The organism is Shewanella sp. 10N.286.51.B8 (genome assembly GCF_041469325.1).
GTDB lineage: Bacteria > Pseudomonadota > Gammaproteobacteria > Enterobacterales > Shewanellaceae > Shewanella.
The window spans coordinates 1-57,671 of record NZ_JBFRKG010000010.1; the positions used below are offsets into that span (position 1 = coordinate 1).

The window sequence follows — 57,671 nt, forward strand, 5'->3', positions numbered from 1 at the left end:
ACTGAACTACAGGGGAATCGTCTTTAGCAATGTATTGCTGAGAACGGAGCGCATAGTAAAACGCCCTGATCAATCCGTCAACTCGAGATATAAAAAAAAGTGAAAAATTGATGTTAACTGCTCACCTAATACACATTGAGGCTTATAAATGGCCGTTATGGGTGTTTTTTAGTTAACTTATTTTTTGATTAAAACAGCTTTTAGAAATAAATGCTTGGTATTTCTAAAGCTTATATTTTCATATCGGCGCTAAAACAAGCTGATTTAAATGTTCAATACGCCTAATGTCACTTTTAGATTACTTTTTAGTGCTCAAGTGAATCTGCAAATAAGCCTGCCTGGTCAATTTAAGCTTTATGGTCATTACCACTTGTCGCAACTAAAGGACAGTTAAACGCTTCTATATAAGCTAAGTTCAAGCAAGCTGAGTAAAATAAAGACGTATCCCACTGCTTGGTCAAGCGGCTAATATAAGATGCTCGCTGTACATTTATAGGGCGACTTGAGTTATAGCGTTTGCTGGCTTGATATCTCTAGTCATAACTGCCATCAAATTGATCCATCAGCTAGCGCTATTCGTAACGCTATTCATTGGATTTAAAATTGATTGAAGCTTTGCTTATGTCACAAGGCTGGTATCAGCGCTTATTCACCATTCTTAACAACACCGAATAGGGAATACCAATAAAGGTTGCGCAGCAGTTTGTTTCACTCTTGGCAGAATAGTTAAAAATGGAGTAAGTATACTAGTAGTAATGGGTGATATGCAGCTTGAGTGTACTGAGCTAACGTCTTGATTAAAGTAAGTCAGGATATAGACTCAAGCAGGTATTTTAAGCTAAATGCTTGATGTTAATCACATGCTATTTAATTTGCTAAAACCTAATAATCGAAACAGTGCAATTGTTATGTAAATTTTTTCTAGTTCGTAAGTCTAACTTTCAAATGTAATTTTATTTCATGATAGTTTTTTTTACGATTTTATTAAACCGCACCTATTGCAATAGCCCATCAGTATTGGGTTAGAGTGACTTATCCACTAAATCTGTGGATAAGCCTGTGTGTTACTCTTGAAATATGCCCTCAAGCCCTTATAAACATTGGTAGTGACTTAAAATCTACCAATATTCAGCATAAATAAAATTCTGTTTAATTTCAGAGTGATAAGAAATGCAATGCTTTTATTCTGATGAATGTTGTTTAGCGAGCCTTAATGTAAACAAGCTTAAGTTAATGTTGTGTATTAAATGGTGCATTCATGAAGGGATTTAGGCACTTTGTTCACCTAATGCAGCCTAAAACTCCGTTTGTAGCAATATTTCATATTTCTAAGCTTGAAATGTAATAAATTACTGCTAAGTGTTGTTTTCTATAAATCTCATTCGCAAAGATGGATGGCTTCAGTATAAAATGCACCTTCAACAAAGAAGGATATATCCTAGTGTCAGAATCGGTTTTTAATCTTGTATCAGACTATACACCTGCTGGTGATCAGCCCACGGCAATCAAGCAATTAGTTGATGGCTTAGATGCAGGCGTGGCTAAGCAGACCTTATTAGGGGTTACGGGCTCTGGTAAAACCTTTACGGTAGCTAATATTATTCAAACCTTAGGACGCCCAACGATTATCATGGCGCCAAACAAAACCCTTGCAGCGCAGTTATACGGCGAAATGAAAGAGTTTTTTCCTAATAATGCCGTAGAGTATTTTGTTTCTTATTATGATTATTATCAGCCAGAAGCCTATGTTCCGGCGTCAAATACCTTTATTGAAAAAGATGCCTCGGTCAATGCGCATATTGAACAAATGCGGCTCTCTGCAACCAAAGCCTTATTAGAACGCAAAGACGTGGTGCTGATAGCCTCAGTGTCGGCAATTTATGGTTTAGGTGACCCCGAACTTTATATGAAAATGCTATTGCATCTTCGTCAGGGTGATCTGATGGGACAAAGAGACATCATTACCCGCTTAGGTGAATTGCAATACACTCGCAATGATATTGATTTACAGCGTGGTACTTTCAGGGTTCGCGGTGAAGTGATTGATGTCTTTCCTGCTGAATCAGAGCGTGATGCAGTACGAATTGAATTATTTGATGATGAAATTGAGCAGCTCAGTGAATTTGATCCATTAACAGGGCAGGTTACTAAGCGCTTAGCAAGAACCACAGTCTATCCTAAAAGTCACTATGTCACTCCTCGTGAAACGATTATCGAAGCAACGGAACATATTAAGGAAGAGTTAAGAGAACGCCGTCAGGAGCTTTTGGATAACAATAAGCTAATAGAAGCGCAGCGGATCTCCGAACGGGTGCAATACGATATTGAAATGATGGTCGAACTGGGTTATTGCTCTGGTATTGAAAACTATTCACGCTATCTATCAGGTCGTACAGAAGGCGATGGGCCGCCTACCTTATTAGATTATCTACCAGCAAATGGCCTGCTGATTATCGATGAATCACACGTTACTGTGCCACAAATTGGCGCTATGTATAAAGGTGATAGAAGTCGTAAAACAACCCTAGTTGAATATGGCTTTAGACTACCGTCAGCGTTAGATAACCGGCCGCTTAAGTTTGAAGAGTTTGAGCAATTAATGCCTCAAACCATTTTTGTCTCTGCCACGCCCAGTGATTATGAGTTTGAACAAAGTGATGGCGAAATTGCAGAGCAGGTGGTTAGGCCGACAGGTTTATTAGACCCTGAATTAGAAGTGCGCCCAGTGGCGATACAAGTAGATGATTTGTTATCTGAAATTCCAAAGCGTGTCGCGGCCAATGAAAGGGTTTTAGTCACAACCTTAACCAAACGGATGTCAGAAGATCTTACAGAATACCTCGATGAACATGGGGTGAAAGTACGCTATTTACATTCAGACATCGATACCGTTGAGCGAGTCGAAGTTATTCGTGACTTAAGGCTTGGCGTTTTCGATGTATTGGTGGGGATTAACTTACTTCGTGAAGGACTCGATATGCCTGAGGTGTCTTTAGTGTGTATTCTTGATGCTGACAAAGAAGGCTTTTTGCGCTCTGAGCGCTCTTTAATCCAAACCATTGGCCGCGCTGCACGTAATGTTAACGGTAAAGTGATCTTATATGCTGACAAAATTACCAACTCTATGGCAAAAGCCATGGAAGAAACCGAACGTCGCCGCACCAAACAACATGAGCATAACCTGAAATTAGGCCAAGTACCTAAAGGGGTAGTTAAGAAAATCACCGATGTGATGGACTTAGGCGATCCTCACCGTGGTAACAGTAAACATCAATATACCGCCTTCGGTAAAGTTGCAGAGAAATCGCCTGAATATGGCGATAAAAACACTAAGGTGCTAAGTGTTGCAGAGTTAGCCAAGCAGATTGATGTACTTGAAAAGCAGATGCATCAACATGCGCGAGACCTTGAATTTGAACAAGCTGCAGCCTTAAGAGATGAAGTAAAACAATTGCGAGATAAAATCATTATTAACAGTTAACGATTAAAATATCAGTTCTTAAAAAACGTATTAAATAATGGCTTAAAGTGATAATTACTTTGCTGAGAGCCTTTTTTATTGAATGAAATTCAAAGGTATTTTGCCATATTTAAGCCATAAAAAAACGCGCTAATTAAGCGCGTTTTTATTGAGTGAGCCAGTTAGATTTAGAAGTTGGCTGACTTAGGTGAACGTGGGAATGGGATCACGTCTCGGATATTGCTTACGCCAGTAACATAAGATACTAGACGCTCAAAGCCTAAACCAAAACCTGCGTGTGGCACAGTGCCATAACGACGTAGATCACGGTACCACCAGTAATCTTCTTGGTCTAAGTTCATCTCAGCAAGACGAGCATCAAGAACGTCTAAACGTTCTTCACGTTGTGCGCCGCCAATAATTTCACCAATACCTGGTGCTAATACGTCCATTGCTGCTACAGTTTTACCGTCATCATTAAGACGCATGTAGAATGCTTTGATGTCTTTAGGGTAGTTTTTAACAACAACAGGCGCTTTAAAATGCTCTTCAGCAAGGTAGCGTTCATGCTCTGAATGTAAGTCGATACCCCATTCAACATCAAACTCAAACTTCTTATCACAAGCTTTAAGAATCTCAATGGCATCAGTGTAATCGATTTGGGCGAAGTCACTGGTCACGAATGCTTCTAAACGCTCAATGGCAGTTTTCTCTACTCGTTGAGCAAAGAATTCTAAATCATCACGACGTTCTTCAAGAACGGCTCTGAAACAGAATTTCAGCATGTCTTCAGCAAGTTTGGCCGCATCATCTAAATCAGCAAAAGCCACTTCAGGTTCAACCATCCAAAATTCAGCTAAATGACGGCTAGTATTTGAGTTTTCAGCGCGGAAAGTCGGGCCAAAGGTATACACTTTTGATAATGCACAAGCGTAAGTTTCAGCATTTAACTGACCTGATACGGTTAAGAATGATTCTTTACCGAAAAAGTCTTCGCTGTAATCAACTGTGCCTTGATCGTTACGGGGTAGATTTTCTAAATCTAACGTCGAAACGCGGAACATTTCACCCGCGCCTTCAGTATCAGAAGCAGTGATAAGTGGTGTAGAAACCCAGATATAACCTTGTTCATTGTAAAAGCGATGGATAGCTTGAGATAAACAGTTACGAACACGGGCCACTGCGCCAATAATGTTAGTGCGTGGGCGAAGATGAGCTAATTCGCGTAAATGCTCAATTGAGTGACGCTTAGCAGCCATAGGGTAAGTATCAGGGTCTTCAACTAAACCTGCAACTTCAACCTTGGTTACTTGCATTTCAAATGCTTGGCCTTTACCCGGAGATTCAACAACTTCACCAGTCATGATCACAGAGCAACCAGCAGTAAGCTTTAGCACTTCATTGGTATAATTTTCTAAATTATTCGGTACAACACCTTGAATAGGATCAAAACATGAACCGTCATAAACGGCTAGAAATGAAATACCAGCTTTAGAATCGCGGCGTGAGCGAACCCAACCACGTACCGTAACTTGCGAACCGATCGCAAAGTCACCTTTAAATACAGAAGCGACAGATGTAATGCTCATTGTTGCTTAGTTCTCCAATGAATCAATGATATAAATAGGGGCTTTATATTACCTTGAAATGGGCTTTTCACAAGGGTAAAAGCCGCTTGCAGGCAGATATTTTCACAAGTTTTAACAAACCCAGCAGAATCTGCTTAAAAATATTGCGGCAATATTACTTTTTTATCTGAAAATTCAGTTATAAGCGTATGACAAAGTGATGTATTTAAAACCTGCCAAACTTAACTAGCGGTGATATGTAGATGACCAAGGCTAATACAAGTCTTACTTAGGCTGCTATCAGTGGCTGGCGCTTAGCCGTTTTCCAGTTTGGGGATTTTAGTGAGACTTATGCTAATAGAAGCCGCTGTTATAGCGATTTAAATTATAGCTAGTTCCAATATAGCGAGCTCAAAAGGATTGAGAACCGATTATTCTGAGAGCCTGCTTTAACTGTAACACTTGAATATGTCACAGGTAGCGGGTTTGTAATTCGCTAGCTTATTTGAATGGTTGGTATCATCTCGTTTGTAGTGAAACTAAACTTAAGTTTCTTTTATTAACCATTAAAAACGTTAGCTGAATTGTTTAAATGACAACAGAGTAAATTAATGATTGCCGCTGTTACTCCCCAAATGAATTTACCTTGATAGGGCATATAATGGACATCATAAAAGCTGCCATGACGTTGATACTGAATACTGTGTCGATTTTTAGGGTTTAAAAAGTGTTTAAGTGGCACCCAAAAAGCCTCGGCGACTTCTCCTGGATCTAGCGCTATCTCAAAAGGTTGTTTAACAATGCCGATAACTGGGGTTATTTCAAATCCGGTAAAGGTTGTATGGGGCGGAAATGTACCGATCACATCAACATTTTCAGGTAATAAGGCAATCTCTTCTTCAGCCTCTCTAAGGGCAGTAAAAATCATACTGCTATCTTGTTTATCTACTTTACCGCCAGGGAAACTAAATTGACCTGGGTGGGCGCGTAAATGTAATGCTCTTTTGGTTAGCAACAGTTGAAGCTCGCCATCTACTTCGAGTAAAGGCACTAATACCGCGGCTTTTCTAGAGCGAAGCTCTTTTGGTGGGGAAACAATATGGTTTGTTAATGTTTGCAATGAAAAGTGAATATTGAACTGCGTAGTATTCATCAAACGTCCCAGATAATCATATTGGTTTTATAAAAATAAAATGGCGCAAGTCTTCCCTTTAAATTAGCACAATAACCGTAAGTTTGACGGTTTTAAGCTGTTTATAAGCAAAGTTTTATGGCTGTTATTTTACTTTATAGGCCCTGCAGTAAAATTGGGTTTGGTTTTTTTGCACGTTTGCTGTGCGTTAATGCACCAAAGTGATTGTTTTTAATTACGCTTTTAATTTCGTTTTAAACAAGTTTGTAAATTTAATTTACAATCAGTTGGTTTTAAGATCTTGAAATTTAATCTTTTTATTCTGTAACCTGATTGAAATTAAACTGTCGTTAAACTGTGATGTTGTGCTGGCATGGTAACTGCTGGGTTATTAATCAGTTAAGACATTCGCGAGGGCGACAAATATGGGACTAGGGAAGTTACTGTATTTGCAAGGCGTAGGCGCTGAGTTTATAGATTGCTTTGGCAACAATGTACAGATCCAGCCTCTAGATAGAAATGGAATTTTACAATCCATGTGTGTTAATGATGCATCAACTAAAGGTGCATCAACGAGTGACACGCTAAATAATATTGATGCTAATCGTTCTTTTGTTAGCTCGACTTTAAACGATGAATTTATTCAGCAACGGATTTTTGAATTAGATGCCGCGCCATGGTTACTGCCTCTGCATGGGTTTCAATGGAGCTATGTGGATGACCCTATTGTTGAGTTTCATTTACCTGAGCATTTTACTGGCAGCATAAAAGTTGAGATTGAAATTGAACATGGTGATAAATTTCATTTTCCAATCAGCCTCGGCCAAATGCGGGTTGTGGGTGATTATGGCATTGATGGTATCAGTTATCTTAAATATCAGTATCAATTAAATGATGACATTAATGGCCCGCTAGGCCTTGGTTACCACGGTATCAGTGCCACTGTTGAATCTGCAAGCTCCAGTGAAACATATACCGGTCAATTAATGATTGCGCCGCGCAGCGCCTATGTTCATGCTGACAGTAAAACAGCCAAATGGGGGCTTAGCACCCAACTTTATAGCCTTACTAGCCAAAGCCAGTGGGGGATTGGTGACTTTAATGATTTACAAAAGCTCATCGAGTTAGCTGCTGCCAAAGGCGCAGATTTTATTTTACTAAACCCATTACACGCTCTGGATTTACCAGAAAGTGCCAGCCCTTATAGCCCATCAGATAGACGTCGACTTAATCCGTTATACATTCACATCGAGTCAGTGGCTGAATACGCTGCCATTGAAGGGGTTATAACTTCTAAGCTTTGGCGAAATAAACAATATCAATTAGCTCAGTCTAGATTGCTTGATTACTGCGAGATACATGAAACTAAATTTTCTATTTATCAAATGCTGTTTAACGCGTTTATTAAAGAGCATAAAAACAACCACAGTAAACGCTATCTAGACTTTGCCTGTTTTAAGCAACAGCAGGGTGAAGGTTTAAGCCAATATGTCACCCACCAGCAACAGCGAAATTCGTGTTTTACAGATGCAGAATTTCTGTGTTATTTACAATTTATCGCTTATGAGCAATTACTTCAGTGTCAGGCAAAAGCCAAAACTGCAGGCATGTCCTTAGGGCTAATTCGTGATATGGCAGTCGGTGCCTCGCCTACGGGGGCTGAAGTCTGTGCAAATATCGATAATTTTTGTACCAATGCCAATATTGGTGCACCGCCAGATCCTTTTGCCCCTCAAGGGCAAAACTGGGGTTTAACGCCATTTGACCCTATCAAATTAGCCCAGCATAAATTTGAGCATTTCATTGATTTGATCCGCTCGAATATGGTGTCTTGTGGCGGTTTACGAATCGATCATGTCATGGGCTTATTACGCTTATGGTGGTGGCCTAAGCAGGAAGGTTTAGGCAATGGGGCATATGTGTATTACCCATTGGATACTTTATTAGCCATTTTGTGCCTAGAAAGTCAGCGAGCCCAATGTGTGTTAATTGGCGAAGACCTTGGCATAGTGCCGCCAGAAATTGTCGCCAACCTAGCTAAAGCAAAAATATTTTCAAACGAACTATTTTACTTTGCTAAACATCATGACGGCTTTATGAACCCCGCCTTTTATAAGTCTCACAGTTTGATGATGCTAGCAAACCATGATGTGCCGACATTAACGGCGTGGTGGACTGCGGCAGATATTGAATTACGGCATCAGTTAAATCTGTATGACAACGAGCAACAACTTGATGAGGCGAAATCGCTAAGGCTGATAGAGAAACAACAACTACTGGATTTACTTAGTCAGCATCATCTTATCAAAGCCAATATTGTGATGGGTGAAGTTGATTTTGAGCAATTAATGCTTGCTTGGCTCCAGTTATCGGCATCGGGTAATTCAGCCCTATATAGCATTCAAATTGACGATCTGATCGATGAAGTCAAACCGATAAACATTCCCGGTACTTGGAAACAATACCCCAATTGGTGTCGACGCTTAAGTCGCACTTTAGAACAAATTTCAGCAGATTCAACAGTCAATAACAGGCTCGATGCCATCAATAAAACCAGACGTAGCAAATATATAGATGACAGCGGCAAGCCTGAATGGGCTGTTTACGGCTAATGCGAATAACGAACAGCGTAATCATTAATTCAAACATTTATGGAGCAATGCAAAATGACTAATAATGCCCCTTATTTTAATCATGGAACCGATACCGCATTACTGAGTGGTAATTTTACTGATGTATTTTCATTACTGGGTATGCATAAAGCCGACAATGGCAAATCTTTGATCGTTAGATGCTTCGTCAAAGGTGCAATAGAAGTTGAAGTGATCAGTCTAAAAGATGGTAAAAAAGTCGCTTCATTAACCCAAGTTGATGAGCAGGGTTTATTTGCTGGCACTATGGGACGACGGGTTAAGCCATTTTTATATAGCTTAAAAGTGACTTATCCAATGAGTATTGAAACCATAATCGATCCCTACCAGTTTGGCAGCTTGCTGGATGATGATGACATCTACTTATTTGCTGAAGGAAAGCAGCAAAAAAGCTACCAATTTCTAGGTGCGAACTGGAAGACTATCGCAGGTGTAGAAGGTGTTCATTTTTGTGTCTGGGCGCCGAATGCTCAAAAAGTTGCCGTAGTAGGTGATTTTAATCATTGGGATGGCAGAGCCCATATCATGCGCTTTCATCCTAGTAATGGCATTTGGGAAATATTTATTCCCAATGCTGATGCAGGCCAATTTTATAAATTTAGTGTCACTACACAAGATGGCGCTTTAACTGAAAAAGCCGACCCTTATGCGATTCAAATGCAAGCAGCGCCGGGTAATTCATCGGTTGTTCCACACAAAACTGATTATAAATGGCAAGACAAAAAATGGCTTAAGCAGCGCGCAAAACAGCAACTACATCAATTGCCTATGTCTGTTTATGAAGTTCATCTCGCTTCATGGAAGCGTAAAGGTGAGTGGGGCGATAGTTACCTCAGTTATCAAGACTTAGCTGATGAATTGATTCCATATCTTAAAGAAATGGGCTTTACCCACCTGCAACTGATGCCAATCAGTGAATACCCATTTGATGGCTCTTGGGGTTATCAACCTGTTGGTTTATATGCAGCAACTTACCGCTTTGGTGATCCCGTTGGCTTAAAAGCCTTTATAGATGAATGTCATCAACATGATATTGGGGTTTTATTAGACTGGGTGCCGGCTCATTTCCCTAAAGACCCTCATGGACTGGCTAAGTTTGACGGCAGTTGTTTGTATGAACATCAAGATCCACGTCAAGGGGAGCATCCTGACTGGGACACTTTAATATTTAATTACGGCCGCGGCGAAGTACAAAGCTTTTTACTCAGTAATGCCTGTTATTGGCTTGAAGAGTTTCACTTCGATGGGCTAAGGCTCGATGCCGTGTCTTCCATGCTATATCTCGATTACAGTCGAGAATCTGGTCAATGGCTGCCTAATGAGTATGGCGGACGCGAAAACATTCAAGCCATTGAATTTTTGAAATTGCTCAATGAGCGAATCTATGCCGCCTACCCAGGTGTCACTATGGTGGCAGAAGAATCAACCGCTTGGGGCGGAGTGACAGACACCACTGAAAATGGTGGCTTAGGCTTTGGCTTTAAGTGGAATATGGGCTGGATGAATGACTGCTTGAGTTACCTTAGTCGCGATCCCATTTACCGTAAACATCACCACCATGAAATGACCTTTAGCTTAGTGTATGCCTATACCGAGCAATTTATTTTGTCCTTAAGTCACGATGAAGTGGTGCACGGTAAAGGCTCGTTACTGCATAAAATTCCCGGTGATGATTGGCAAAAGTTTGCCACCTTAAGAAGCTTTTTAGGCTTTATGTGGGGCCATCCAGGTAAAAAACTGCTGTTTATGGGCACAGAGTTTGCCCAACGTGATGAGTGGAATCATAACCAAAGCCTAGATTGGCATTTACTGCAATACGCGCCGCACCAAGGCATGCAAGATTGGGTTAGAGATCTCAATAGCTTATACAGTGAAAGCCCTGCCTTATATGAACTGGACCATCAGCCATCAGGTTTTCAATGGCTGGATTGTGATAATGGTGATGCCAGTATCTTTAGTTTTATTCGCTATGCCAAAGACAGTGGGCAGCATTTAATATTTGTGGTCAATATGACCCCGCAAGTGCATTACGACTTTAGGGTCGGTTTACCTTCTGAAAATGATTATATCGAAGTGCTCAATAGTGATAGCCCGTGTTATGGCGGTAGCGCGGTAAGCAATGACACCATTATTAATACCGATGTTGACTGGCAAGGGATGGCACGCAGTGGTCTGGTGACTGTACCGCCATTGGCGACGATTGTGCTCAGTGTTAAGGCCGCCCACACCAGTTTAGAATCTGAAGAGGATTAACTATGGAATCGGTTAACCCTTTGCTTACAGGAAAGCCTTACCCCTTGGGCGCCAGCGTTGATGATAATGGCGTGAACTTTGCGCTATTTTCAGCTAACGCCACCCAAGTGGTGCTATGTCTTTTTGACGAGTTTGGGCTTAACGAACAACAATTTCCGTTAACCCAAAAAACCAGACAAATTTGGCATGGTTACTTGCCACAAGCGAAAGCGGGGACCTTATATGGTTATCGGGTTTATGGACCCTATCAACCCTTACTTGGGCACCGCTTTAATCATCATAAACTATTGCTAGACCCTTACGCCAAGCAGCTGTTTGGTGAACTTGAAGCTAACGATGCAACTTATGGCTATCAAATTGATAGCCCTGATTCTGATTTATCTTTTTGCAGCAAAGATAACGCCAAATACATGCCCAAATGCTGTGTAGTAGATGACAGAGCACTAAGAAACAGACCGGTTAAAAGGCTTAATATTCCTTTAGAGCAAACCATCATTTATGAAACCCATGTGAAAGGTTTTAGTGTGTTAAATCCTGAAGTAAATGATGATATTAAAGGCACTTATGCTGGCCTTGCAGCCCCCAGCAGTATCCAATATTTAACCCAGTTAGGGGTTAACTGTGTTGAACTACTGCCAGTGCAAAGCTTTTTCAATGAGCCATTTTTAATCGAAAAGAACCTCAGTAATTACTGGGGCTACAACAGCATTGGATTTTTTGCACCCAACGCAGCTTATATGAGTGGCGAAAGTATTACTGAGTTTCGTGACATGGTTGATAGCCTGCACGATGCGGGTATCGAAGTGATCTTAGATGTGGTTTATAACCATACCGCTGAAGGCAGTCGTTTGGGGCCCACCTTAAGCTTTCGCGGCATCGACAACGCCAACTATTATCGATTGGTGTCTAACGAACAGCGTTTGTATATCAATGATACCGGTTGTGGTAACACCTTTAATTCCAACCATCCGCAAGTGTTGCAATTGATTATGGACTCATTGCGATATTGGGTTGAAGTCATGGGAGTCGATGGTTTTAGATTTGATTTAGCCAGTTGCTTAGGCCGTGAAACCTATGGTTTTGATCCAGGATGCGGTTTTTTTGATGCCTTAGCGCAAGATCCCGTGCTGTGTCAGGTGAAACTGATTGCAGAGCCTTGGGATATTGGCCCTGGGGGTTATCAGCTGGGTAATTATCCTATTGCCTTTAGTGAATGGAACGATCGCTACCGAGATACTATGCGCCGTTTTTGGCGCGGCGATCATGGCATGCTACCTGAATTTGCCAGACGCTTTCATGGTTCAGATGATTTTTTTGAACACCATGGTCGCAGTCCATCGGCGAGTATCAATTTCATTACCAGTCATGATGGTTACACCTTAAAAGACTTAGTCAGTTTTAACCAACGGCATAACTTGGCCAATGGTGAAGGAAACCGTGACGGCCATCATGAAAACCTCAGTGCCAATTACGGCGAAGAAGGCGAAACCAGCAAAGTTGTGATTAACCAAACTCGTCAACGTCAGCAACGAAACTTTCTTGCCACGCTATTGCTGTCTCAAGGGGTACCCATGATCTTGTGTGGTGACGAGATGGGTCACAGTCAGCAAGGCAATAACAATGCTTATTGTCAAGACAATAAGATTAGCTGGATAGACTGGCAAACTATTGATTGGTCATTAGTTGAATTTACCTCGCAATTAATTAACTTACGTCAGCGCTTCCCGATTTTATGTCATAAAGACTTTATTCATGTACCTGATAATAAACGTGATAGTGGCTTTGTTTGGTATGGGCGTGATGGCGAACCTATGTCCAAACGCCAATGGAGTGAACAAAGCTGTCGCAGTTTGGCGGTGGTGATAACTTCCGGTGAATTGGCGCAACAACCCCACGCACTATTACTGGTACTCAATGCTGATGTTGAAAATCAATCATTTACCTTACCGAGTTTAAATTGTTACGGCCCTTGGCAATGCTTGCTGTCAACCCAAAACCTTAATAACGACAATTTAGCGCAAAGTGAATTGATTAAAGAAAGTAAGGCAGTACTCCAAAGTCGAAGCCTGATGTTATTTCATGCCAATTTTCAACTAGTTCAAGATAAGGAATTAATCGATGACAGTCACTAAAAGGAAAACCCGCGAGAAAAAACCGGCCACTAAAGCGGCTAAATCGACACTCAAAAGTGAACCAAAAAGTAATGACCATCTAGATTGCGATCCTTGTGACAGTTTAGATGCCACCTTTAAGCGACAACTTCAAGGGGTGTTAAGCCGTGATGAAAATGCCACCAATGATATGTATGGCGCGTTAGCGTCAGCGGTTAAAGCAAATTTACTGCAACAATGGCGAGAAACACGCTTAAAAGATAACCAATATCAGCAAAAACAAGTGGCTTATTTATCGCTGGAGTTTTTGATGGGCCGTACCTTGGGTAATGCTTTACTCAGTTTAGATTTAACAACAGAGACTCGTGAGGCGCTAAATAGCTACGCAGTAGATTTAGAAACCTTACAAGAAGCCGAGCTTGATGCCGGTTTAGGTAACGGCGGTTTAGGCCGCTTAGCCGCATGCTTTTTAGATAGTTGCGCCAGTTTAGACCTAGCGGTTGTCGGTTATGGTATTCGCTATGAATACGGCATGTTTAAGCAAAAAGTGGTTGATGGTTATCAAATAGAGCAACCGGATCGCTGGTTAAGAGAAGGCAATCCATGGGAAGTGCGATTGGCCAATCACACCATTAGTGTGCCATTTTTTGGCCATACAGAATCCTATGTCGATCTACAAGGTCATCGTCATTATGTGTGGATTGATACTCAAGATGTCAACGCAGTGCCACACGATATGCCAGTACCCGGCTATAAAAACGGTCGGATTAATACTTTAAGGCTGTGGAAAGCTGAAGCCACTGATGATTTTGATTTAGCGGAATTTAATGATGGTGATTATACCGAGGCCGTGGCCCGTAAAAATATGGCCGAACAAATTACCATGGTGTTGTATCCCAATGACGCAAGTGAAAATGGTAAAGAGCTGCGTTTAAGGCAGCAGTATTTTTTATCTTCGGCCAGCTTACAGGACATTTTACTGCGCTATGTGGCGGTTCATGGCAGCGATTTTAGTCGCTTTAGTGAGCTTAATGCCATGCAACTTAATGATACTCACCCGAGTATTTCAGTGCCTGAATTAATGCGTTTGCTCATGGATACCTATGGCTTGGATTGGGATCAAGCATGGGACATTACCTCAAGCAGCGTGGCATACACTAATCACACCTTGTTACCAGAAGCGCTAGAGCGCTGGCCTGTGCGCATGCTAAAGCACATGTTGCCACGCATTTTGGACATTATTTATGAAATTAATGCCCGTTACCTCGAAGACGTTGCTCACCATTGGCCAGGGGATAATGACAAATTAGCGGCGATGTCGATTATCGAAGAAGGCCACGAACCCCATGTGAGAATGGCATACCTTGCCATTGTGGCTAGCTTTTCGGTTAATGGCGTCGCAGGTCTGCATACCCAACTATTAAAGTCTGGTTTGTTTAACGACTTTTATCAATTATGGCCACACAAATTCAATAATAAAACTAATGGTGTGACGCCAAGGCGCTGGCTGGCCCATTGTAATCCGCGCTTGGCACAGCTAATTACTCGCCGTTTAGGCGATAGTTGGGTGACCGATTTAACCCAGCTAACAGCCCTTAATGCCTTTACCGATGACCAAGCCTTTTTGAAGCAGTGGCAAAGTGTCAAATTTGAAAACAAGCTCGATTTAGCCAAATTAGTGGCAGCTGAGTGTGAGGTTGAGTTTGACCCTAAGATGATGTTTGACGTACAGGTTAAACGCATTCATGAATACAAACGCCAGTTACTGAATATATTGCATGTTATTCATTTATATCAACGCATTGTGGCGGGTGATACCCAAGGGATGCAGCCCCGTTGTGTGCTGATTGGCGGCAAAGCGGCGCCTGGTTATGCCATGGCCAAGCAAATCATCAAACTCGCCAATAATGTGGCCCATATGGTGAACTCAGATCCTGTGGTAACGCCATATTTACGTTTTGCTTTTTTGCCAAACTATAACGTCAGCGCCATGGAAAAGATTTGCCCAGCAACGGATTTATCTGAGCAAATCTCCACTGCTGGTAAAGAAGCATCGGGCACCGGCAATATGAAATTTATGATGAATGGCGCTCTCACTATAGGCACTCTCGATGGTGCAAACGTTGAAATGCTTGAAGAAGTCGGTGATGACAACTTCTTCTTATTTGGTCTTAATGCTGACGAGGTTAGTCAGCTTAAATCTCACTACAACCCCCATCAATATATTCAACAGTCACCCGCACTCAAACATGTGTTAGAGATGCTTAAAAGTGGCCATTTCAATTTAGTGGAACCGGGTATTTTTGACAGCATTATTGCAGCCATTGAAGACCCATATGATCAATGGATGATCGCCGCCGATTTTGATGCATATCGCGTAGCACAAGAAAACGTCGCTGCTGCCTATGCCAATCAAGAACACTGGACTCAAATGAGTATTAGAAATACTGCATCCAGCGGACGTTTTTCTAGTGACAACACTATTAGTGCGTATCGTGACGACATTTGGTTTGCCAAATAATCACGCCATTATATTTTCAGCAAGTTGCTGAGTTTAAAGTTAGGAGTCTTAATATATGTCAAATGCTCGTTATATTAGTAATCTTACCCGTGATACCTATGCATTAATTCTAGCTGGTGGTCGAGGCTCTCGCTTACATGAGTTAACCGATTGGCGTGCTAAACCGGCGTTATATTTCGGAGGTAAGTTCCGCATTATTGATTTTCCATTATCAAACTGCATTAACTCAGGGATCCGCCGAGTTGGGGTTGTCACCCAATACAAATCTCACTCGTTAATTCGGCATGTTAGCCGTGGTTGGGGCCACTTTAAGAAAGAGCTGGGCGAGTCAGTGGAAATCTTGCCAGCATCACAGCAAACCTCAGGCAACTGGTATGAAGGCACTGCTGATGCGGTATTTCAAAATATCGATATTATTCGTCATGAGTTACCTAAATACGTGATGGTGTTATCTGGGGACCACGTTTATCGAATGGATTATGCCGGTTTACTGGCCGCTCATGCGGAATCTGGCGCTGATATGACAGTGTGCTGTTTAGAAACGCCCATTCCTGAAGCGGCTAATGCGTTTGGGGTAATGGAAGTGGATGAAGATATGCGCGTTGTCGGCTTTGAAGAAAAACCTGCCGTGCCTAAATCTATCCCAGGTAATGAAGAGTTTTGTTTAGCATCGATGGGCAATTATGTGTTTAACACTAAGTTTTTATTCGATCAGTTAAAGAAAGATGCCAATAACGAAAACTCAGACCGAGATTTTGGTAAAGATATTATTCCGTCCATTATCGAGCACGCCAATATATTTGCTTTCCCGTTCACCAGTGCAGTACCTGATGAGCCAGCATACTGGCGTGATGTGGGCACCTTGGATTCATTTTTTCAAGCCAATATGGAGTTATTGTCACCCACACCAGCACTGAATTTATATGATGCTAAATGGCCAATTTGGACATATCAGGAACAACTTCCACCCGCTAAATTTGTTTTCGATGATGATGATCGCCGTGGTATGGCGGTAGATTCAATCGTTTCTGGTGGTTGTATTATTTCAGGTGCTAAGGTCAAGCGTAGTGTGCTGTTTGATGAAGTGCGGGTGTGTTCATACTCATTAGTGAAAGACTCGGTGTTGTTACCTGATGTAGTGGTACTTAAAAATTGCCGTATTCAAAATGCCATTATTGATCGCGGTTGTATCATTCCTGAAGGTATGGAAATTGGCTTTAATCGTGCCCAAGATATTGCCCGTGGATTTAGGGTGTCAGAAAAAGGCATAACCCTAGTTACTAGAAAAATGCTCGGTTTACCTACGGGTTATGAGTAATTGATTTAGTCGACTTATTCAATTTAGTCGGCTTTTCAATTTAGTTGAGCTGCAGGTTTACCCTTTGGTTAAACTTGGCGGCTCAGCATTTTACATCATGTAACACCGAATAAAAAACCTAATAGCATTTAAAAGGTATTCACTAGTGAAAAAAGTATTAATGATCGCAGCTGAGAACGACGCGATATCTGGCGCGAAAGTCGGTGGTATGGCTGATGTTATTCGCGACTTGCCTCCAGCATTAGCAAGCGAAGATATTATTGTGGATGTGGCTATGCCTAATTATGGCTATATTGCACAAACTTATAATGCTAATAACATCGGCACTGTAGCGGTAAAATTTGGTGCTAATATTGAAATCGTCAGCGTGGCGCTGATGCCAAGACCCAGAACCAGTGTTGACGGCAATACAAACCTTAACAGCCAAGTATACTTATTTGAGCATCATTTATTTAATAGCGAGGGTAATCAAGTTTATTGTGCAGGCAGTAATGATAGGCCCTTTGCTGATGACGCCACTAAGTTTGCCTTATTTAATTTAGCGGTAGCCCAAGCTTATATTGATGGTTTAATCCCCGAAGTTGATGTGATGCATATGCATGACTGGCACGCCGGAATGCTAGTGATGTTACGGGCATTTGACCCACAATATGTCATGTTAAAGCAATGCCAATGTGTATTCTCAATTCATAATTTAGCCCTGCAGGGCATAAGACCCATACGTGATGATGTCTCATCATTTGCTGCATGGTTTCCTGAGCTAACGCACCTTTTAACAGATGAGCAAAAAGCTCATTTAAGCGATCCACGATATCCTAACTGTGTAAACCCAATGAAAATGGGTATTGAGCTCAGTGACAAGGTGCATTTAGTATCGCCGACCTATGCTCATGAGGTGTTAATGGCATCCGATCATCAAAATGGTTTTTTTGGTGGTGAAGGCTTAGAAGCATCCATGTTAGATAAACATAATCGTGGTGACATTGTAGGAATACTCAATGGGTGCGTTTATGAGAATGATGACAGTGGTGTTAATGATAGTGGTGTTAATGATAGTGATGTTAATAGTGCTGAAAGTGAATTGACCACTGCAAAACCTGATAAGAAAACCGCTAACAAATCGATTAATCAGCTATTAGTGAAATCACAAGATGCAGTCATTAAATGGTTAGGTAAAACAGACTCTGCTCGCAGTGTCGATCAAATAACTTTAGCGCGTTTACAACAATGGCAAATGCAACAAATCAACCAAGCGAGCTCGATTGATTTCTTAATGACATCAGTAGGGCGGTTAACAGATCAAAAGGTGTTGCTGTTACGTCAACCCTATCCCGTTGAGGCAAACAGTACTGGCCAAAGCCTATTAGACGCTATGCTGATTGAGTTAAAACGATTAAAACCCCAAGGGGTGTTTATGCTACTGGGGAGTGGCGATCATGTCATAGCCAAAGAGTTTCAACAGGTCGCGTCAAGGCACAGTAACTTTGTGTTTATTAATGGCTATGATCAGCAATTATCCGATGAACTTTATCAGTTAGGTGATTTGTTTGTCATGCCAAGTAGCTTTGAGCCTTGTGGTATCAGCCAATTATTAGCCATGAAGCAAGGTCAGGTGTGTATTGCCCATGGGGTAGGTGGTTTACGCGATACCATTAAAGATCAGCAAACCGGTTGGTTATTTGAAGGTCATAATTTAGCTCATCAAGCGGAACAATTTATTCAGGTGTTAATTAACGCCTTAAGCTTGAGTAATGAGCAACCTGAGCAATATCGTCAAATGGAGATTGCTGCCAGTCAAGAACGCTTTAGCTGGCAACAGGTGGCTAAGCAATATCGCCAGCAGTTATACAGTTGAATACCTTTTTACTACTAAGTTAAAGGTTAAGTAAAGCGGCAGTGTGATGATTGTGAGATTTAACTCAACCCTTAGCTTAGTTAAGTTTTAGCTGAGTTAACTTTCGTAAGCTTCAGCTTAACCCTTAACAGAGCTATTACTATGGTTGAATTAATATGCTTGTTTTAGAGCTTTTCTAATATAGGCAGAATCTTACTGACCTTATCAAAGCATTCTTGATACTCAGCATCGGCATTAGAATCTGCCACTACACCGCCACCGGCCCAGCAATAAATCTTATCTTCTTCAGTCAGCAAGGTTCTAATGGTAATGCTGGTATCCATAGTGCCATCTTGACTGATATAACCAATACTGCCGCAATAAATACTGCGTCTTGATGGCTCTAATTCTTCGATAATTTGCATGGCTCTAATTTTGGGCGCGCCAGTGATAGAACCACCCGGAAAGGCTGCCTTGATAATATCGATGGCAGACAAATTAGCCGCGAGGGTAGCTTCAATGGTGCTGACTAAATGATGCACCGCAGGGAAGCTCTCAATATCAAATAACTTGGGCACATTAACTGTGCCCGCAGTGGCGACTTTACTGATGTCATTACGCAGCAAATCCACAATCATCACGTTTTCAGCGCGATCTTTGACTGAGTGCTGTAACTGCTGGGCTTTTTGTTTATCAATTTCTGCATCTGCTGAGCGAGGCAAGGTGCCCTTAATAGGCTTAGTAGAAATCTTATCACCAGAAAGTTGAATAAATCGCTCTGGCGAAATTGACATTATGCAGTGATTTTCCAATCTCAAGAAGGCTGAAAAAGGGGCTTTATTGGCTGCAGATAACGCGCAATAAGCTTGCCACTCATTGCCATGATAGTTAGCTGAAAACCGCTGCGTTAAATTTATTTGATAGCAATCGCCAGAATGCAAATATTGTTGCACCCGATTAAATTTTTCTTGGTATTGCTGGCTTGTAGTTTGATCTTCCCAAGGGGAGGTTAGTTTGAATTTTGGCTGCGTGGATTTGTTTTTGGTTATTTTTTTAGTTGCGACCTCAATTTTATTCAATGCAGTATCAAGGGCAATTTGGCCTTGATAATGTAAACCAAACCAGCATTGCTGTTGATAGCAATAGATTAAGCAAAAGTCATAAAAACCCACGCTCATTTCAGGCAAGTGAATATCTTGAATAGCGCTGTCTGGCAGTTTTTCTATCACTCTACCCAAGTCATAACTAAAGCTACCTAATGCGCCGCCGCTAAAAGGGAACTTGCATGGCTGTTTTGTCGGGTAAAGTGTTTGCTGCAGTTGAGCTAGATTATCAAAAACAGCTTGCTGACTATCAAAGCTCGCTAGTAACGGGCTTAACGCTTCATCGACAATAGTGAGTTTACTGAGGTTATTTTGATATGTTAAACAAGCTATTGGACTAATAGCAATAATGTCATATTTAGCATCAGTATGGGCTGCGTTGGCCGAATCTAACAGCATAGCCCAAGGCTGGTGGCAGAAATGTTCAAACAAGGTGTGCGTACTAATATCCCAATCCAGTTGCTGAATTGCCAGTGATTGCTTGCCCCGAGAATGCATGTTGTAACCTATTTAAAATGTGATGTAGCCCAAAAACGTTGGAAAGAGTATCATATTGTCCCTGAAAGGATTAATAGCTAATTGAAGGCAATTTTAAAATTGCATTCATATAAAAATAAAACAAGTTATGCCGCAATGGCTGCTGGAGCGCCCCTATATGTCTACAAACTCATCTGCTAATGTCGTGATCAAGCAAGCTGACTTTATTGAAAGCATTGCTGATTCTCTGCAGTATATTTCGTATTACCATCCTAAAGATTTCGTTGATGCAATGGCTAAGGCCTACGATCGTGAAGAAAGCGAGGCTGCAAAAGATGCCATCGCACAGATTTTGATTAACTCACGTATGTCAGCAGAAGGTAAACGTCCTTTATGCCAAGACACAGGTATTGTGACCAGTTTTGTCAAAATTGGTATGGCAGTGCAGTGGGACAAAACCGATATGACGGTTCAGGAAATGGTAGATGAAGGTGTACGCCAAGCTTACCTGAATCCCGATAACCCTTTACGTGCATCAATCGTTGCCGATCCTGCAGGTTCCCGCAAAAACACTCGCGATAACACGCCATCTGTAGTTCATATTGATATGGTGCCAGGTAATCATATTGAAGTCATGATCGCAGCAAAAGGCGGCGGATCAGAAAACAAATCAAAAATGGTGATGTTAAACCCGTCAGATGATATTGCTGCGTGGGTTGAAAAAACCTTACCGACTATGGGCGCAGGTTGGTGTCCGCCAGGTATGTTAGGCATAGGTATTGGTGGCACAGCTGAAAAAGCAGCGGTACTTGCCAAAGAGTCGTTAATGGACCCGGTTGATATCCATGAGCTAATGGAGCGCGGCGCTGAAACCACTGAAGAGAAGCTTCGTTTAGATATCTTTGAACGTGCCAACAATACGGGTATTGGCGCGCAAGGCTTAGGCGGCTTGACCACGGTACTTGATATTAAAATTAAATCAGTGCCGACTCACGCAGCGTCAAAACCTGTGGTAATGATCCCTAACTGCGCAGCAACACGTCACGTGCATTTCCATTTAGATGGCACTGGCCCTGCTGACTTAGTGCCGCCATCATTAGCTGATTGGCCTGAAATTACCCGTGAAGCAGGTGAGAATACTCATCGTGTTAATTTAGACACAGTCACTCAAGCTGAAATCGAAACCTGGAAAAGCGGCGATACCTTATTACTTAACGGTAAAATGCTAACAGGTCGTGATGCGGCTCATAAGCGCATTCAAACCTTGATTGAATCAGGTGAAGGTTTACCTGATGGCGTCGACTTTACTGGTAAATTTATTTACTACGTAGGGCCTGTTGATCCAGTAGGCGATGAAGTTGTGGGCCCTGCAGGCCCAACAACCGCAACCCGTATGGATAAGTTCACTGATCTTATGTTAGATAAAACGGGCTTAATGGGCATGATTGGTAAGTCTGAACGTGGGCCACAAACCGTTGAATCAATCAAAAAACACAAAGCCGTTTATTTAATGGCTGTCGGCGGCGCTGCTTACTTAGTATCTAAAGCGATTAAGAAATCTCGTGTGGTGGCTTTTGAAGACTTAGGTATGGAAGCTATCTATGAATTTGATGTTCAAGATATGCCGGTTACCGTGGCTGTGGATACTCAAGGCGTTAATGCCCATGAAACAGGTCCGGCAATTTGGAAAGTTAATATTGCTAATGCCAAAACCAAATAAGCGTTAATTTTAATTTCACGTTATGGTTTTTGTGGTTAATTTCGTCAAATAGCGCAAATAATCTCGCTCTGGTTTGGATTGTGTCAAAATCCTATTGCCTGAGCGTTTTTGTTTGGGTAGTGTGCTATCAGTACTTATTATTGGTATTTTTGAAACAGTGTACTTTCAGTCTGTAAACTGTTTGATAACAGCATTTCATCGATTAATCATTTTGCTGTGATGTAGCACTAAAAAATAACACAGACATTGGTAACACAACAAAAATTAAAAAGAGAACTTCATCAAATGAAAAAATCGTCAATTTTACTCGCTATTGCAACTGCAGGCTTTGCCTTGTCAGTACAAGCAGCAGAGCCTGCTAAAACCCCCTTTAATGTTCAACAACTTGTAAAGTTGAATAAGCTTCATTCTGCCGCTGTATCAAATGATGGCAGCAAGTTAGTGTATGCCGTTAAGTTAATTGACGAGCAGGGCGACAGCAGCTCTGATTTATACTTACTGGATCTGAGTGATAAAAATGCTAAGCCAGTTCAAATTACCTCACATAAAGGCACTGAACATGACGTAACTTTTAGTGTTGATGGTAAATCAATTTACTTCTTAGCAGCGCGTAACGGTTCTAGTCAGTTATTTAACTTAGCCTTAACTGGTGGCGAAGCGATGCAAGTGACTGACTTACCATTGGATATCAATGGCTATAAGTTATCAAATGACGGCAAACAAGTTGTCATGAACATGCGCGTATTTCCTGACTGTAAAGACTTAGCTTGTACGGTTGATCGTATTGAGGCTGAAGAAAACAAAAAGACCACGGGTCGTGAATACAAACAACTCATGGTTCGCCATTGGGATACATGGGAAGATCACGCCCGTAACCATTTGTTTGTCGGTCAGCTAAATGGCAAGCCAGTAACAGATGTTGTTGATGTTACCCAAGGTTTAGATACTGAAACCCCGCCAAAGCCTTTTTCAGGCATGGAAGAGGTGACCTTTACCGCAGATGGTAAACACATTGTTTATAGCGCCAAAGCCCCAAGCAAAGATCAAGCATGGACGACCAACTATGATCTATGGAAAGTGTCTGTTGCTGGTGGCACGGCTGAAAACCTAACGCCAGATAATAAAGCATGGGATGCACAACCGACTTATTCTAAAGATGGTCGTCAACTAGCTTATCTTGCGATGAGTAAGCCTGGATTTGAAGCTGACCGTTACCGCATTATGTTGCGTGACACAGTTACTGGCGCAGAAAAAGAAGTGGCACCGTTATGGGATCGCAGCCCAAGCTCACTGACCTTCAGTGATGATGGCCGCACGCTTTATGTCACGGCGCAAGATGTAGGTCAAGTGACCATCTTTGAAGTTAACACTCAGTTTGGTGATGTCCGTCCGATATACAATGATGGCAGTAACAACCTTGTCGCAGTGACAGAGTCAGGGCTTATTTTCAGCAACAAATCATTAGTTGAGCCGGGCGACTTATATAAAATTAGCCTTGAAGGTGAAAACCTCACCCGTTTAACCAATGTTAATGAAGACAAATTAGCTGAAATTCAATTTGGTGAGTTCCAGCAATTTAACTTCAAAGGTTGGAATAACGAGACAGTACACGGTTACTGGATTAAACCTGCTAATTATGAAGCCGGTAAGAAATACCCAATCGCATACTTAGTTCACGGTGGCCCGCAAGGTTCATTTGGTAACTCATTCAGTGGTCGCTGGAATGCACAACTTTGGGCTGGCGCAGGTTATGGTGTGGTTATGGTCGACTTCCATGGCTCAACCGGTTATGGACAAGCCTTTACTGATTCAATCACCCAAGATTGGGGTGGTAAACCGCTTGAAGACTTGCAAAAAGGCCTAGCAGCGGTTGGTCAGCAACAAAAATGGCTAGATACCGATAATGCCTGTGCATTAGGTGGCTCATATGGCGGCTACATGATGAACTGGATCCAAGGTAACTGGAGCGATGGCTTTAAGTGTCTTGTAAACCACGCTGGTTTATTTGATATGCGTAGCATGTACCACGTAACAGAAGAGCTTTGGTTTCCTGAGTATGAATTTGGTGGTACATACACTGAAAATAAAGAACTATATGAGAAGTTCAATCCAGTAAACTATGTTGAAAACTGGAACACACCAATGTTAGTGATCCACGGTGAGAAAGACTACCGCGTGCCTTATGGGCAAGGGCTAGCGGCATTTACATACATGCAGCGCAATAACATCCCATCAGAGCTATTAATGTTCCCTGATGAGAACCATTGGATCTTAAATCAAGATAACCTACAGCAGTGGTACAAAAACGTACTAGGTTGGATGGATCGCTGGACTGAAAACAAATAGTTTTACGGTTAGGCGAACAAAAAAGAGATGCTATTTAGCATCTCTTTTTTTATGGGCTGAAAAATTAATTACTCTGAAATGGGTAATTTTTCAGCTAGATAGTTTCGAGGCTTGTTTTATCGACTATATTGAGTTCTGTAGATGGGCACTTTTGAGCCGTTTTAGTAATACATACAAGGTAAGTTAATCTTCTGCGTGAACCCGTCATTTTTCGATGACCATTTTTATGACAGATCCTAGTACGTTTACTCATAGTGTTTACCCATAGTGATTTCAATCTACTTACTGTCGTTAATAACGCCGATTAAGTAACTAACATTCAATAATGAGGTTTATTGTAACAGTACAAAGCTTGATGATGAATTTTTATAGCGCTTTTTTACTCGATTATGTCATTAAATTTCATTTATGTCGTAAGTGGTGTTTGTAGACATTGAATTTTGTTAATTGGCTCCGAAAAGCTATTGTCGTAAAAGTAAATTAAGGTCAGATTAGGTTTATTATTAACTAGCTCATATTTGTAAGAAAATACATTTGTAAAATGCATAAAAAGCAGTAGAGTTGCGCGATTATTTTTTTGACCACAAAACCATTGATATAGAGGGTAAGCTCGTGGATTTAATGCTTTACGTTAAGTTTTTCTTAGGATTGATAGCAATTATCAACCCTGTGGGCTTATTGCCTGTGTTTGTGACCTTAACCAGTCACCAAACTGAGGTAGAACGTAACCATACAGGTAAAGTGGCAAACTTTGCCGTGGTGATTATTTTGTTAACCACGATTTTTATTGGAGAGCATATTTTAAATATGTTCAGTATCTCTTTATCAGCCTTTAGAATTGCCGGTGGCAGTTTGATTGCGATCATCGCGATGTCTATGCTGCAGGGTAAATTGAGCCAAGTGAAACGTAACCAAGAAGAAGACCGTGAAGCATCAGGCATGGAGTCGGTTGCTGTGGTACCACTGGCATTGCCATTAATGGCTGGTCCTGGCGCCATTAGTTCAGTTATTGTATTTTCTTCTACTAATAACTCATTGGTGGACATGATAGGTATGTCCATTACGGTGATTATTTTTGGTTTAATGAGTTTTGGTTTGTTCAGAATGGCACCGATTATTTTTAAGTTGCTAGGTACAACAGGCATTAACGTCATCACGCGTTTAATGGGGCTGCTAATGCTTTCAATTGGTATTGAAGTGATAGCTGCCGGTATTAAAGGTTTATTCCCAACGCTAATGAGTTAATAACGTGCTTTATTTAATCAATCGAGCAACGGAATTGCTCGATTTGAACAGCAAACGTTCAAGAGTTTGTAAAACATCGATTTCTGCTTGACCTCAAATACGCATTTGCGTAAAGTACCGCTCGTTCTACAACATAAGGTTTTTCATAATTACCTTATATTCAATAGTGTTAACTTATAGCAGTATAGATAAATAGAACCGTGCCACTCACACGTTAAAATGACAGCAACAAATTAGGTGACGTGTCCGAGTGGCTGAAGGAGCACGCCTGGAAAGTGTGTAAAGGGCAACCTTTCGAGAGTTCGAATCTCTCCGTCACCGCCAAATTCTCCAAGCTATTTTTATTTAAATCCCCAAGTTATTATTTAAACTCCCAAGTTATTATTTAAACCTCTAAGCTATTAATTAAATCCTCAAGTTATTCTTTAATTTAAAAAATTGATTTGTTTTAGCAAACTCAGTATAAAAACTAGGATTTTATGAATGCTTAGTATTTTTATACTGACATCAGCAATTAATCATCACTATAAAATTATCCCTCATAAAGACTTTGTCAGCCTTAACACTGTTCTATCATCTACATTTAGTGTCGTCGATATGAATTTGACAAGTCAAAGCGTGACTTATTTGAGTCTTGTACCTTTTGAGTCTGTTGCTATTTTGTTGTATCAGTTCAATGATTTAGCTAAACTAATTTTCCTTTCGATTTTGTTTTTAGCGGCGTTAAATTAATTTAGGTATCTAATTAAAGGGGATTTTTATATGTTCGCACAAATTTTTATCGTTTTTGTAGGCTTAGCCAGTTTGATTTTAGGTATACAAGATGGCGATTATTTATGGGCTTTTTGTGGGCTGATTATGTTTACAGCTTCGGTTGTAACACTCTATTACCTTAAAACGGGTAAGGTATTTGGCGACGATAAAAACAACCAATAAATGATTCACTTGAACGATTAAAGCAAATACTTTTAAGGATAATAATGATGAAATGGCTATTTATTTGTCTATTTACTTGCCTATTGGCGCTGACAAGTGTGTTACCCGTCGGGGCAAATGATACTGTCATTCAGCGCGCTTATGAGTCTAAAAGCGGCGATGTTCAAGTTAACGGCAGTGGTCGTGTGGTTCATATTCTTGCTGATGATAATCAAGGCTCAAGGCATCAAAAATTCATTCTAAAACTCAATAGTGGCTTAACCTTGCTGGTAGCCCACAATATTGATTTAGCCCCGAGAGTTTCAAATTTGCGTGTTGGTGACCTTGTTGAGTTTTATGGTGAATATGAATGGAGCAAAAAAGGCGGGGTGATCCATTGGACCCATGCAGATCCTGCAGGGCGACACGCCGAAGGCTGGTTAAAGCATGATGGTACTACCTATAAATAATTAATGTTTTTTTAGTTTTATTAGATCAACAAGGAAGTTTTAAATGAATATTAGTATCACCAACAGAAATCTACTACTGCGCATCTTAATCAAAGGTGTTTTACTTTGGGGGATCTCAACTGCGATTTTATTCCAGTTGATTATGCACTTAACAGGAGAAAAACACTTTTTTGATGGCATAGTGCTATCTTTAATTACTTTTCCTATTGGTGGTATTTTTTATGGTTATTTAACTTGGCGATTGCAGCATAAATCAAAAAAATAGCTTTATATATTATAACGGCCATATAGGTCGTTCATTTAGTGGAGTAAAGCTTGAACATTACTAGAGATAGCGTACTAACGCTGGCGACATTTTTCTCACTGGTTATCGTATTTTATGTTGTAGGCTACTGGTTAATTTTTAGGATGGGTCAAGCAACACCGCTAATGCTCTCTGTTGGCGCTGCCACTATCTTAACGTGTATTATTCGTAAGCGGAGCCTTTCAGGTCTTGGTTGGCACTGGGGGCAGTGGAAATACCAATGGCTAAGTTATCTTGTTCCTTTTGCCATCGCGTTAATGGCATACCTGTTGGTTTGGTTATTAGGTGTCGCAGACTTTTATGATGCTGATTTCTTGTTTACACAAAAACAAAAGTACAATTTAGTTCATTGGAACGACGCCAGTATATTTTTATTTCATTTTATACTAGTTGCGACAATCAGTTTTTTTGTGTCTTTACCTTCGATATTAGGCGAGGAGATTGGCTGGCGTGGTCTACTTGTGCCTGAGCTGTCTAAGTTTATGTCTTTCACTGGTGTTGCCCTCGTGAGTGGATTGGTTTGGTCCGTATGGCATTGGCCACTGATCATCAAAGGCTTATATGGAAATGATGTCACTCCTTTATATTATCAGCTCATCATTTTCAGTGTTTTTATCATTTCAACTGGGATGATAATGACTTATCTGCGGTTGAAAACAGGTAGTTTGTGGACTGGGGTGATATACCACATGAGTTCAAATATTTTTATTCAAAAAGTATTTACACCGATTACGCTGCAAAAAGCCGATTCGAGTTGGTATATGGATGAATTTGGTGTCATTACTGCGCTGGTAGCAGCTTGTGCTGCGTTTTATTTTTGGCGCAAAGGCAGGGTTGAATTCAATGATTTGAAAACGCTTTAAATTAAAAATGACTAATGCTATCTACGCATTTTAAACATTTATCTCTAGTCGATATTTAAGCGCTTACTCATAGTCAATTTTTGAATCGCTGATATGGCTTAACAATAAGCCATATCACTGGTTGATAAAACAGCCCAATCACTTCAAAAAAGCAGAATTTCAAATGCTTGGCCATTTATGCGCTAAAGTTAACTAGACTTTAAACTTAGTTGCTAATCCGACTAAACCTTAGCAGACATTTTAGCCAGAACGTTTAACTCATAGTGTGTCAGGTCACATCAAGGGCAGCTTTTGCCAGAATAGACAGCAAGTTGCCGCTAAATAAAGTAAAATAACCTTTCATGTACTAATGAAGTTTGTTCTAAATGAGGATTAATGAATAGCAATAATGATAAATATAGTATAGACAATACCGATTACACAGTCGGACAAGATAACATCCAAAAGTGGGGCTTTGACGTCCACAACCCTGTTTTTGGGATCAGCGCCTCCTTAATTGGACTCTTCTTAATCGCCATTCTCTTGGTTGAACCAGAAACATCAAAATCTGTATTAGATGGCATAAAATGGAAAATTATTGGTACTTTTGATGGCCTATTTATGTGGTCTGCCAATCTGTTTGTGTTGTTTTGTTTGGCAATGATCATTTCGCCATTTGGTAAAATTCGCTTAGGTGGTGATGAAGCCAAGGCCGATTACTCAATGTTGTCATGGATAGCCATGCTATTTGCCGCGGGAATGGGCATTGGTTTAATGTTTTGGGGGGTAGCAGAGCCTGTAGCTTATTTCACTGGCTGGTATGAAACACCACTTAATGTCGAGCCAAACACACCTGAAGCTGCGAAGTTAGCACTGGGTGCCACCATGTTCCATTGGGGCTTACATCCATGGGCCATTTACGGTGTAGTATCACTATCACTTGCTTTTTTCGCTTATAATAAAGGCTTACCGCTTTCAATGCGTTCAGTTTTTTACCCAATATTGGGCGATAGAACTTGGGGTTGGCCAGGCCACGTTGTTGACATTTTAGCGGTACTTGCCACTTTATTTGGTCTGGCGACATCCCTCGGCCTTGGGGCTCAACAGGCTGCCAGTGGTTTTCACCATGTATTTGGTATGGATAATGGCTTAATGCTGCAAGTCGGCATTATCGTGATAGTGACGTTAATTGCTGTGGTTTCTGTGGTTCGCGGTATTGACGGTGGTGTAAAAGTTATCAGTAATGTCAATATGTTGTTGGCGCTGGCATTAATGTTATTTGTTATATTAGTGAGTTTTGCGGTTTCTATGGGTACCATTCCCATGACCGTAATGGGCTACATTGAAAATATCATTCCTTTAAGTAACCCAATGGGTCGTGATGACGAAGCTTGGATGCATGGTTGGACCGTGTTTTATTGGTCTTGGTGGATATCATGGTCTCCTTTTGTAGGTATGTTTATAGCGCGTATTTCCCGTGGCCGTACCATCCGTGAATTTATGATGGCTGTATTGATTGTACCTACAGTGGTGACAACCTTGTGGATGTCAGTATTCGGTGGCGTTGCGATTGATCAAGTGGTCAACAAGATTGGTACCTTAGGTGAGAAAGGCTTAACAGAAGTGCCTTTAGCGATGTTTGAGATGTTTGATGCATTGCCAATGGGCAATATATTATCGTTATTGGCCGTTGTATTGGTACTCGTATTCTTTGTAACCTCATCAGATTCTGGTTCACTGGTGATTGATAGCATCACATCAGGCGGTAAAGTCGATGCACCCGTTCCTCAGCGTGTATTCTGGGCCTTTATTGAAGGTGCGATTGCTGCGGGTCTACTTTGGGTTGGTGGCACCCAAGCCATTGAAGCATTGCAGGCTGGTGCGATTTCAACGGCTTTACCATTTACCATTATTTTATTGGTGATGTGTGTCAGTTTAATTATGGGTCTGCGAACTGAAAAAAGGCCTGGGTTAAGGAGCTAACCTAAACCTAAATCTAAACCAAAGCCCAGTTTCACTTGTCATTATTCAAGTGAAACTGGGCTTATTCGATCTATACCCATAGCTTTTTTATCGGTGTGTCTGGGCTAAAGTGGTACTGAATTTGAGCTTGCAGTAATTCAGCGGTTGCGATGGCATCGGTTAATGCATCGTGTGGTGGATAGGTGGGTAGATTGTATCGGCTACGACTATTAGCAAGTCGAATTGATGCTGGGCGAGTGTTTCTCAGCCAATCTAAAAAGCTTCGGGGTTTTGCCTGTTGAATATTAGCTTCGAGCTGCATGGTATCAACTACAGGGAATACAATCCCTTCGTTTATTAAACTGCGAAGTGCGGCGTCAAAAAAATCTCGTTCAATTCTGCGATAATGCACTACCACAATTTTGCCTGCCAACTCATCTAATAGTTGTTCTAAAATTCGGAGTAAATCAGGTGCGCCTTTTAAGTCTGAATGGGTAATACCATGGATGATGATGGAGTCTTCTTTGAGTTTATCTTCTGGTGAGATAAACCAATGTTTCGCCTTTCGACAGGCGATGCGATCTAAGGTAAACGGCACCAAACCTATACTAATAATGCTGTTTTGGTTGGCATCTAAGCCAGTTGTTTCGAAATCTACAGCGACAAATTCAATATCTTTCAGTTTGATTTCTTCGTGGTAAGTGCTGGCATTATAGAATTTTTTTAATCTGCTATCTTTACTTTCTTTGGCTTTGATTTGCAAAAAAGCTTTCCAGTTTAAAATTTCTTGGTTTGTAAAAAGTCGCATTAATTATCCTTGCATGCTGCTAGCACTGTAGCGGAACTTTAAAAAGTTTTGCGCACTGCTTAGTACCAAAAAAGCATCTTTTAAATTACGTCTTTCAAAATCAGACATGTTTTCAGGTTCAATATTATTATCGGGTTCTTGATCCGATTGAATATCTAATGCTTGATGGCGAATGCGAACTAAAGAGATAAACTCCATTGCATGCTGTAAATCTTTACCTTTTGACGGCGGTAAAATTCCGGCTTCGATAATGTCTTCTAAGCGATCAAATGAATTTTGCGATTGTGAGCCAATGGCGAGGGCGTGGACACGGATAAGATCAGCTAATGGCGCGGTGCCACGGCGCTTTAAATTAATTGAGTTGTTATGGCGACCGTCTTTTTCCATGACAAAGTCTTTAAAAAAGCCCAGTGGTGGGGTGCGATTAATGGCGTTTCTTGCAAGGCAGGCTAAAAAGCGATTATTCTTTTTTGCTTTTCTGAGTATAAAGGCGTTGAGCTGTTCAGCCCATTTGGGTCTACCGTATACCCCATAAAGATCAAAAAAGATTGAGCAGTTTAATAGTGCTTGAGGCTTTGGATTATCAATCCAGTCGGCAAAACACTCTTCCCATTGGGATTGGGTTTTTCGATACTCTGGGTTTGTTGCCATTATGTCACCGGTGCAATAAGTGTAGCCACAGGCAGCTAAACCATCACATACATAGGTGGCTAATTGCTTAAAGTATTCACCATGAAGTGATTCTTGATATTGATTATCTAAAATAATCGCATTATCTTGATCCGTTACAATAAGTTGCTCATCACGAGCCATAGAGCCTAATGCTAAAAAACAATAGGGCACGGGTGGCGGTCCTAATCTTTCTTCAGCCAACTCCAGTAAACGCTGCTTAAAACTTCTACCAATTTCAGACATGGCGCGACCCACCATGTGTGAGTTTGCATCTTCGTTGACCATACGCACAAAACAATCTTTAAGCTGATGTGACAAGATAATTAAGTCATCAATACTGTTTTGCTGAAAAATACTGCTAACAATCAATAAGCTGTTTTGGGATTCATAGCGAATAATGTCACTGACTTCAATTAAACCAATAGGTTGTTTGTTTTTTAATATCGGTAAGTGATGAACGTTATACCTGAGCATCAGCAGCATGGCTTCAAAAATATAGGCGTTATGATCTAAAGAGATAAGCTCGGTGGACATGACCTCTGCAACTTGGGTTTCTACATCTAACCCTTGGGCGAGCACCTTTGCACATAGATCTCGCTCAGTGATGATTCCCACAAAGCTATTACCACCTTCATCGGCAAGGTTGGGGTCGTTAATAATGGCCGCTGATACATGCTCTTCAGACATGGTTTTAGCCACGTTTTGAATGGTGGTAGTAATGGGTAGCATCACAGGTTCGCGACTCAGTAGCGTTTTAACCTTCGAAGTAGTGAGTGAGTTAGCATCGTCGCTATTGTCCTCAACCGCTTGCTGTAAACGAATGCTACCTTCGACCTCAACAAAGTCAGCAAAGGTGTCATAGCGCTCGCAAAAGTCTTCAAAAATACTTTCAGGAATACAGTAGAGTAGGGAGTCTTTGAGGGATTTTGCAGGTAAGCGTACTTTATTATTGGTCAGTAGCCCCATTTGGCCGAATAAGCCTCCTTGATCAAGGCGGTTATACAGTTCCCCTGAACGTCGGTAAACCTCCACGACACCACTGCGGATCATATAAAGTTCGTGTATTTTATCATTAAAATCAATGATCATACTGTTAGCACGACTATAGGATATCTCGACACTTTGTGATACTTCGATTAATGCCTCTTCTGGCAATTGATCAAAAGGTGGGTACTGGCGGATGAAGTTACGAATTTCAAGTAGCTCGACTTCCATTATTCGCTCGATATTAGGGGGATTTGAATAGATGTTAACTAGTATATGGCATATATAGGTGATCTGCAGCTTGGTGGGTCGCAGACTGGTATTAATATCTAAATATTTTCATCGTTTTAAAATAATAGCAGCGAAATATCGTTAATCTTTAACCATTCAATCAAGTCTGTTGTAAAAGCTTAGTCATGGTCATACAGTCGATTTTATGTCTTTGCTCATTAGCGGCTAAAAACCACCTCTAGGTCTTTTTAATGGAGGGTAAAATAGATGCCGCGCCCTCGTAGAAGCCAAATTAGCCTAGAACTATTACCAACGAGATAACCCTTATTGCCATTGTTGCAGCCGTGTGGTTGGCCGTGCATTCTTTTAGAGTAAAGAGTATGTGGTGATGATAAATACACAGGTAACAACTATGACCACAGACGTGGCTGGGTTGAATCACTCATTCTTTAACTGACAGATGTGTTTGCCATTAATGTGGCGGCTTATGCGGTGATGTCTAATCATCTGCATGTGGTGTTACACATTGATATTGAAACAGTAAATAACTGGAGTGACCGCGATGTGGTGATGTAATGGCATAAGTTGTTTAAAGGCGATGGGTTAACCCAAAAATTTGCTAAAGGTCAGCTCATTGAACCTCACGAGGTAGTAAGGTAAAAGCACAACATCGCTATTTACCGTAGCCGCTTATGTGACATCTCTTGGTTTATGCGCTGCTTGAATGAGCCGATAGCCAGACAAGCCAATCAAGAGGATAACTGCTCGGGTCGATTTTGGGAGGGCAGGTTTAAATCTCAAGCGCTTTTAGATGAAGCGGCAGTTTTAGCCAGTATGGCCTATGTGGACTTAAACCCTATACGCGCAAATATGGCCGCCACACCAGAGCAATCAGACTACACCAGTATCCAACAACGAGTAAAAGCGGCAATAAAAGGTGAGCAGCCTAAAACCTTGTTGCCATTTATTGGTAATGAACGTGCTAACCAACCCAAAGGCATTGCATTTTCATTAAAGGATTACCTTGAACTAGTGGATGATACAGGGCGCATTATTCGTGATGATAAACGCGGTGCAATCAGTCAAAGCAGTGCGAAGTTACTCACCAGGCTTAATATTCCACAACAAAACTGGCTTAAAATCACCACCGAATTTGGTCAGCTATTTCATGGCCCAGTGGGCTCACTGCAAGAGCTAACACAATACTGTGAGCATTTACAAAAACGGCGACGGCACTTTGCTACAAGCTGCCAGCATTTTCAGTAAGCAGGCACGTTAAATAGGTTCAATATAACTAATATCACCAAAGTTAAACACTCAAAACCATCATCCTTGCATGGTTGCAAAGTGACGGCTTAAAAACGGTAAATTAAGCCGAAAACACTCAAATATCATCATTATCAACCTTCAAAGCCCACAACCAAACGCCGCGGGCTACTTAATCAAGCATGTTCACTTGTACATAGTTGAAAAGGTCGTTATGTTATTGATTGATAATGGCTGTCTAGTTTGTTTCGTTTTATTTTTTTTTAGTAAAGATGGCTGGCGCATAAAGTTATTCTGTCAGCTACTAACAAGCTGCTAAATCCAGGTTCACCAAGGTTGTCACGCCATTGCTGAGCAAATAGCCCGCCAGCATATGGTCCACTTATTAGCAGGGCGTTATGCGTTTGTAGAAATGATAGGTAATTATTATGGATGATTTAGTAAACTCATTACAAGATATCGGTTTTAAAGCCAAAGTCAGAAAAGGAAAAGTTTTGGTTACACTTGACGGGCTGTCCAATCCAGTTTCAATAGTGAAAGATATTGCCGCCGATGAATACAAGGTGAAAACGAATGACTCGATTCAAGCGATAATGGCTTTTATTTTACTATTTTTTGGCCTATTCGGTGTTTTAGCGGACAATGATTTAAAATTTACAAACGCTGCACTTATTTCAATAGCAATGTTCTCTTTCATCACCGTGTTACTTACAGAGTTCAAAGTAAATAATCTGCGCTCTGCGATAGCGGAAATCAATCGTGGAAGATGCGCATAGCAAAGCGTTTAAGAGGGATTCTTGCCGCGTGGCATTTTTGGTATGCGGTGATTTTTGTGGTGAAATTGGTCTGCGGAAAGTTGGTTTAGGCGGCACTCACCCCTTAACGCAGCGTTAACGGCATGACAGAAGAACAAGCCATTGAGTTAATGACTAACGAGGCGTTCCAGCAGCAAGCTGAAGCAGAAGGAAAGTGGCGCAGGGCAACATTAAGCCAAGTGCAACTAACCAGTTACTACTCTGGCTATCGTGAAATTTATGATTTACGTGAAGAACTAAAACAAACACAGGGTGAAGACTTCGATTTAAAGAGCTTCCATGAACAATTTTTAAGTTATGGCAGTGCACCAGTAAAATATATTAAGCAATTAATGGTTAACTAATTATGGCAATAAGCCATCAATGTAAGTTGCTTCATTAAGCAAATCTGCATTAGTAATACCTAAAAAAGGCCTGAATAATCAGGTCTTTTTCATTTTTGTGAGCTAGGTTCAACAACCGTGCAGAAGCTTTACACTCCACATATAGTATTTTGATCATGACAGTGCTAATCTAAATGGTAATAGTTACCATTTAGATTAAGTCGTCATGAAAAAGATCCTCCTCATTGACCAGCAGCTAAAAAAAAGCTTGCCCTTATGTCAGCAATTACAACTTTTAGGCTATGTTATTACCATTGTTGATAACGGCTTTAATGCCTTAGTTGCAATGGAAAGTAATCAGTTTGAAGTGATTTTACTGGACTCTTCAGTAACACAAATGGATGCTTTTTGGTTACTCATGGGTAAGCATTGTCAAACACCCGTGATTGTTATTACCAACAATGCCAGTGTCGATGAACGTATTGCTGCATTTGAACTGGGCGCTGATGATTATTTACCAGAGCCTATTAATGTGAAAGAACTTTTACTGCGTGTGAATGTGCTTAATCGACGCACAACAAAGCAAACTCACGATTCAATGACTCATATTGACAATATTGATTTTGCTGTTATCGAATCACAGTTAACCAGTGGACAAATAGAGCAAACTACCGAAAAACAACATATTGAACAAAGCGCCAATGTGGAGTTTGATGATGATAATAACGCGGTAACATTTAATGGTCAGCAATTAAATCTTACTCAAACAGAGTATCGTTTGTTCAAATATTTGTTTAAGCGTAAAGGAGAAATCGTCACTAAATCAGAATTGCAAATGCGCGTGTTGCATAAAGAGTTAGGCGAGTTTGACCGTAACCTTGATATGCACATCAGTAATACCCGTAGAAAAATGGCCAAAGAAAGTCTACCAAGAGAACTCATCAATACGGTTAGAGGTAAGGGCTATTGCTTTAGTCCATTATTTAGCTAATCTCATTTAACGTATCCGTTAACACCTAGCTAATGTGATCTTACAGGGGCTTTTTATTGTATTGGTATTAATAACCCTCATCAGCAGAAAATTAAGTCACCATATTGAATAGATGTAGAGCAGATGCTGTGGATTTGATTTTATTGCGTAACGGCTTTTGATAAGATTCAGGGATAACGTCGATTATAACCTTACATAAAGGAAGTCCTATGCGTATTAGCGCGAATTTTGATGGCGGCAACATTGAGACCATTAGTTTAGACAAGCACGATGACATTCAACTCGCCATTAGACCTGATGAAGGTGGAGAGTTTTACCAATGGTTTAACTTCCGTATGGAAGGTCAAATTGGTCAAACTTACACATTGAATATCGTTAACGCAGGCAGTGCCTCTTACCCGAAAGGTTGGGAAAATTATCAAGCCGTTGCTAGTTACGATCGCCAGCATTGGTTCCGCTTACCGACAACATATCAAGATGGTAAATTATCAATCCAAGTTGATTTAGATTGCGATGCCATTCAAATTGCTTACTTTGCGCCTTACAGTTACGAACGTCACTTAGATCTGATTAGCTCAGTACAACTTCACCCATCAGTTAAACTAGAAAATTTAGGTTTAACCCTTGATGGTCGTGATATGAGCCTGCTAACTATTGGTGATAACGATCCTTCAAAGAAAAATATTTGGATTACCGCAAGGCAGCACCCTGGTGAAACCATGGCTGAATGGTTAATTGAAGGCCTGCTAAACCAATTATTAGACAGTGATTGTCCAACCTCGAAACTGCTATTGGATAAAGCTAATTTCTATATCGTGCCAAACATGAATCCTGATGGAAGCGTCAGAGGCCATTTACGTACGAATGCTGTTGGAACTAACTTAAATCGTGAGTGGGAGTCGCCTAGTTTAGAGCGAAGCCCTGAGGTTTATTATGTTACCAATAAGATGAAAGAGACTGGTGTAGATTTATTCTATGATGTTCATGGTGATGAAGGCTTACCTTACGTGTTTGTTGCTGGCTGTGAAGGCGCACCAAATTACACTCCACATATGGCCAAGTTACAAGAACAGTTCCTTGCAGCGTTAAGTATGGCAAGTGCTGATTTCCAAACTAAATATGGTTATGACAAAGATGAGCCAGGAAAAGCGAACTTAACCGTTGGTTCTAACTGGGTCGGCAACACATTCAAATGTCTAGCGAATACCTTAGAAATGCCATTTAAAGACAATGACAACTTAGCCGATCCTGTGGTTGGGTGGTCACCGGCGCGCTGTGAATATTTAGGTGAAGCATCACTAGTTGCGATGTTGGCTGTGGTTGATAATTTAACAGAATAGGCAGTTTTATGGCGTTAATCGAATGTCCTGTGTGTCAAAAGCGAATTTCGAGCAAAGCAAAACAGTGCCAATACTGTAAGGCTTCTGCTGATGGCGATAGTGATTCAAAAAGAACAATTTCACACATTCAGAAGTCTAATAAATTAATGAATCAAATGATGTTGTTTCTAACGCTATTTATTGCAGGTGCAGTATATGGTTTTTGGGGCGGCGAAGTTGCCACTGGAACGGATGCATATATTGCAGGTAGTTGTTTTGCTTTTGGCTTTGTTGGCTACATTATTACTCGAGTCAGAAGTCTAATCCATAAGCGGAAAAGTGTATGAATGATATTAATAAAGTCATAGATGAAATGCCTGATGAGGTTTATCAACGTTTACGCGCAGCGGCAGAAACGGGTAAATGGGAAGATGGCACAGTGCTATCTAGCGAGCAAAAAGAGTCAACGTTACAGGTAGTGATGTTGTATCAAGCGCGTAAGTTAACTCAAACTGATCACTTTACAATTGCTGCTGGTGGCGAGATAAACGAGCTGTCTAAATCACAGTTAAAAAAACAATTTCGCGGTGAAGCTATCGCAGAATTTAAAGAGCCAGAACTATAAACTGATTTTTAGTTATCTCTAGTGAATTTATTTCAGCAAAAAAGCCGCATCAAAGATGCGGCTTTTTATTGTCTAAAGTACATTACATGTTTATTTTCAGAAATTTATTCAGTTAGCTCACCCAGTAAGTTTTGCTGCATTGCGATTTTTACTTCATTTGAAGTTAAATTTTTTGATAGTAAATAATGTAATTTAGCCAATGCTGCTTCAATGGTCATATCTGAGCCGCTAATCACTCCAGCTTTGGCTAATGCATTACCCGTCGCATAACCCCCCATGTTCACCTTTCCTTGAAAACACTGGGTTAGATTAACAATTACAATGCCACGTTCATCAGCTTGTTTAAGGGTATCTAATAAGGCTTTATCTTGAGGCGCATTCCCAACACCAAAGGTCAGTAAGATAAGTGCTTTTACTGGCTGCATTAAGATGTTGTTAAAAATCTCAGTTGAAATACCTGGGTATAAGGTGATCACCCCTACAGGTTGCGGGCTGATGTTAATCACCTCTAAGGGCTTAGTGGTGGGCTCGGTGATCTTACCTGCACGTAAATTAATTTTGATCCCAGCTTCTAACAATATAGGAAAGTTAGGTGACGCGAAAGCATCAAAACCATCAGCATGGGCTTTGGTTGAGCGGTTGCCCCTAAACAACTTATTATTAAAGAATAAACACACTTCAGCGACGGGATAATTCGCCGCAATATACAGTGAATTAAGCAGGTTAGTTTGCCCATCTGAGCGCAGCTGAGCTAATGGGATTTGCGAACCGGTTACGATAACAGGCTTGGATAGCCCTTGTAACATGAATGACAAGGCAGAAGCCGTGTATGCCATGGTGTCAGTGCCATGCAAGATCACAAAGCCGTCGTAGTTATGGTAATTGGCTTTGATGTCATTGGCGATGCGCTGCCAATCAGGTGGTGCCATGTTTGAAGAATCAATCAATGGTGAATATTCATTAATGACAAAGGTTGGCATTTCTTCATGGTAAAACTCTGGCATGGACTTTACACAATCAGTTAAAAATCCTGCCACAGGTGCAAAGCCATCATCGGTTTTGCGCATACCAATCGTACCGCCAGTATAGGCAACGTATATGGAGCGTTTTGTCATTGTAATGAATTCTCAACCACTTAAATTATATAATCTGCAAATTATACGGCTTGAGCTGAATAAAACCCAATAAAAAAGCCCGAATAACGGGCTTTTTTGAAGATAATTCAATTTGATCTTATTCTGACTTCATGCCTAACAAGATTAAACAATCACAATAGCTTAGTAATCGCAGAGTTCGCAATACATGTATAGGCCATTGGGATCATCAAACTGAGTCATTTGTTCAACAACAGTGCGCCATTGACCCATAAATTGTTCAACCATAGGTGACTGTGTGGTTGCTACAGGTAAATATGTTGCAGCAGATGCGAGCATTTTTTGCATGAAGATTTGCTCGGTTGTGAGCTCTTGCTCGATGACTTTAGTATCAAACTTTACCATTTCAGCCATTTCAGCCGCTTTAGCAATGGCGCTATCCATATCGCCAAGTTCGTCAACCAACCCCAGTTCAACGGCGCGGGTGCCAGACCAAACACGGCCTTGGGCAATGCGGTCTACTTGTTCTAACGACATGTTTCGTTCAGTGGCAACTAACGAGATAAATTCATGATAGCCGTGTTCAATATGGCGTTGTATGACAGCAGAAATATTTGGGTCTAACTCACGGGTCGCCGAAATACCAGCCCATTGCGAGGTCGACACACCATCTGAGTTAATGCCCCAATTGGACAAGACTTTTTCAAAGGTGGCAAACATGCCAAAGATCCCGATAGAACCAGTGAGGGTAGTTGGAGTGGCATAAATGTAATCTGCACTTGCTGAAATCCAATAACCGCCAGATGCCGCTAGGCTACCCATACTGACCACTACGGGTTTACCAGCCTGTTTAAGGGCAATGACTTCTTGTCTAATTTTTTCAGAAGCAAATGCACTCCCACCTGGGGTGTCGACACGTAGCACGACTGCTTTAACTTTGTTATCAAAGCGGGCTTTCTTTAATAGTGCTGAAGTGCTCTCGCCACCAATTTGTCCCGCTTGTTGTTTGCCATTGAGGATATTACCTTTGGCGACCACAATGCCGACAGATTCTTGTTCTATCAGTGAAGGAATTGGCTGTACTAAATTAAAATATTTAGAAAAAGAGATTTGCTTGTATGAGTCGCCATTGGCTTCTTGACCTACGGTTTTAAGCATGGCGAGTCTAAATGACTCATCTGAGACTAATTCATCAACCCAATTCATTTTTATCGCTAATTGAGCTGAGTCACCGTTAACACTATCAAGTTCCGCTAGGTAGGTTTGTGGGCTTAATACGATATTCTCGGTCTCAATTTGACGGTTAGTGGCAATGGTTGTTTCAAAGTTTTGCCATAAGTCAGTAAGCAGGGCGTTGCTGGCTTCTTTTGCCGGCGCTGACATATCATCACGGATAAAGGGTTCGACCGCTGATTTGAAAGTGCCGACTCTAAATACATGGGTGCTGATGTTCATTTTCTCAAGTGCGGTTTTAAAGAACATACGGTAGCTGCTAAGGCCTTCAAGTGACACGCCACCTTTATGGTTGAGATAAATGGTATTCGCATAACTTGCCAGGAAGTATTGATTTTGCTCGTATGAATTGCCAACAGCAACCACGGTTTTACCCGCTTCTTTAAACTTGTTTAAGGCATCACCAATGGCGGTCATTTTACTGATCCCACCACTACGTAAATTGCCCATTTTCAATACGATGCTATTAATACGTTTGTCATGAGTGGCATTTTCAATGACGTAAAGAATGTCGGCTAAAAGTATTTCTGCTTCCGGATCATCAGTGTTACTTTGTTTAAATATCGCTTCAATCGGGTCAACATGACGTTTTTGATCCACAATGCTGCCAGATAGGTTTAAGACTAAGGCAGATTGATCTTCAATGGTGATTTCTTCTTCAGATGTCATAGCCATAATGATCATGGCAATGATGCCGAAGAAAATGATATTGAGGATTAATTTACGAATACCGTTGATGGTTTTCCAAATAAATCCAAAGAATCTCTTAATTAATGAGGGTTTAGCGGACATTAGCCACTCCTGTAACATTCTAATAGTGTAATGCTAACTGATCTTGAGTGATTTTGGGAAATTGAATTGTAACGGTTTTTAACAATAGCTACGCTAAATGATTGAGCTTATGATTATGTCGTTGTATGCTAGTTTAAATCACTTGTTTAAAAAGGATGTTTGAATGTCGTTTCCACATTTATTAGAACCCTTAGATCTAGGCTTCACCAAGTTAAAAAACCGTGTATTGATGGGTTCAATGCATACGGGTCTAGAAGAAGAAAAGGGCGGATTTGAGAAACTAGCTGCATTTTATAAAGAACGTGCAGCAGGTGGCTGTGGCTTAATTGTCACCGGTGGCATAGCGCCAAATTTCAGAGGTCGGCTAGCGCCTCATGCATGCCAATTAAGTTTTCCTTGGCAAGTAAGCAAACATAAAATTGTTACCGATGCAGTCCATGAAGCGGATGGCAAAATCTGTATGCAAATTCTACATGCAGGCCGTTATAGCTACCATCCATTTTCATTAGCGCCAAGCAAAATAAAATCACCTATTACCCCTTTTACGCCGTCAGCAATGTCATCAAGACAAGTGCGTAATACCATTAAAGATTATGCATCTAGCGCTGCGCTTGCAAAAAAAGCGGGCTATGACGGTGTTGAAGTAATGGGCTCAGAAGGCTATTTAATTAATCAGTTTATCAGTTCGCGTACCAATAAACGTACCGACGAGTGGGGCGGTGACTTTACTCAGCGTGCTAAATTCCCCGTTGAAATTGTTAATGCTATTCGTGCGAAAGTCGGTAGCGATTTTATCATAATATTCAGGCTTTCTATGCTTGATTTAGTCGACAATGGCTCAAGCTGGGATGAAGTAGTGCAACTGGCTAAATGGCTAGAAAGTGCTGGTGTGAGCATCATCAATACCGGCATCGGTTGGCATGAAGCACGTGTACCTACCATTGCCACCAGTGTGCCGCGCGGCGCTTTTGCATGGGTGACTGAAAAACTCAAATCAGAAGTTAATGTGCCATTAATTGCGACTAACCGTATTAATACCCCTGAAATTGGTGAATCAATTATCGCATCGGGTCAGGCTGACATGGTATCAATGGCGCGGCCTTTCTTAGCCGATGCTGAATTTGTTAATAAAGCGGCAGCTGATCAAAGTGAATTAATCAATACCTGTATTGGTTGTAACCAAGCGTGTTTAGATCATACCTTCTCAATGAAACGTGCTACCTGTTTAGTTAATCCACGTGCATGTTATGAAACTGAGATTAATTTTACCCCAACCACAGGTAAAAAACGTCTTGCGGTTATGGGCGCAGGCCCTGCTGGAATGGCGTTTTCTGTATATGCCGCTTCACGTGGCCATGAAGTAGTATTGTTTGAAGCTAAAGACGAAGTGGGCGGCCAATTTAACTTAGCGCGTAAAATTCCAGGTAAAGAAGAGTTTCACGAAACCATTCGTTATTTCAAAAATCAAATGAAGCTGCATAATGTCGAATTACGATTAAACACCCGTTTAGATGCAGCAGTATTAGCCTCTGAAAAGTTTGATGAAGTGATTATTGCCTCTGGGGTTGTCCCACGGGCGTTATCCTTACCGGGATTTGATGATCCTAAAGTGGTTGATTATCAGCAAGTGCTAAAAGGTGAAGTAGAGATTGGTGATAAAGTTGCGTTAATCGGTGCTGGCGGTATTGGTTTTGATATGGCGCATTTCCTGTGCGAGAAGGAATCATCAACATTACAGCCTGAAAAGTGGTTAAAGCAATGGGGTATTGATAAAAGCTATCAACATGCTGGCGGTTTAACTGACGAATCAGAGCATAACCCAAGTCGCGATGTGTATTTACTGCAACGTAAAACCACTAAAATGGGTAAAGGTTTAGGTAAAACAACCGGCTGGATCCATCGTAGTGTTTTAAAGCAGCATCAAGTGAATATGAAAACCGGTGTTAGCTATGAAAAGTTTGACCAACAAGGGTTACATATTAAAGTCGGTGAGCAGTCAGAAATTCTTGCGGTTGATAATGTAGTCTTATGTGCAGGGCAAGAGTCTAACCGCACATTAGTCGATGAGATGAAAGCGTCAGGGTTACCAGTTCACCTTATTGGTGGTGTTGATGTTGCCGCTGAATTAGATGCTAAACGCGCTATTAGACAAGGCGCTGAGCTGGCCATGGCGATTTAAGCTTAAGGTGAGTATTAATTAAAAAACCTAGCAATTTGCTAGGTTTTTTTGTTTACTGATAATATTCACTATTTGTATTAAATATAATTACTAAGTTTACTTACTGAGGTTTGTTTCAATGCAGAGCTCAGTGTTTAAGGATTATCCTATGTCAAAAAACGTTGTTATTACGGGTGCAAACCGCGGTATTGGTTTAGCACTAGCAAAACTATTCAAGCAGCAAGGTTATAAAGTGTTTGGATTATGCCGTCATACTTCTGATGAGCTCGACGATTTGGGTATTAACGTGATAACTCAAATTGATGTGGCTACCGATGAGGGGATTCATAATATGAAAACCTCACTTGCTGGTGTGTTAATTGACGTACTGGTGTGCAATGCGGGTATTTTACGTGATGAGCAGTTAGCTCATCTGAACATAGATACGATTCGCCAGCAGTTTGAAGTAAACGCACTGGCTCCGTTGCGTATTGTTGCTGCGCTACAATCACAACTAAATGTTGGTGGTAAAGTTGCGATGATAACCTCAAGAATGGGCTCTATCGAAGATAATACCTCAGGTGGTCGTTATGGTTACCGTATGTCAAAGGCTGCTTTAAATGCTGCATCAATGTCGTTAAGTCATGACTTAGCATCAAAAGAGGTTGCGGTCGGTATATATCACCCAGGTTATGTACAAACAGATATGGTAAATCATGGCGGTGATATATCAGCAACTGAATCAGCTGCGCGTATTGTAGGTTTAATAACGCAACTTGATATGAGTCAAACTGGCGTATTTAAACATTCAAACGGTCAAGTGTTGCCTTGGTAAGATTAAAGGCAAAACGTCAAAACTGATTATTAAAAAGCCCATTGCTGATCACAAGCGATATAAAATATAGCTTGTGAATGCATTATGTGGAAGCTATTAGAAATTCAGCAATGTTGATTAAAATGGCCACACCCATAGCAGCATAGGTATGCTCACTGACACCACAATAAGTTCAAGTAATAAACCCAGTCGCCAATAATCCCCAAAGCGAAACCCACCAGGACCGAGGATCAGGGTATTGTTTTGATGACCTATTGGCGTTAAAAACGCGCATGATGCCCCAATCGCTATGGCCATTAAGAATGTATCAGGGTTAACCCCAAGTTGGGCTGCAGTACTGATCCCGATCGGGCACATGACTGCTGCAGTGGCGACATTATTCATCAAATCAGATAAAAACATGGTCACAATTAACACCAATAATAATGCGCCAATGGCATGGCTCTGGGCAATATTATCCAGTAAAAACTGGGCAATTAAATCTGCGGTGCCAGTTGTGTACATAGCATTAGCAACAGGCAGTAAAGCCGCAAGTAAAACAATCACAGGCCAGTCGATTGAAGTATAAATAGAGCGGATTGGTACTAAGCCAAATAAAGTAAAGGCAAGGGCGCCTGCTACAAATGCTACCGCTGCTGGCAGTATTCCGAACGCTACAGTAATGAGGGTAATTATCATGATCAGTGACGCAGTTAGTGCATGTCCTTTTTTGGGGACGCGAATATCACGCGCCGCCAAAGGTAAGCAGCCGTACTGAGATGCAAAACCTGATACAGATTCAGGATCACCTTGAAGTAATAATACGTCACCGGCTTTTATCGGGGTAGATCGTAAACGTTTTACTGAGCGGTGGCCTTGGCGAGAAATGGCGAGTAAATTGATACCATAGCGGTTACGTAATTCAATATCGGATACCGAGCGATTAACTATTGTGGTGCCTGGCATTACGACTAGCTCCTGCATGATAATTTCTGCAGGCTTACTTGTGTCATTATCATCATCTTTAGCAGATTCTGGTGTTGATTCGTCGCCTTTTTTTTGCAGTTTAGTTTCAACCACTGCTACAGTTTGCGCTTCTTCTGTAATAGCGCTTTCTGGTTCAAGTTCTAGCCCTAGGCTAGAAAGTGCTTTAGGGATAGATTCCGGTTCGACTTCTATGATCAGGATATCACCAGTTTGTAGCACTCTATTTGGATTTGGGGCCGTGAGGTGTACCTCGCGACGGATCATGCTGATAATTTGAGCATCGGCCTCATCAAGCAATTTATCTACTTCTCGCAGATTCATTTTTTCAGCAATACTGCCAGCCACAATATTAACTTCACAGAAGTAATTACCGGTATCAAAACTGCCAGATGAAGATTGTTTGCGACTGGGTACGATATGCCAGCCAAATAAACCGACAAACACGATTCCAGCCAGAGCAATACAAACACCTACTGGCGAAAAGTCAAACATGGTAAAACTACCTAATCCGCTGGATTCACGAAATCCAGAAACGACGATATTTGTTGGCGTACCAATTAAAGTTGTCATCCCGCCTAAAATTGAACCAAATGCCAGTGGCATTAATACTTTCCCTGCAGGTAAGTCATATTTAGCAGCCATTTGAATCGCAATAGGCATTAGTAATGCAAGGGCGCCTACATTATTCATAAACCCTGATAGCAAGGCCGCCAAACTGATCAGCCCCAGTATACTCAAGGTTGGTCCCGCTTGAGCTGGTAATAAGTACTTTGCCAATATATCGACAGCACCGGAGCGTTGCAGGCCATAGCCTAATACCAGCACACCGGCCACAGTGATGACTGCTGGGTGACTGAAACTTGTAAAAGCTTCACTGCTTGGGACTAGACCTGTGAATACACAAACAAGCAAGGCAGACATAGCGACTAAGTCATGACGCCAGCGCCCCCATAAAAAAAGCGCCATAGTAACGAATAAGATTATGACAATGATAATTTGATTTGGTGACATGGTATTTGGTCTTTAGAGGATGGTTGTTGAAATGATTATTTAGACCTATCGGCTATTGAAGTCACACCACCTCGTCAATAGATTTAAATTGCGGTAAACGTGGGTCTCGCTGTTTTCTGCGGTCATAACGAACGATAGCCGATTTGTTTTTGCGGCGCTCAACATAAGATCGTTGCTCAACTATGTAATGACCATCAACTAAAACAGTTTCGGCAACCTTGGGGATGCTTTTTCTCACAGTCATGTACAACCTACAGATTTATATTCAGATTATCTAAAGCATAGGTGACACATTGTAGTTCTGCTAAGTAAGTCGCTAATTATTTAATGTTTAAAGGAGGGGTACCAATGTATAGATTGCTAATCTTGCTGAGGTTTGCCAATATTTTTTGACCACTAGAGCTTTGAAAATTCACATCTAATTAGGTGACCGCATTAAGCATAACACTCCAGTCTAAATACATTAGTTTAAGGCAATAAAGAGTAGATTTTTCAATGGTTAAATCTTGGGTGATAAAATTGTTAATAAAAAGTTGTTGAACATCGTATCGTTAAGACGTTATGGTAATGGTCATTATAACCATAACTGTTGATGGGTTGATATTTTGACAGTCAATTTGTTCACTAAAAAAACAGCTAGCATAACTTTATTCTTTCTAGCTGTACCTGCTGTTTAAGTTCGCTAACAGTCGAAAAATCAATGCTTTTGATAGAAAAAAATAACTTAATGTTTGTCTAAACATAATAAATAACCATGAGGCTCTACATGAAATACATAACTCAATCTCTCTTGTTCATCATTTCGCTATTTTTATCATTTAATGGCGCTGCCACGGAACAAAAGTTCGACATAGACAAAGACTTACTACTTTTAAACTTTGATCTTAAAACGGATGTTGATGATGTTCATACCATTGCAGCATTCGATTTATTACTGCAATCAAAGGAATATAAAAACTTGAATTACTACGCTATTAGCGGCACTTACGGCATACAAGCAGGCGCCTATGTACCGGCAAATAACCTATTCGATATGGTGTTCAAGCAAAACTGGACAGATGCACATAACGACAGACAAAACTCTATCTATAGAAGCATCAAAAAGATAAACAAAACATTATCTTTAGGTGGCAATGTTTGGATGGTAGAGGCAGGGCAAAGTGATTTTACTCAAGAAATATTAGTAGCACTTAGTGAATTCAATATCTCATTTTCCAAAGATCAAATAATCGTAGTGCAACACGCCGATTGGAATGAACAAGAAACTAGCGTGGATGCATTAAATTACGTTAAGCAAAACACCACTTACATAAGAATTGCTGACGGTAACAAAGAAGGAAACGGTACCCCAGGATTTAACAATCAATCCTACTCAAGTAAAAATCTTGAAGATACCAAGCTTTTGTCAGCAAAAGTTTGGAAACAGGCCAATGAAATATGTACAAAATATAATGGTATTAATGGGCGCTACGATAACAAGGCGATTTCAGCTGGCGGTACTGACTTTTCTGATTTAGTTGAAGTCACTTATATATTAGATATTCAAGACACACCAACGGTAGCGGCGTTTTTTACTAAGTATAACAAAACGCTTTCAGAGAAATAGCCATGAAAATTACCCATTCCCCCCTTTCTTTGGTGGCCTTGTTTGTTTCACTATTTGTTTCACTATTTGTTGTACTTAACGCAACAGCCACAACCACTTGGCAGCAAATAGCAACGTCGAACTCTTTCTCTGCACGCCACGAAGCGGGCTTTATCAAATTTGAAGATAAGGGTTATTTAATTGGTGGCAGAGGAATAAAAGCCGTTGATGAGTTTGACCCTAATTTGTTAATGTGGCACCCTTTACAAGAATCCCCCATAGAGCTACATCACTTTCAACCAAGTGTATGGAAAAACAAAATTGTTATTGCAGGGGCGTTAACTGGAGCTTATCCCGCTGAGACGCCAGTTGAAAATATTTATTATTTTTACCCCAATGAAAACAAATGGGAAAAAGGTCCTGCTATTCCACCAGCAAGGTTAAGAGGTAGTGCCGTTGCTGTTGTTAAAAACGATTCCCTTTACCTTATTGGCGGTATTACTAACGGTCACCTAGATGGCAATGTTAACTGGGTTGATCGCTATGACTTTATGACCAATACCTGGACTATTCTAAATGATGCCCCACACGCGCGAGACCATGCTCAAGCTGCGCTAATAAATAATCATATTTATGTTGCAGGGGGACGAAGAACTCTAGGCAAGCACAATCAAGTCTTTGAGTTAGTTGAAGGCAAACTTGATGTATTTAATATCGAGACTAATCAATGGCAAGTAGTGCGAAACGAATTACCAATCCCACGAGCTGGCATTGCAATATTCGCTCATCAAAATAAATTGATAGTAGTCGGGGGAGAAAGTGCCGATCCCAATAAAGCTCATGAAGAAGTTCACTTATTTGATAGCCAATCAAAACAATGGCTTAAAAAGCCTTCTTTAATTCAAGGAAGACACGGGAGTGGTGTTATCGAAGCAAATGGCTACCTATGGATTGCCTCAGGTTCTGGTATGCAGGGTGGATCACCCGAATTAAATTCAGTTGAACGTATTAAGCTCGATGCTATTTTTAATAATGATAAATAGCTTAATAATGACAATGCAATATACCTAAAATTGATAAGTTAATCTGAATCACAGATAAGAATATATGTGTCTCTGGTTATATTAATACCTGAAAATTTAACAAGTTGGTGAAGGGGCTATTGGATCAGATAAATAGGTAGCCGGCTGAGTACTTTTTTATGAAAGTGCTTAAGTTAAAGTTGGCAATTTATTTACGATAAGGAACAAGCTATGAAAAATAATCTGTCAAAAATGGCAAAAGTATCGGGATTTTACTTAATTATTTCGATATCTATAACTTTTCTGACGTCGTGTGCCTTTGTAAAAAATACAGATTCGAATGAAACTAACGCTATAAATAATGAATCAAATAGTCATATTCAATCTAGTATTGTTAACTTTGAAAACACCCATAAGACAGCTTACGATGGTAGTGATTTCTACACCTATTTTTACGGCGAAACAATAGGCACCAAGGATACAATTGTGGGTTTGGCAATTATAGAACCTAACAACGAAATTCATCCGCCTCACCAACATGCTGAAGAGGAGTATTTATACATTGTAGAAGGCTCGGGTATTTGGACGTTAAACGGCGTAGAAACACCTGCAAAAACTGGCGATGTATTGTATGTTTCCCCCTGGGACTTACACGGCATATTTAATACTGGCGATGTATCAATGAAGTTTTTTATTACTCGAGCAAGTAGTAAAGGCGTTAATGTCGAAAAACCTTAACCGGTGAAATAATAGTCAGCTTTAATGCAAAAAAAACCAGCAAATCTATTTTTAATAGTATTTTGCTGGTTTTATATTCTACTTAATGGAATTTTAATTAGAACTACAATTATTACTTAGCGTAGTTTTTCTGGTTAATATCCATTTCCGATTTCAAACCCATTGTTAAGCTTACACACATTGTCAGTAAGATAATGGTGAAAGGGAGTCCTGTGGATATAGCGCCCGCTTGAAGGGCTTGTATCGCTTCTGTACCACCAACATACAATAATACCGCTGCAATAGCGCCTTCTGTGGTTGCCCAAAAGATACGTTGTGGCACTGGTGCATCAATCTTACCTCCGGATGTAATACTGTCTATGACCAGTGAAGCCGAGTCAGATGAAGTAATAAAGAACACCATGATCAATATGATTGAAAGAATCGAAATTATCGAAGTCATTGGCATTACGTCAAAAGCCTGAAATAACGCTAGCGTGATATCTGTTAGCCCATTGGCACCTAATTCACCGACTTGATTGATGATTTGATCAATAGCATTGCCGCCAAATGTTGCCATCCAAAAAATAGTAATCGCTGTTGGTATCAATAGTACGCCAAGTAGGAATTCTTTTACTGTTCTACCGCGAGAAATACGTGCAATAAACATCCCCACACATGGTGACCAAGATATCCACCACGCCCAGTAAAATACTGTCCAGCCATGCATCCAAGCTTCGTCTTCTCGACCATGTGGATTGCTTAATGGAATAATATTTTCAATATAGCCCATGATAGTAATCGGTAAATAGGTCAGAGTGACGGAAAAAGTCATTATTATGATAAATAACAATAAAGCAAAAGCTGCCAGTAAATTAATATTGCTGAGAACTTTAACGCCGCCGTGCATACCGCGAATCACTGAAAATATGGCTAATGAAGTAACAAATGCAACAATAATAAGTTGAGTTGAAATGCCATTACTGATCCCAAATACATGACTTATACCACTGGCAGCTTGTTGAGCGCCCAAGCCTAGTGATGTTGCTAAACCAAACAGAGTGGCAAGCACTGCCAATATATCAATGATATGACCAAACCAACCCCAAGTTCTATCACCTAAAATAGGGTAGAACGCAGAGCGCATAGACAGGGGTAAGCCTTTATTGAATGTGAAGAAGGCCATTGATAATGCTACTACCGCATATATTGCCCATGGGTGTAGACCCCAATGGAACATGGTAGCACCTAGAGAAGCTTTAATGGCTTCATCAGTAAATGGCTCGACACCACCGGGCGTTTCAAACCAACCAGTATAATGAGCTGCAGGTTCTGCTAAGCCCCAAAACATCAGCCCAATGCCCATTCCTGCTGCAAATAGCATCGCCATCCATGAAAATATGGAATATTCGGGTACTGCGTCATTGCCACCAAGGCGGATTTTTCTAAAGGGAGAAATAATTAAGGCGATACAAAATAGTAAGAAAAAGTTTGCAGACCACATGAAAAGCACATCAAAATTATTGATTATTTTCCATTTAACGCCATCGAGTGCTGCTTTTGCAGTGCTTGCATCGACTGAAAGTAATGCAATTAGAAAAACAGCGATTAAGCCTGCACTGATACCAAAAACAGGATTGTGGATATCAAAACCCCATTTCTGGATATTATCTTGTCCCACTTCGTAGTCAGTATTATTAATACTGTATTTGTCTTTTGATTGACTCATGTGCCCTCAACAACTCATTTTATAGTAACTATTTTTATTAAAGGTTAACAGATTTAGACCCTGAGTGATGAGTGTTTTTATAATAAAAAATACCGCAAGTTACTGATGTTAATGGGTTGTTTGTTATGTTGCCACCTTGGGTTTGTCTGTTTTTTTTTAGTAGTGCTGTAATTGTCAATATATCTAAACTGCGGAATAAAGTTCTGAATATTGTGTTTGATGCTTTTTTTATAAGCATTGTGGCTCTTTTTTTAAGTTTGCTTAAAGGTTGGTTTAATAAACTGAAAAATACAAAAATTCAAAAATAGATATAACCTCTATCCACTAGCGATAAATGTTGATGGCATTTATGCTTTGCTAATGGATTAAGGTATCAATGAAGGTAGGGCTAAAATGACAACTACAAGTGAGTCTTCAGAAAAAGCACCCGGCTTTTTAGGAAGAGCATTAGATGGTATTGAGCGAGTGGGTAATAAATTACCAGATCCTGCAATGCTATTCTTAATTTTGATGTTTGCAGTATGGGGAATTTCAGCTTTATTGTCTGGGGTAAGTTTTGAGGCAATTGATCCAAGAACCGATAGTCCAATCGTGGTTAATAATTTGCTTAGCGCTGAAGCATTAACGCACTTTTTAACCTCTATGGTGTCTACCTTTACCGCGTTTGCCCCATTAGGGGTGGTCCTTGTTGCCATGTTAGGTGTCGGCGTTGCAGAGCAATCGGGTTTTATCAATACCGCGCTGAAGCAAATGCTTAAAATCACTCCCGCTAAATTTTTAACGCCAGCGGTCGTGTTAGTGGGCATTATTTCACATACTGCAACAGATGCAGGTTACGTGGTGGTTATCCCACTTGCTGGGGTAATATTTTATACTGTTGGTCGCCATCCATTAGCTGGTATTGCCGCGGCGTTTGCAGGGGTATCAGGCGGTTTTTGCGCCAACTTTATTCCCTCAGGAATTGACCCACTATTACAAAGCTTTACTCAGTCGGCAGCGCAAATTGTCGATCCTGATATTCAAGTCAACCCACTCAATAATTGGTTCTTTGCAGCTTCATCATGTATCCCAATTACCTTAACAATTTGGTATTTAACCGATAAAATTCTTGAGCCAAGACTTAATCGTAGCCATAAAGTAAAGCGTGAAGAAGTAGATTTACCAGCAATGGAAGAGGTTACTTCTAAAGAAATAAATGCATTTAGAGTGGCATCGGCGGTGATGTTGGCCGCGATAGTTGGCTTTTTCTCATTAACTATTCCTGAAACATCAACCTTACGCGATGCTAGTGGTTCGTTAACCAGTTTTAGTGCGCCATTGATGCAATCAATTGTGCCGTTAATCTTTATCTTCTTTGTATTGCCAGGTTTGGTTTATGGCTTTATGACTGGCACCTTTAAAAGTTCAGCCGATGTGGTGCAGGCGATGTCAAAATCAATGAGTGGCATGGCGCACTATATTGTAATGGCGTTTTTCTGTGCCCAGTTTGTCGCTGCATTTTCAGCGTCAAACCTTGGTGCGTTAATTGCGGTAGAAGGCGCAGGCGGCTTAAAAGCCATGAACTTGCCTGCTGAAGTTACCGTTATTGGCATGGTAATTTTAGTTGGTTTCGTTAACCTATTTGTTGGTTCATCGTCGGCTAAATGGGCACTGATTGGGCCGGTACTGGTTCCTATGTTGATGCAGCTCAATATTAGCCCAGATTTATCCCAAGCCGCTTACCGAGTGGGCGATTCAAGCTCTAATATCATTACCCCATTGATGCCATACTTCCCGTTGGTGGTAGTTTACTGTCAACGTTATGTGAAAGGCATAGGCATTGGTACGTTAATTTCTATGATGCTGCCATTTAGCTTGGCATTGTTGTCTATTTGGAGCGCTTGGTTATTAATCTATTGGTCAATTGGTTTCCCATTAGGCCTTGGTGCAAGTTACACCTACGGTTAACCCCTTAATGATTTAGGCCTACAGTCTACAATCGAATAAACTAAAAAGGACTGCATTTGCAGTCCTTTTGTATATTTGCACAGCGCTTACGCGTGCACACTCGTTGTTTGGGGACTTTGCTGTACTACCGCTACAGGCTGGTGTTGTTCGTCGATCTTTTTAATGCGTTTTAGTTCATTAAATACCATCGGCATCAGTAAAAGACATAAGCTTATATTGGAAAGTGGCACAGCCAGCCAAATACCATTGACCCCAATCATCAACGGCAAAAGCATCAAAAATGGAAGTTGGATCAGCATATTACTTATCGAAATGGTTAAGGATTTACGGCCTTGATTAACGGCCATAAAATACACTGTGGCCACAAAGATAATACCGTCCAAGATTAACGCAAACAGATGTAATCGAATTCCGATTAAAGCTTCAGCCATTAATGCGCCATCGCCATGACTGAACAGCTGCAGCACATTGCTAGGAAACAAGTTTAATACTACAACCAATAACAGTGCGAAAATACAAACGACTTTTGTCGCAAGAATCACCGTTGTTTTGATGTTGGCTATTTGTTTTTTGCCGTAATAATAACTTACCGGTGGCTGCATACCCCCAGCAATCCCTTCTGCTATGAGATAAAACATTGTGGCGATGTAGCCGATAATCGCGAAGGCGGCGACATGTACAGCCGAGCCGTAAACCATGAATGAGTAGTTATGTAAGGCAATAATAAAGCTAAAATACATGAACATAAACAAACTGGATAAGCCCAATGCCATTATAGAACCCATAGTCTTAACGTTAATGACATTCAAAGAAAATTGTAATTTAGTATTCGATTTACTCGACATAAAATAACAGCCGCCTAATATCACGACTAAGGTTTGAGAAATCATGGTAGCCAACGCAGCACCATGCAAGCCCATTGGGTAAAGGACAATCAGCAGGTAATCCAATATGATATTTACACAGGCACCTAGCACCATAAGTTGTGTCGCGATAGCCGGGTTTTCATCATTACGAATTAACAGTGGTATTGCAGTAGCCGCGGTTGTAAAAAATGCGCCATAAACAAAAACGTCTATATAGGCCATTGCCATAGATAAGTTCTCACCTTCAGCTTTTTGTAATAACAATAAGTCTTTAGCAAAAAATTGAATGAACAGCGCAGCCATTATGCTAAAGCCAATGAGCAGGGCGATGGCATTATTTAAAATGCGTTTTGATTTTATAGGGTTATTCTCGCCACGGCTTATCGATAATAAGCTGCCTGCACCCATGCCTATCATCATGCCAACACCAATAATACCGCTGATAATTGGCCAAGCGAGGTTGATCCCAGCAAGCCCCTCGAAACCAATGTAATGGCCAACGAAGATACCGTCGATGATTTGATATAAGCCACTGACTAGCATTGCGCTAATCGATGGAATGGCATATTTCCAATAATGTTGCTTCACATTATTAGGATTAACTTTTTGAGATATGATTAACGACATTTTTTTAAGGCTTTTTGAGATATGATTAACGACATTTTTTTAAGGCTTGTTGAGAATGAAGCATCATTATCGCACCATATAAGATAGACTAAAGTTGGTTACTATCCGCTAAACGGATAGATTGTTAATGATTCAATTAAGAGTATGAATATGAATTGGTCTATAGAGCAATTACAAGCATTTGTTACTGCCGTGAATTTAGGTTCATTTTCTGCTGCTGCCCGTTCTTTAGGAAAAGCGCAGTCAAGGATAAGCAGTGCTATAGCTAACTTGGAAATTGATTTAGGTTTTAAATTATTTGATAGATCTGGGCGTTTACCTGTGCTGACAGAGCAGGGCGAACAAATGTATATTGAAGCCAATGCCGTTATAGCACAATGTGAGCGTTTAAATGCTAGAGCTATGTCGGTAATGACTGATGATGAATTGTCGCTAACAATCGCTATTGACGAAGCTGTACCTATCTCTATTTTCGAAGATTTCTTTGATAAAACCGCTCACCAATTTCCATTATTAAAACTGACTATCTTAAATGGAACCCGAGACGATATTGCACAGTGGGTTGAAATAGGAAAGGCTGATTTAGGTATTTTGTTCTTGGGTGAACAACTGAGTGACAGTTTAGAGTTCTTTACCATTGATAGTTTTCACCAATCTCTAATTGTTGCACCGAAACATCCGTTAGCGTCAATACCAGTGCCAAATATTTCACAGTTAAACATGTATAAACAATTTGTTATTTGTGACTTAGAAACCACAGGTAAACCTATTTCAGCTAATTGTTGGCACGTGGACAGCTATTATTATATTACTTCTCTCGTTGCCCGTGGTTTAGGTTGGGCCTTAGTACCGGAGCATATTGCCCATTCAGATTGGTATACAGGCGAGATAATTGAGTTAAGCTGTTATCACATATCGGATTCACTCACCATTGAAATGGGATTAGTGAAGCGACGGGATAAAGGTGCGGGACACATAATGAACTGGATGTTTGGTGAGGTGGAAAAAATGTTCATCGCAGCTAAAAAAGAAAGAATATAATTCAATTTTTATGTCTATCAAAGATGCTATTACTAAAAGTCAGGTCATGACTTAGCGTTAATTAGTGATATTACTCAGTCACTAATAAATGTCTGCGTTGTTGAACGTAAATATTACTGGGTTCATCTGTGGTGAGATCTAAATCAATATTGCTATCGGGTACGCAGCAACATGGCAGGCATTCATCAGCTTCTAACTCAACAAGTGGCTCAGTGATATAGCTCACCTTACCACTAATGATTTTGGTTTTACAGGCACCACAAAAACCACGTCGACATTCAGAGAAGACGTTGACTTTTTTTATTTCTAATACTTCTAAAAGCGTGTGTTGCTGTTGATTAAACAGCAACACAGGTTCCCCATTTAAGCTAACAATGGGGGCTTTTTTTAAATGTCTATTATAGGTCAAAATCTAAAAACTCATCGCTATCAACAGCTGAATCAATTTGTCCTACTAAGTAAGAAGAGACTTCTACTTCTTGTGGGGCAACTTGTACCGCATCACTTTCAAGCCAGTTTTTCATCCAAGGAAGTGGATTAGTTTGCTCAGCATAAGGCTGTTTTAAATTAACCGCTTTCATGCGCTGGTTAGTAATATATTCAACGTACTGACATAAAATCTGTTCATTTAAGCCAATCATTGAACCGTCTTTAAATAAGTACTGTGCCCACTGCTTTTCTTGTTCTGCAGCTTTATAAAAGATGTCATAGGCTTCTTGCTCACATTCAGCCGCAATTTCACCCATTTCAGGATCGTCTTTTCCACCTTGCATAATATTTAAAATATGCTGAGTACTATTAAGGTGTAATGCTTCATCACGGGCAATCAAACGAATAATTTTTGCATTGCCTTCCATTAAGTTACGTTCAGCAAAAGCAAATGAACATGCAAAGCTAACATAAAAACGAATTGCTTCTAATGCGTTGACTGACATCATGCATAAATACAATGATTTTTTAAGAATACGGCTATTAACGGTAATTTCTTTACCGTTGATGAGGTGCGTGCCTTGTCCGTGTAGATTCATCACTTGGGTTAATTCAATCAAGTCATCATAATATTGAGCGATATCACCGGCCCGTTTTAAGATTTCTTGGTTGACGACGATGTCATCAAAAACTACTGAAGGATCATTAACAATATTACGAATAATATGGGTATATGAACGAGAGTGAATAGTTTCAGAGAAAGACCAAGTTTCAATCCAAGTTTCAAGCTCAGGTAACGACACTAATGGCAATAATGCTACGTTTGGTGAGCGGCCTTGAATTGAATCAAGTAAGGTTTGGTATTTGAGGTTTGAGATAAAAATATGCTTTTCATGCTCAGGTAAACTTTGATAATCGATTTTATCTTTACTTACATCTACTTCTTCCGGACGCCAGAAAAAGGATAATTGTTTTTCAATTAACTTTTCGAACACTTCATATTTTTGTTGATCGTAACGTGCAACGTTAACGGGTTGTCCCATGAACATAGGTTCATACATTGGGTTGTTCGGAGTTTGACAGAAAGTAGAGTAAGCCATTTTTATATCCCAAAAAAGCGGGGAAAACTCCCCGCGTTGATATGCTAATTAGTGATTAAATCTTACAAGCGCCGCTTGCACAACCATCGTCTTCTTTTTCAACGACAGTGATGTCATCAAACTGATCCGATGCACCATCACGGGTGTTGTGATAGTAAAGGGTCTTAACCCCAAGCTTATAAGCGGTGAGCAAATCTTTCAGTAAGGTTTGCATAGGCACTTTTTGATTATCAAATCGTGTCGGGTCGTAATT

General features: G+C 40.6%; 41 protein-coding genes, 1 tRNA gene and 2 pseudogenes (1 of these 44 running past the window's edge). 30 read left to right on the forward strand and 14 right to left on the reverse strand.

Features of this window, described 5'->3' with window-relative positions:
* The first annotated feature begins 1,441 nt into the window (after nucleotides 1-1,441).
* Nucleotides 1,442-3,481 (forward strand): excinuclease ABC subunit UvrB, encoded by a 2,040-nt coding sequence (gene uvrB / locus AB4160_RS05695; protein WP_372003846.1) that lies wholly within the window; start codon nucleotides 1,442-1,444, stop codon nucleotides 3,479-3,481.
* Nucleotides 3,482-3,648: 167 nt separating this feature from the next.
* Here the strand turns inward: uvrB and asnS are convergent, their stop codons facing one another.
* A complete protein-coding gene (gene asnS / locus AB4160_RS05700; protein ID WP_102438161.1) occupies nucleotides 3,649-5,049 on the reverse strand; it encodes an asparagine--tRNA ligase in 1,401 nt (466 codons plus the stop codon).
* A gap of 538 nt (nucleotides 5,050-5,587) precedes the next feature.
* Entirely contained in the window at nucleotides 5,588-6,181 is a 594-nt protein-coding gene (locus AB4160_RS05705; protein ID WP_102438159.1) for a CoA pyrophosphatase, read from the reverse strand.
* A gap of 404 nt (nucleotides 6,182-6,585) precedes the next feature.
* Here AB4160_RS05705 and malQ point away from each other — a divergent pair, with 404 nt between their 5' ends.
* The 6 genes from malQ (at nucleotide 6,586) to AB4160_RS05735 (ending at nucleotide 18,869) form a co-directional block, all read left to right on the forward strand.
* Complete coding sequence (gene malQ, locus AB4160_RS05710; RefSeq protein WP_372003848.1) at nucleotides 6,586-8,772, forward strand: 4-alpha-glucanotransferase; 2,187 nt, start codon at nucleotides 6,586-6,588, stop codon at nucleotides 8,770-8,772.
* 54 nt (nucleotides 8,773-8,826) lie between these two features.
* Complete coding sequence (glgB, locus tag AB4160_RS05715) at nucleotides 8,827-11,064, forward strand: 1,4-alpha-glucan branching protein GlgB (protein WP_372001234.1); 2,238 nt, start codon at nucleotides 8,827-8,829, stop codon at nucleotides 11,062-11,064.
* A gap of 2 nt (nucleotides 11,065-11,066) precedes the next feature.
* On the forward strand, nucleotides 11,067-13,196 hold the full coding sequence (gene glgX / locus AB4160_RS05720; protein WP_102438153.1) for a glycogen debranching protein GlgX: 2,130 nt from the start codon (nucleotides 11,067-11,069) through the stop codon (nucleotides 13,194-13,196).
* Entirely contained in the window at nucleotides 13,183-15,696 is a 2,514-nt protein-coding gene (locus AB4160_RS05725) for a glycogen/starch/alpha-glucan phosphorylase (RefSeq protein WP_372003850.1), read from the forward strand. Before glgX ends, AB4160_RS05725 begins: the two co-directional genes overlap by 14 nt.
* Before the next feature lie 55 nt (nucleotides 15,697-15,751).
* Nucleotides 15,752-17,014 carry a glucose-1-phosphate adenylyltransferase gene (glgC, locus tag AB4160_RS05730; protein ID WP_102438149.1) on the forward strand — a complete coding sequence of 421 codons (1,263 nt, stop codon included), beginning with the start codon at nucleotides 15,752-15,754 and terminating at the stop codon, nucleotides 17,012-17,014.
* A 145-nt stretch (nucleotides 17,015-17,159) separates the two neighbouring features.
* Nucleotides 17,160-18,869, forward strand: a complete 1,710-nt coding sequence (locus tag AB4160_RS05735) for a glycogen synthase (protein ID WP_372003852.1) — start codon at nucleotides 17,160-17,162, stop codon at nucleotides 18,867-18,869.
* Between the two features lie 164 nt (nucleotides 18,870-19,033).
* On the opposite strand, the gene pabB is transcribed toward AB4160_RS05735, so the two are convergent.
* Nucleotides 19,034-20,449, reverse strand: a complete 1,416-nt coding sequence (gene pabB, locus AB4160_RS05740) for an aminodeoxychorismate synthase component I (RefSeq protein WP_372003854.1) — start codon at nucleotides 20,447-20,449, stop codon at nucleotides 19,034-19,036.
* Between the two features lie 157 nt (nucleotides 20,450-20,606).
* On the opposite strand from pabB, the gene AB4160_RS05745 reads away from it, so the two are divergent.
* The 9 genes from AB4160_RS05745 to AB4160_RS05785 all read left to right on the forward strand — a co-directional run bounded on the left by AB4160_RS05745 (nucleotide 20,607) and on the right by AB4160_RS05785 (nucleotide 30,253).
* Nucleotides 20,607-22,148 carry a fumarate hydratase gene (locus tag AB4160_RS05745; protein ID WP_303462315.1) on the forward strand — a complete coding sequence of 514 codons (1,542 nt, stop codon included), beginning with the start codon at nucleotides 20,607-20,609 and terminating at the stop codon, nucleotides 22,146-22,148.
* A gap of 285 nt (nucleotides 22,149-22,433) precedes the next feature.
* Nucleotides 22,434-24,494: a S9 family peptidase gene (locus AB4160_RS05750; RefSeq protein ID WP_102438144.1), complete on the forward strand. Its 2,061-nt coding sequence runs from the start codon at nucleotides 22,434-22,436 to the stop codon at nucleotides 24,492-24,494.
* A gap of 612 nt (nucleotides 24,495-25,106) precedes the next feature.
* Nucleotides 25,107-25,739, forward strand: coding sequence for a YchE family NAAT transporter (locus AB4160_RS05755; RefSeq protein ID WP_102438165.1), 633 nt, complete (start codon nucleotides 25,107-25,109; stop codon nucleotides 25,737-25,739).
* A gap of 236 nt (nucleotides 25,740-25,975) precedes the next feature.
* Nucleotides 25,976-26,063, forward strand: a tRNA-Ser gene (locus AB4160_RS05760).
* 438 nt (nucleotides 26,064-26,501) lie between these two features.
* A complete protein-coding gene (locus tag AB4160_RS05765; RefSeq protein WP_157936124.1) occupies nucleotides 26,502-26,675 on the forward strand; it encodes a hypothetical protein in 174 nt (57 codons plus the stop codon).
* A gap of 47 nt (nucleotides 26,676-26,722) precedes the next feature.
* Entirely contained in the window at nucleotides 26,723-27,124 is a 402-nt protein-coding gene (locus tag AB4160_RS05770; protein WP_303462328.1) for a DUF3465 domain-containing protein, read from the forward strand.
* Nucleotides 27,125-27,167: 43 nt separating this feature from the next.
* Entirely contained in the window at nucleotides 27,168-27,389 is a 222-nt protein-coding gene (locus tag AB4160_RS05775; protein WP_372003856.1) for a hypothetical protein, read from the forward strand.
* A 143-nt stretch (nucleotides 27,390-27,532) separates the two neighbouring features.
* Nucleotides 27,533-28,291, forward strand: a complete 759-nt coding sequence (locus AB4160_RS05780; RefSeq protein WP_372003858.1) for a CPBP family intramembrane glutamic endopeptidase — start codon at nucleotides 27,533-27,535, stop codon at nucleotides 28,289-28,291.
* Nucleotides 28,292-28,666: 375 nt separating this feature from the next.
* Nucleotides 28,667-30,253, forward strand: coding sequence for a BCCT family transporter (locus AB4160_RS05785; RefSeq protein WP_102436208.1), 1,587 nt, complete (start codon nucleotides 28,667-28,669; stop codon nucleotides 30,251-30,253).
* A 70-nt stretch (nucleotides 30,254-30,323) separates the two neighbouring features.
* On the opposite strand, the gene AB4160_RS05790 is transcribed toward AB4160_RS05785, so the two are convergent.
* Together AB4160_RS05790 and AB4160_RS05795 are read right to left on the reverse strand one after the other, a co-directional pair.
* Entirely contained in the window at nucleotides 30,324-31,040 is a 717-nt protein-coding gene (locus AB4160_RS05790; RefSeq protein WP_102436210.1) for a 3'-5' exonuclease, read from the reverse strand.
* Nucleotides 31,041-31,043: 3 nt separating this feature from the next.
* A complete protein-coding gene (locus AB4160_RS05795; protein ID WP_303503443.1) occupies nucleotides 31,044-32,927 on the reverse strand; it encodes a DUF294 nucleotidyltransferase-like domain-containing protein in 1,884 nt (627 codons plus the stop codon).
* Nucleotides 32,928-33,194: 267 nt separating this feature from the next.
* Between AB4160_RS05795 and AB4160_RS05800 the strand changes: the two are divergent.
* The 7 genes and pseudogenes from AB4160_RS05800 (at nucleotide 33,195) to AB4160_RS05830 (ending at nucleotide 38,266) form a co-directional block, all read left to right on the forward strand.
* A pseudogene (locus AB4160_RS05800) lies at nucleotides 33,195-34,193 on the forward strand (transposase).
* Nucleotides 34,194-34,621: 428 nt separating this feature from the next.
* On the forward strand, nucleotides 34,622-34,969 hold the full coding sequence (locus tag AB4160_RS05805) for a hypothetical protein (protein ID WP_102436214.1): 348 nt from the start codon (nucleotides 34,622-34,624) through the stop codon (nucleotides 34,967-34,969).
* Nucleotides 34,970-35,082: 113 nt separating this feature from the next.
* A pseudogene (locus AB4160_RS05810) lies at nucleotides 35,083-35,352 on the forward strand (DUF885 family protein); the annotation flags it as partial.
* A 205-nt stretch (nucleotides 35,353-35,557) separates the two neighbouring features.
* Nucleotides 35,558-36,322: a response regulator transcription factor gene (locus AB4160_RS05815; protein ID WP_372003860.1), complete on the forward strand. Its 765-nt coding sequence runs from the start codon at nucleotides 35,558-35,560 to the stop codon at nucleotides 36,320-36,322.
* Nucleotides 36,323-36,531: 209 nt separating this feature from the next.
* Nucleotides 36,532-37,662, forward strand: coding sequence for a M14-type cytosolic carboxypeptidase (locus tag AB4160_RS05820; protein ID WP_102436220.1), 1,131 nt, complete (start codon nucleotides 36,532-36,534; stop codon nucleotides 37,660-37,662).
* A gap of 8 nt (nucleotides 37,663-37,670) precedes the next feature.
* Nucleotides 37,671-37,988: a zinc ribbon domain-containing protein gene (locus AB4160_RS05825; RefSeq protein ID WP_076536453.1), complete on the forward strand. Its 318-nt coding sequence runs from the start codon at nucleotides 37,671-37,673 to the stop codon at nucleotides 37,986-37,988.
* A complete protein-coding gene (locus AB4160_RS05830; protein WP_102436222.1) occupies nucleotides 37,985-38,266 on the forward strand; it encodes a YeaC family protein in 282 nt (93 codons plus the stop codon). The genes AB4160_RS05825 and AB4160_RS05830 overlap by 4 nt, the downstream gene beginning before the upstream one ends.
* A gap of 104 nt (nucleotides 38,267-38,370) precedes the next feature.
* Here AB4160_RS05830 and ansA read toward each other — a convergent pair whose 3' ends face one another.
* Both ansA and sppA read right to left on the reverse strand, forming a co-directional pair.
* A complete protein-coding gene (gene ansA, locus AB4160_RS05835) occupies nucleotides 38,371-39,381 on the reverse strand; it encodes an asparaginase (protein WP_102435808.1) in 1,011 nt (336 codons plus the stop codon).
* Between the two features lie 162 nt (nucleotides 39,382-39,543).
* A complete protein-coding gene (gene sppA, locus AB4160_RS05840) occupies nucleotides 39,544-41,385 on the reverse strand; it encodes a signal peptide peptidase SppA (RefSeq protein WP_372003862.1) in 1,842 nt (613 codons plus the stop codon).
* Nucleotides 41,386-41,548: 163 nt separating this feature from the next.
* Here sppA and AB4160_RS05845 point away from each other — a divergent pair, with 163 nt between their 5' ends.
* Nucleotides 41,549-43,564 carry an FAD-dependent oxidoreductase gene (locus AB4160_RS05845; RefSeq protein ID WP_372003864.1) on the forward strand — a complete coding sequence of 672 codons (2,016 nt, stop codon included), beginning with the start codon at nucleotides 41,549-41,551 and terminating at the stop codon, nucleotides 43,562-43,564.
* 148 nt (nucleotides 43,565-43,712) lie between these two features.
* Complete coding sequence (locus tag AB4160_RS05850; RefSeq protein WP_102439803.1) at nucleotides 43,713-44,378, forward strand: SDR family oxidoreductase; 666 nt, start codon at nucleotides 43,713-43,715, stop codon at nucleotides 44,376-44,378.
* 117 nt (nucleotides 44,379-44,495) lie between these two features.
* On the opposite strand, the gene AB4160_RS05855 is transcribed toward AB4160_RS05850, so the two are convergent.
* Together AB4160_RS05855 and AB4160_RS05860 are read right to left on the reverse strand one after the other, a co-directional pair.
* On the reverse strand, nucleotides 44,496-46,355 hold the full coding sequence (locus AB4160_RS05855) for an SLC13 family permease (RefSeq protein WP_372003866.1): 1,860 nt from the start codon (nucleotides 46,353-46,355) through the stop codon (nucleotides 44,496-44,498).
* A gap of 61 nt (nucleotides 46,356-46,416) precedes the next feature.
* Nucleotides 46,417-46,599 (reverse strand): hypothetical protein, encoded by a 183-nt coding sequence (locus AB4160_RS05860; RefSeq protein WP_372003868.1) that lies wholly within the window; start codon nucleotides 46,597-46,599, stop codon nucleotides 46,417-46,419.
* A gap of 522 nt (nucleotides 46,600-47,121) precedes the next feature.
* On the opposite strand from AB4160_RS05860, the gene AB4160_RS05865 reads away from it, so the two are divergent.
* The 3 genes from AB4160_RS05865 to AB4160_RS05875 all read left to right on the forward strand — a co-directional run bounded on the left by AB4160_RS05865 (nucleotide 47,122) and on the right by AB4160_RS05875 (nucleotide 49,700).
* On the forward strand, nucleotides 47,122-47,961 hold the full coding sequence (locus tag AB4160_RS05865) for a hypothetical protein (RefSeq protein WP_372003870.1): 840 nt from the start codon (nucleotides 47,122-47,124) through the stop codon (nucleotides 47,959-47,961).
* A 2-nt stretch (nucleotides 47,962-47,963) separates the two neighbouring features.
* On the forward strand, nucleotides 47,964-48,983 hold the full coding sequence (locus AB4160_RS05870; protein WP_372003872.1) for a Kelch repeat-containing protein: 1,020 nt from the start codon (nucleotides 47,964-47,966) through the stop codon (nucleotides 48,981-48,983).
* A gap of 210 nt (nucleotides 48,984-49,193) precedes the next feature.
* A complete protein-coding gene (locus AB4160_RS05875) occupies nucleotides 49,194-49,700 on the forward strand; it encodes a cupin domain-containing protein (protein WP_102439808.1) in 507 nt (168 codons plus the stop codon).
* Nucleotides 49,701-49,812: 112 nt separating this feature from the next.
* Here AB4160_RS05875 and AB4160_RS05880 read toward each other — a convergent pair whose 3' ends face one another.
* Nucleotides 49,813-51,408, reverse strand: a complete 1,596-nt coding sequence (locus tag AB4160_RS05880; RefSeq protein ID WP_102439809.1) for a BCCT family transporter — start codon at nucleotides 51,406-51,408, stop codon at nucleotides 49,813-49,815.
* 393 nt (nucleotides 51,409-51,801) lie between these two features.
* Between AB4160_RS05880 and AB4160_RS05885 the strand changes: the two genes are divergently transcribed.
* A complete protein-coding gene (locus tag AB4160_RS05885) occupies nucleotides 51,802-53,355 on the forward strand; it encodes an AbgT family transporter (RefSeq protein ID WP_372003874.1) in 1,554 nt (517 codons plus the stop codon).
* A gap of 86 nt (nucleotides 53,356-53,441) precedes the next feature.
* Here the strand turns inward: AB4160_RS05885 and AB4160_RS05890 are convergent, their stop codons facing one another.
* Complete coding sequence (locus AB4160_RS05890; protein WP_102531359.1) at nucleotides 53,442-54,848, reverse strand: MATE family efflux transporter; 1,407 nt, start codon at nucleotides 54,846-54,848, stop codon at nucleotides 53,442-53,444.
* A gap of 150 nt (nucleotides 54,849-54,998) precedes the next feature.
* Here AB4160_RS05890 and AB4160_RS05895 point away from each other — a divergent pair, with 150 nt between their 5' ends.
* A complete protein-coding gene (locus AB4160_RS05895) occupies nucleotides 54,999-55,889 on the forward strand; it encodes a LysR family transcriptional regulator (RefSeq protein WP_102439812.1) in 891 nt (296 codons plus the stop codon).
* A 70-nt stretch (nucleotides 55,890-55,959) separates the two neighbouring features.
* Here the strand turns inward: AB4160_RS05895 and yfaE are convergent, their stop codons facing one another.
* The 3 genes in view from yfaE to nrdA are tightly spaced (at most 55 nt apart) and all read right to left on the reverse strand, a layout consistent with a single transcriptional unit that may run on beyond the window.
* A complete protein-coding gene (yfaE, locus tag AB4160_RS05900) occupies nucleotides 55,960-56,298 on the reverse strand; it encodes a class I ribonucleotide reductase maintenance protein YfaE (protein WP_102476838.1) in 339 nt (112 codons plus the stop codon).
* Complete coding sequence (nrdB, locus tag AB4160_RS05905) at nucleotides 56,288-57,418, reverse strand: class Ia ribonucleoside-diphosphate reductase subunit beta (RefSeq protein ID WP_102439814.1); 1,131 nt, start codon at nucleotides 57,416-57,418, stop codon at nucleotides 56,288-56,290. Before nrdB ends, yfaE begins: the two co-directional genes overlap by 11 nt.
* 55 nt (nucleotides 57,419-57,473) lie before the next feature.
* A protein-coding gene (gene nrdA / locus AB4160_RS05910; RefSeq protein WP_102476837.1) for a class 1a ribonucleoside-diphosphate reductase subunit alpha crosses the window boundary here: on the reverse strand, nucleotides 57,474-57,671 show its end. 2,091 nt of this gene lie beyond the right edge of the window; the window shows 198 of its 2,289 coding nt (coding positions 2,092-2,289); the start codon falls outside the window, past its right edge; its stop codon occupies nucleotides 57,474-57,476.

Coding starts and splice junctions, on each gene's coding strand:
- asnS (WP_102438161.1), bottom strand. CDS start 5,049: ATGAGCATTACATCTGTCGCTTCTGTATTTAAAGGTGACTTTGCGATC.
- AB4160_RS05705 (WP_102438159.1), bottom strand. CDS start 6,181: ATGAATACTACGCAGTTCAATATTCACTTTTCATTGCAAACATTAACA.
- malQ (WP_372003848.1), top strand. CDS start 6,586: ATGGGACTAGGGAAGTTACTGTATTTGCAAGGCGTAGGCGCTGAGTTT.
- glgB (WP_372001234.1), top strand. CDS start 8,827: ATGACTAATAATGCCCCTTATTTTAATCATGGAACCGATACCGCATTA.
- glgX (WP_102438153.1), top strand. CDS start 11,067: ATGGAATCGGTTAACCCTTTGCTTACAGGAAAGCCTTACCCCTTGGGC.
- AB4160_RS05725 (WP_372003850.1), top strand. CDS start 13,183: ATGACAGTCACTAAAAGGAAAACCCGCGAGAAAAAACCGGCCACTAAA.
- glgC (WP_102438149.1), top strand. CDS start 15,752: ATGTCAAATGCTCGTTATATTAGTAATCTTACCCGTGATACCTATGCA.
- pabB (WP_372003854.1), bottom strand. CDS start 20,449: ATGCATTCTCGGGGCAAGCAATCACTGGCAATTCAGCAACTGGATTGG.
- AB4160_RS05745 (WP_303462315.1), top strand. CDS start 20,607: ATGTCTACAAACTCATCTGCTAATGTCGTGATCAAGCAAGCTGACTTT.
- AB4160_RS05750 (WP_102438144.1), top strand. CDS start 22,434: ATGAAAAAATCGTCAATTTTACTCGCTATTGCAACTGCAGGCTTTGCC.
- AB4160_RS05765 (WP_157936124.1), top strand. CDS start 26,502: ATGTTCGCACAAATTTTTATCGTTTTTGTAGGCTTAGCCAGTTTGATT.
- AB4160_RS05770 (WP_303462328.1), top strand. CDS start 26,723: ATGAAATGGCTATTTATTTGTCTATTTACTTGCCTATTGGCGCTGACA.
- AB4160_RS05775 (WP_372003856.1), top strand. CDS start 27,168: ATGAATATTAGTATCACCAACAGAAATCTACTACTGCGCATCTTAATC.
- AB4160_RS05780 (WP_372003858.1), top strand. CDS start 27,533: ATGGGTCAAGCAACACCGCTAATGCTCTCTGTTGGCGCTGCCACTATC.
- AB4160_RS05785 (WP_102436208.1), top strand. CDS start 28,667: ATGAATAGCAATAATGATAAATATAGTATAGACAATACCGATTACACA.
- AB4160_RS05790 (WP_102436210.1), bottom strand. CDS start 31,040: ATGCGACTTTTTACAAACCAAGAAATTTTAAACTGGAAAGCTTTTTTG.
- AB4160_RS05795 (WP_303503443.1), bottom strand. CDS start 32,927: ATGGAAGTCGAGCTACTTGAAATTCGTAACTTCATCCGCCAGTACCCA.
- AB4160_RS05805 (WP_102436214.1), top strand. CDS start 34,622: ATGGATGATTTAGTAAACTCATTACAAGATATCGGTTTTAAAGCCAAA.
- AB4160_RS05815 (WP_372003860.1), top strand. CDS start 35,558: ATGAAAAAGATCCTCCTCATTGACCAGCAGCTAAAAAAAAGCTTGCCC.
- AB4160_RS05820 (WP_102436220.1), top strand. CDS start 36,532: ATGCGTATTAGCGCGAATTTTGATGGCGGCAACATTGAGACCATTAGT.
- AB4160_RS05825 (WP_076536453.1), top strand. CDS start 37,671: ATGGCGTTAATCGAATGTCCTGTGTGTCAAAAGCGAATTTCGAGCAAA.
- AB4160_RS05830 (WP_102436222.1), top strand. CDS start 37,985: ATGAATGATATTAATAAAGTCATAGATGAAATGCCTGATGAGGTTTAT.
- ansA (WP_102435808.1), bottom strand. CDS start 39,381: ATGACAAAACGCTCCATATACGTTGCCTATACTGGCGGTACGATTGGT.
- sppA (WP_372003862.1), bottom strand. CDS start 41,385: ATGTCCGCTAAACCCTCATTAATTAAGAGATTCTTTGGATTTATTTGG.
- AB4160_RS05845 (WP_372003864.1), top strand. CDS start 41,549: ATGTCGTTTCCACATTTATTAGAACCCTTAGATCTAGGCTTCACCAAG.
- AB4160_RS05850 (WP_102439803.1), top strand. CDS start 43,713: ATGTCAAAAAACGTTGTTATTACGGGTGCAAACCGCGGTATTGGTTTA.
- AB4160_RS05855 (WP_372003866.1), bottom strand. CDS start 46,355: ATGTCACCAAATCAAATTATCATTGTCATAATCTTATTCGTTACTATG.
- AB4160_RS05860 (WP_372003868.1), bottom strand. CDS start 46,599: ATGACTGTGAGAAAAAGCATCCCCAAGGTTGCCGAAACTGTTTTAGTT.
- AB4160_RS05865 (WP_372003870.1), top strand. CDS start 47,122: ATGAAATACATAACTCAATCTCTCTTGTTCATCATTTCGCTATTTTTA.
- AB4160_RS05870 (WP_372003872.1), top strand. CDS start 47,964: ATGAAAATTACCCATTCCCCCCTTTCTTTGGTGGCCTTGTTTGTTTCA.
- AB4160_RS05875 (WP_102439808.1), top strand. CDS start 49,194: ATGAAAAATAATCTGTCAAAAATGGCAAAAGTATCGGGATTTTACTTA.
- AB4160_RS05880 (WP_102439809.1), bottom strand. CDS start 51,408: ATGAGTCAATCAAAAGACAAATACAGTATTAATAATACTGACTACGAA.
- AB4160_RS05885 (WP_372003874.1), top strand. CDS start 51,802: ATGACAACTACAAGTGAGTCTTCAGAAAAAGCACCCGGCTTTTTAGGA.
- AB4160_RS05890 (WP_102531359.1), bottom strand. CDS start 54,848: ATGTCGTTAATCATATCTCAAAAAGTTAATCCTAATAATGTGAAGCAA.
- AB4160_RS05895 (WP_102439812.1), top strand. CDS start 54,999: ATGAATTGGTCTATAGAGCAATTACAAGCATTTGTTACTGCCGTGAAT.
- nrdB (WP_102439814.1), bottom strand. CDS start 57,418: ATGGCTTACTCTACTTTCTGTCAAACTCCGAACAACCCAATGTATGAA.